Origin of the sequence: Microbacterium oxydans (assembly GCF_000956525.1) — a bacterium.
Classification (GTDB): Bacteria; Actinomycetota; Actinomycetes; order Actinomycetales; family Microbacteriaceae; genus Microbacterium; species Microbacterium oxydans_A.
Map to the genome: position 1 here is coordinate 1 of NZ_JYIW01000026.1, position 55947 is coordinate 55947.

General features: G+C 67.5%; 58 protein-coding genes, 1 tRNA gene and 1 rRNA gene (1 of these 60 only partly in view). 42 read left to right on the forward strand and 18 right to left on the reverse strand.

From position 1 onward, the window contains the following. The 22 genes from rrf to RS83_RS12640 all read left to right on the forward strand — a co-directional run. A 5S ribosomal RNA gene (gene rrf, locus RS83_RS18360) occupies nt 1-86 on the forward strand; the annotation flags it as partial. Nucleotides 87-157: 71 nt separating this feature from the next. Continuing rightward, nucleotides 158-1960, forward strand: a complete 1803-nt coding sequence (locus RS83_RS19145; protein WP_231587781.1) for a primosomal protein — start codon at nt 158-160, stop codon at nt 1958-1960. Continuing rightward, on the forward strand, nt 1960-2997 hold the full coding sequence (locus tag RS83_RS12550) for an HAD-IIA family hydrolase (protein WP_045279892.1): 1038 nt from the start codon (nt 1960-1962) through the stop codon (nt 2995-2997). The genes RS83_RS19145 and RS83_RS12550 overlap by 1 nt, the downstream gene beginning before the upstream one ends. Nucleotides 2998-3057: 60 nt before the next feature. Next, complete coding sequence (locus RS83_RS19000) at nt 3058-3234, forward strand: hypothetical protein (RefSeq protein ID WP_197072131.1); 177 nt, start codon at nt 3058-3060, stop codon at nt 3232-3234. Next, a complete protein-coding gene (locus RS83_RS12555) occupies nt 3231-4028 on the forward strand; it encodes a TlyA family RNA methyltransferase (protein ID WP_045279893.1) in 798 nt (265 codons plus the stop codon). Before RS83_RS19000 ends, RS83_RS12555 begins: the two co-directional genes overlap by 4 nt. Next, nucleotides 4025-4945 (forward strand): NAD kinase, encoded by a 921-nt coding sequence (locus tag RS83_RS12560; protein WP_045279894.1) that lies wholly within the window; start codon nt 4025-4027, stop codon nt 4943-4945. The genes RS83_RS12555 and RS83_RS12560 overlap by 4 nt, the downstream gene beginning before the upstream one ends. Further along, on the forward strand, nt 4942-6624 hold the full coding sequence (gene recN / locus RS83_RS12565; RefSeq protein WP_045279895.1) for a DNA repair protein RecN: 1683 nt from the start codon (nt 4942-4944) through the stop codon (nt 6622-6624). Before RS83_RS12560 ends, recN begins: the two co-directional genes overlap by 4 nt. A 26-nt stretch (nt 6625-6650) precedes the next feature. Continuing rightward, on the forward strand, nt 6651-8366 hold the full coding sequence (locus RS83_RS12570) for a CTP synthase (RefSeq protein ID WP_045279896.1): 1716 nt from the start codon (nt 6651-6653) through the stop codon (nt 8364-8366). Then, a complete protein-coding gene (locus tag RS83_RS12575; protein WP_045279897.1) occupies nt 8359-8946 on the forward strand; it encodes an NUDIX domain-containing protein in 588 nt (195 codons plus the stop codon). Before RS83_RS12570 ends, RS83_RS12575 begins: the two co-directional genes overlap by 8 nt. Nucleotides 8947-8949: 3 nt before the next feature. Next, entirely contained in the window at nt 8950-9852 is a 903-nt protein-coding gene (gene xerD / locus RS83_RS12580) for a site-specific tyrosine recombinase XerD (RefSeq protein ID WP_045279898.1), read from the forward strand. Between the two features lie 139 nt (nt 9853-9991). Continuing rightward, nucleotides 9992-11008 (forward strand): hypothetical protein, encoded by a 1017-nt coding sequence (locus tag RS83_RS12585; RefSeq protein ID WP_045279899.1) that lies wholly within the window; start codon nt 9992-9994, stop codon nt 11006-11008. Further along, entirely contained in the window at nt 11008-12582 is a 1575-nt protein-coding gene (locus RS83_RS12590) for a hypothetical protein (protein ID WP_197072152.1), read from the forward strand. Before RS83_RS12585 ends, RS83_RS12590 begins: the two co-directional genes overlap by 1 nt. Next, entirely contained in the window at nt 12579-13259 is a 681-nt protein-coding gene (locus RS83_RS12595; protein WP_045279900.1) for an ABC transporter ATP-binding protein, read from the forward strand. Before RS83_RS12590 ends, RS83_RS12595 begins: the two co-directional genes overlap by 4 nt. Then, nucleotides 13256-14638 carry an ABC transporter permease gene (locus tag RS83_RS12600; protein ID WP_231587782.1) on the forward strand — a complete coding sequence of 461 codons (1383 nt, stop codon included), beginning with the start codon at nt 13256-13258 and terminating at the stop codon, nt 14636-14638. Before RS83_RS12595 ends, RS83_RS12600 begins: the two co-directional genes overlap by 4 nt. 195 nt (nt 14639-14833) lie before the next feature. Then, the gene (locus tag RS83_RS12605) at nt 14834-15667 is read left to right on the forward strand and encodes a ParA family protein (protein ID WP_045279901.1); all 834 of its coding nucleotides are present in this window, start codon (nt 14834-14836) and stop codon (nt 15665-15667) included. Between the two features lie 28 nt (nt 15668-15695). Then, nucleotides 15696-16532, forward strand: a complete 837-nt coding sequence (locus RS83_RS12610; RefSeq protein ID WP_419760985.1) for a segregation and condensation protein A — start codon at nt 15696-15698, stop codon at nt 16530-16532. Beyond that, nucleotides 16522-17121 (forward strand): SMC-Scp complex subunit ScpB, encoded by a 600-nt coding sequence (gene scpB / locus RS83_RS12615; protein WP_045279903.1) that lies wholly within the window; start codon nt 16522-16524, stop codon nt 17119-17121. Before RS83_RS12610 ends, scpB begins: the two co-directional genes overlap by 11 nt. Before the next feature lie 70 nt (nt 17122-17191). Further along, entirely contained in the window at nt 17192-17998 is an 807-nt protein-coding gene (locus tag RS83_RS12620) for a pseudouridine synthase (protein WP_045279904.1), read from the forward strand. Further along, nucleotides 17995-19128 (forward strand): prephenate dehydrogenase, encoded by a 1134-nt coding sequence (locus RS83_RS12625; RefSeq protein WP_045279905.1) that lies wholly within the window; start codon nt 17995-17997, stop codon nt 19126-19128. Before RS83_RS12620 ends, RS83_RS12625 begins: the two co-directional genes overlap by 4 nt. After that, entirely contained in the window at nt 19121-19804 is a 684-nt protein-coding gene (gene cmk, locus RS83_RS12630; RefSeq protein WP_045279906.1) for a (d)CMP kinase, read from the forward strand. The genes RS83_RS12625 and cmk overlap by 8 nt, the downstream gene beginning before the upstream one ends. After that, nucleotides 19797-21317: a ribosome biogenesis GTPase Der gene (gene der, locus RS83_RS12635; RefSeq protein ID WP_045279907.1), complete on the forward strand. Its 1521-nt coding sequence runs from the start codon at nt 19797-19799 to the stop codon at nt 21315-21317. The genes cmk and der overlap by 8 nt, the downstream gene beginning before the upstream one ends. Nucleotides 21318-21468: 151 nt before the next feature. Then, nucleotides 21469-22410 (forward strand): NUDIX domain-containing protein, encoded by a 942-nt coding sequence (locus RS83_RS12640; protein ID WP_045279908.1) that lies wholly within the window; start codon nt 21469-21471, stop codon nt 22408-22410. Nucleotides 22411-22451: 41 nt separating this feature from the next. On the opposite strand, the gene RS83_RS12645 is transcribed toward RS83_RS12640, so the two are convergent. From RS83_RS12645 to RS83_RS12665, 5 genes are read right to left on the reverse strand one after another with little or no spacing between them, the layout of a single operon-like run. Then, the gene (locus tag RS83_RS12645) at nt 22452-23927 is read right to left on the reverse strand and encodes an HNH endonuclease signature motif containing protein (protein ID WP_045279909.1); all 1476 of its coding nucleotides are present in this window, start codon (nt 23925-23927) and stop codon (nt 22452-22454) included. 36 nt (nt 23928-23963) lie between these two features. Next, entirely contained in the window at nt 23964-24350 is a 387-nt protein-coding gene (locus RS83_RS12650) for an RNA-binding S4 domain-containing protein (protein ID WP_045279910.1), read from the reverse strand. Then, the gene (locus tag RS83_RS12655; protein ID WP_045279911.1) at nt 24343-25017 is read right to left on the reverse strand and encodes a lysoplasmalogenase; all 675 of its coding nucleotides are present in this window, start codon (nt 25015-25017) and stop codon (nt 24343-24345) included. Before RS83_RS12655 ends, RS83_RS12650 begins: the two co-directional genes overlap by 8 nt. Before the next feature lie 41 nt (nt 25018-25058). Continuing rightward, the gene (locus tag RS83_RS12660) at nt 25059-25514 is read right to left on the reverse strand and encodes a hypothetical protein (protein ID WP_045279912.1); all 456 of its coding nucleotides are present in this window, start codon (nt 25512-25514) and stop codon (nt 25059-25061) included. Nucleotides 25515-25523: 9 nt separating this feature from the next. Then, nucleotides 25524-26108, reverse strand: coding sequence for a GNAT family N-acetyltransferase (locus RS83_RS12665; RefSeq protein ID WP_045279913.1), 585 nt, complete (start codon nt 26106-26108; stop codon nt 25524-25526). Between the two features lie 106 nt (nt 26109-26214). Between RS83_RS12665 and RS83_RS12670 the strand changes: the two genes are divergently transcribed. Both RS83_RS12670 and RS83_RS12675 read left to right on the forward strand, forming a co-directional pair. Beyond that, nucleotides 26215-26288, forward strand: a tRNA-Pro gene (locus RS83_RS12670). Nucleotides 26289-26399: 111 nt separating this feature from the next. Beyond that, a complete protein-coding gene (locus RS83_RS12675; protein WP_045279914.1) occupies nt 26400-27128 on the forward strand; it encodes a hypothetical protein in 729 nt (242 codons plus the stop codon). Nucleotides 27129-27136: 8 nt separating this feature from the next. On the opposite strand, the gene RS83_RS12680 is transcribed toward RS83_RS12675, so the two are convergent. Next, nucleotides 27137-27628, reverse strand: a complete 492-nt coding sequence (locus RS83_RS12680; RefSeq protein WP_052679109.1) for a tyrosine-type recombinase/integrase — start codon at nt 27626-27628, stop codon at nt 27137-27139. A 276-nt stretch (nt 27629-27904) separates the two neighbouring features. On the opposite strand from RS83_RS12680, the gene RS83_RS12685 reads away from it, so the two are divergent. Genes RS83_RS12685 through RS83_RS12695 form a run of 3 tightly spaced genes read left to right on the forward strand, consistent with a single transcriptional unit; the run spans nt 27905 to nt 29360 of the window. Continuing rightward, nucleotides 27905-28285 (forward strand): DUF2255 family protein, encoded by a 381-nt coding sequence (locus RS83_RS12685; protein WP_045279915.1) that lies wholly within the window; start codon nt 27905-27907, stop codon nt 28283-28285. Nucleotides 28286-28305: 20 nt separating this feature from the next. Then, nucleotides 28306-28995, forward strand: a complete 690-nt coding sequence (locus RS83_RS12690) for an NADPH-dependent F420 reductase (RefSeq protein ID WP_045279916.1) — start codon at nt 28306-28308, stop codon at nt 28993-28995. A 26-nt stretch (nt 28996-29021) separates the two neighbouring features. Beyond that, nucleotides 29022-29360, forward strand: coding sequence for a MoaF-related domain-containing protein (locus tag RS83_RS12695; protein WP_156153206.1), 339 nt, complete (start codon nt 29022-29024; stop codon nt 29358-29360). Nucleotides 29361-29561: 201 nt separating this feature from the next. On the opposite strand, the gene RS83_RS12700 is transcribed toward RS83_RS12695, so the two are convergent. The 4 genes from RS83_RS12700 to RS83_RS12715 all read right to left on the reverse strand — a co-directional run bounded on the left by RS83_RS12700 (nt 29562) and on the right by RS83_RS12715 (nt 32335). Then, nucleotides 29562-30053, reverse strand: coding sequence for a lipocalin-like domain-containing protein (locus RS83_RS12700; protein WP_045279918.1), 492 nt, complete (start codon nt 30051-30053; stop codon nt 29562-29564). A gap of 247 nt (nt 30054-30300) precedes the next feature. Next, on the reverse strand, nt 30301-31182 hold the full coding sequence (locus RS83_RS12705) for a helix-turn-helix transcriptional regulator (RefSeq protein WP_045279919.1): 882 nt from the start codon (nt 31180-31182) through the stop codon (nt 30301-30303). Nucleotides 31183-31268: 86 nt separating this feature from the next. After that, nucleotides 31269-31970 (reverse strand): SDR family NAD(P)-dependent oxidoreductase, encoded by a 702-nt coding sequence (locus tag RS83_RS12710; protein ID WP_045279920.1) that lies wholly within the window; start codon nt 31968-31970, stop codon nt 31269-31271. Then, nucleotides 31970-32335, reverse strand: coding sequence for a cyclophilin-like fold protein (locus RS83_RS12715; protein ID WP_045279921.1), 366 nt, complete (start codon nt 32333-32335; stop codon nt 31970-31972). Before RS83_RS12715 ends, RS83_RS12710 begins: the two co-directional genes overlap by 1 nt. Nucleotides 32336-32479: 144 nt before the next feature. Between RS83_RS12715 and RS83_RS12720 the strand changes: the two genes are divergently transcribed. The 4 genes from RS83_RS12720 (at nt 32480) to RS83_RS12735 (ending at nt 36703) form a co-directional block, all read left to right on the forward strand. After that, the gene (locus RS83_RS12720) at nt 32480-33730 is read left to right on the forward strand and encodes a multidrug effflux MFS transporter (protein WP_156153207.1); all 1251 of its coding nucleotides are present in this window, start codon (nt 32480-32482) and stop codon (nt 33728-33730) included. A gap of 86 nt (nt 33731-33816) precedes the next feature. After that, nucleotides 33817-34482 carry an SDR family NAD(P)-dependent oxidoreductase gene (locus RS83_RS12725; protein WP_045280807.1) on the forward strand — a complete coding sequence of 222 codons (666 nt, stop codon included), beginning with the start codon at nt 33817-33819 and terminating at the stop codon, nt 34480-34482. 239 nt (nt 34483-34721) lie between these two features. Next, complete coding sequence (locus tag RS83_RS12730) at nt 34722-35645, forward strand: PQQ-dependent sugar dehydrogenase (protein WP_331454300.1); 924 nt, start codon at nt 34722-34724, stop codon at nt 35643-35645. A 23-nt stretch (nt 35646-35668) separates the two neighbouring features. Then, nucleotides 35669-36703: a zinc-binding dehydrogenase gene (locus RS83_RS12735; protein ID WP_082071667.1), complete on the forward strand. Its 1035-nt coding sequence runs from the start codon at nt 35669-35671 to the stop codon at nt 36701-36703. Between the two features lie 426 nt (nt 36704-37129). Here the strand turns inward: RS83_RS12735 and RS83_RS12740 are convergent, their stop codons facing one another. Continuing rightward, the gene (locus RS83_RS12740) at nt 37130-38092 is read right to left on the reverse strand and encodes a zinc-binding dehydrogenase (protein WP_045279924.1); all 963 of its coding nucleotides are present in this window, start codon (nt 38090-38092) and stop codon (nt 37130-37132) included. An 86-nt stretch (nt 38093-38178) separates the two neighbouring features. Here RS83_RS12740 and RS83_RS12745 point away from each other — a divergent pair, with 86 nt between their 5' ends. After that, entirely contained in the window at nt 38179-38808 is a 630-nt protein-coding gene (locus RS83_RS12745; protein WP_156153208.1) for a TetR/AcrR family transcriptional regulator, read from the forward strand. Nucleotides 38809-39112: 304 nt separating this feature from the next. Here RS83_RS12745 and RS83_RS12750 read toward each other — a convergent pair whose 3' ends face one another. Both RS83_RS12750 and RS83_RS12755 read right to left on the reverse strand, forming a co-directional pair. Then, a complete protein-coding gene (locus RS83_RS12750) occupies nt 39113-39787 on the reverse strand; it encodes a hypothetical protein (protein ID WP_156153209.1) in 675 nt (224 codons plus the stop codon). Nucleotides 39788-39905: 118 nt separating this feature from the next. Beyond that, a complete protein-coding gene (locus tag RS83_RS12755; protein WP_045279926.1) occupies nt 39906-40502 on the reverse strand; it encodes a TetR/AcrR family transcriptional regulator in 597 nt (198 codons plus the stop codon). Nucleotides 40503-40535: 33 nt separating this feature from the next. Here RS83_RS12755 and RS83_RS12760 point away from each other — a divergent pair, with 33 nt between their 5' ends. Both RS83_RS12760 and RS83_RS12765 read left to right on the forward strand, forming a co-directional pair. Further along, entirely contained in the window at nt 40536-41483 is a 948-nt protein-coding gene (locus tag RS83_RS12760; RefSeq protein WP_231587783.1) for a DMT family transporter, read from the forward strand. Nucleotides 41484-41779: 296 nt separating this feature from the next. Beyond that, a complete protein-coding gene (locus tag RS83_RS12765; RefSeq protein ID WP_045279927.1) occupies nt 41780-42160 on the forward strand; it encodes a hypothetical protein in 381 nt (126 codons plus the stop codon). A gap of 66 nt (nt 42161-42226) precedes the next feature. Here RS83_RS12765 and RS83_RS12770 read toward each other — a convergent pair whose 3' ends face one another. From RS83_RS12770 to RS83_RS12780, 3 genes are read right to left on the reverse strand one after another with little or no spacing between them, the layout of a single operon-like run. After that, nucleotides 42227-45688: an error-prone DNA polymerase gene (locus tag RS83_RS12770; RefSeq protein ID WP_045279928.1), complete on the reverse strand. Its 3462-nt coding sequence runs from the start codon at nt 45686-45688 to the stop codon at nt 42227-42229. Beyond that, nucleotides 45688-47226: a DNA polymerase Y family protein gene (locus RS83_RS12775; protein ID WP_045279929.1), complete on the reverse strand. Its 1539-nt coding sequence runs from the start codon at nt 47224-47226 to the stop codon at nt 45688-45690. Before RS83_RS12775 ends, RS83_RS12770 begins: the two co-directional genes overlap by 1 nt. Then, a complete protein-coding gene (locus tag RS83_RS12780) occupies nt 47223-48032 on the reverse strand; it encodes a hypothetical protein (protein ID WP_045279930.1) in 810 nt (269 codons plus the stop codon). The genes RS83_RS12775 and RS83_RS12780 overlap by 4 nt, the downstream gene beginning before the upstream one ends. 134 nt (nt 48033-48166) lie before the next feature. Here RS83_RS12780 and RS83_RS12785 point away from each other — a divergent pair, with 134 nt between their 5' ends. The 6 genes from RS83_RS12785 (at nt 48167) to RS83_RS12810 (ending at nt 52591) form a co-directional block, all read left to right on the forward strand. After that, nucleotides 48167-48637 carry a prepilin peptidase gene (locus RS83_RS12785; protein WP_045279931.1) on the forward strand — a complete coding sequence of 157 codons (471 nt, stop codon included), beginning with the start codon at nt 48167-48169 and terminating at the stop codon, nt 48635-48637. Nucleotides 48638-48683: 46 nt separating this feature from the next. Next, complete coding sequence (locus tag RS83_RS12790; protein ID WP_045279932.1) at nt 48684-48896, forward strand: hypothetical protein; 213 nt, start codon at nt 48684-48686, stop codon at nt 48894-48896. Beyond that, on the forward strand, nt 48889-49503 hold the full coding sequence (locus tag RS83_RS12795) for a CYTH domain-containing protein (protein WP_045279933.1): 615 nt from the start codon (nt 48889-48891) through the stop codon (nt 49501-49503). The genes RS83_RS12790 and RS83_RS12795 overlap by 8 nt, the downstream gene beginning before the upstream one ends. Nucleotides 49504-49587: 84 nt before the next feature. Beyond that, complete coding sequence (locus RS83_RS12800) at nt 49588-50733, forward strand: type III polyketide synthase (RefSeq protein WP_045279934.1); 1146 nt, start codon at nt 49588-49590, stop codon at nt 50731-50733. Nucleotides 50734-50739: 6 nt separating this feature from the next. Further along, nucleotides 50740-51462, forward strand: coding sequence for a methyltransferase domain-containing protein (locus tag RS83_RS12805; protein WP_045279935.1), 723 nt, complete (start codon nt 50740-50742; stop codon nt 51460-51462). Further along, nucleotides 51449-52591, forward strand: a complete 1143-nt coding sequence (locus tag RS83_RS12810; RefSeq protein ID WP_156153210.1) for an FAD-dependent oxidoreductase — start codon at nt 51449-51451, stop codon at nt 52589-52591. Before RS83_RS12805 ends, RS83_RS12810 begins: the two co-directional genes overlap by 14 nt. Before the next feature lie 70 nt (nt 52592-52661). Here RS83_RS12810 and lpdA read toward each other — a convergent pair whose 3' ends face one another. Together lpdA and RS83_RS12820 are read right to left on the reverse strand one after the other, a co-directional pair. Then, entirely contained in the window at nt 52662-54059 is a 1398-nt protein-coding gene (gene lpdA / locus RS83_RS12815; RefSeq protein ID WP_045279936.1) for a dihydrolipoyl dehydrogenase, read from the reverse strand. Between the two features lie 9 nt (nt 54060-54068). Next, nucleotides 54069-54710: a copper resistance CopC family protein gene (locus RS83_RS12820; protein ID WP_052679112.1), complete on the reverse strand. Its 642-nt coding sequence runs from the start codon at nt 54708-54710 to the stop codon at nt 54069-54071. 101 nt (nt 54711-54811) lie between these two features. Here RS83_RS12820 and RS83_RS12825 point away from each other — a divergent pair, with 101 nt between their 5' ends. Together RS83_RS12825 and RS83_RS12830 are read left to right on the forward strand one after the other, a co-directional pair. Continuing rightward, nucleotides 54812-55297 carry an FHA domain-containing protein gene (locus RS83_RS12825; RefSeq protein WP_156153211.1) on the forward strand — a complete coding sequence of 162 codons (486 nt, stop codon included), beginning with the start codon at nt 54812-54814 and terminating at the stop codon, nt 55295-55297. Beyond that, nucleotides 55297-55947, forward strand: the 5' portion of a protein-coding gene (locus RS83_RS12830; RefSeq protein WP_045279937.1) for a MerR family transcriptional regulator. The gene runs 36 nt beyond the window's last position; only the first 651 of its 687 coding nucleotides appear in the window; it begins with the start codon at nt 55297-55299; its stop codon lies off the right edge, out of view. Before RS83_RS12825 ends, RS83_RS12830 begins: the two co-directional genes overlap by 1 nt.

Genomic DNA, 55947 nt, shown 5'->3' on the forward strand with positions numbered 1-55947 from the left:
GTTACATTCCGAACCCGGAAGCTAAGCCTCACAGCGCCGATGGTACTGCAGGGGGGACCCTGTGGGAGAGTAGGACACCGCCGGACTCCTTTTAAGCAAATGGCCACCCATCGATGGGTGGCCATTTTGCGTTTACACGAAGAGAACAGGGAGCATCATGCCAGAAGAGGAAGAGCGCCGTCCGCGTCGCAACGACGACAACGGACCGCGCGGCAACCGCGCTTCTGGTGGGCGCCCCACCAACGGTCGCGACAACAACCGCGATTCCGCGCCCCGTCGTGAGGGTGGCGGCTATAGCCGCGACTCGGCTCCGCGTCGCGAAGGCGGTTACAACCGCGATAACAACCGTGATTCCGCTCCGCGTCGTGAGGGTGGCGGCTATAGCCGCGACTCTGCTCCGCGACGTGAGGGTGGCGGGTACAACCGCGATAACAACCGTGATTCCGCTCCGCGTCGTGAGGGTGGCGGCTATAGCCGCGACTCTGCTCCGCGTCGTGAGGGTGGCGGGTACAACCGCGATAACAACCGTGATTCCGCTCCGCGTCGTGAGGGCGGATACGACCGTGACTCGGCCCCTCGCCGTGAGGGTGGGTACAACCGTGACTCGGCTCCGCGCCGTGAGGGCGGCGGCTATAACCGCGACTCGGCCCCGCGCCGTGAGGGTGGCTACAACCGCGATAACAACCGCGATAACAACCGCGACTCGGCCCCTCGCCGTGAGGGCGGGTACAACCGTGACTCTGCCCCTCGCCGTGAGGGTGGCTACAACCGCGATAACAACCGCGACTCGGCCCCTCGCCGTGAGGGCGGGTACAACCGTGACTCTGCCCCTCGCCGTGAGGGTGGCTACAACCGCGATAACAACCGCGACTCGGCCCCTCGCCGTGAGGGCGGCGGGTACAACCGCGACTCCGCTCCTCGTCGCGAAGGCGGCTACAACCGCGATAACAACCGGAGCTCCGGTCCCGGCCGCGACGGCGGCTCGAGCCGCGATGGTGCACGCTCGTACCCGCAGCGCGGTGGATCGGGCCGAGAGCGTCCCGTCCAGGCGGCGGATGAGCGTCCCCGTCACAATGACCCCTTCGTTCCGGAGGACGTCACCCCGCAGGATCTCCACTCGTCGGCTCGCAATGAGCTGAAGACGCTGAGCAAGGAGAACGCGGAACAGGTCGCACGGCATCTGGCGATGGCATCTCGTCTCATCGATGAGGATCCCGCCCTCGCTCACGAGCACGCCCTCGCGGCATCTCGTCGTGCAGGCCGCATCGCGATCGTCCGGGAGACGCTGGGCATCACCGCCTACGCAACCGAGGACTTCGCGCTGGCACTGCGCGAGCTGCGCACGTTCCGTCGGATCTCCGGCAAGGACGACCAGATCGCGTTGATGGTCGACAGCGAGCGCGGTATCGGACGTCCCGACCGCGCGTTGGAGACCGGCCGCGCCGTCGATCGTTCGGCGCTTCCGACGCCGGTTCGCGTCGCCCTCGCGATTGCGATGTCGGGCGCCCGTCTCGACCAGGGTGACCTGGAGCTGGCGCTCGGCGAGCTCGAGATCCCCGAACTCGACCCCGATCGTGCATTCGAGTGGAGCCCGTCGCTCTTCGCCGCACGCGCGGCAGTTCTCGAGGACCTCGGACGCAACGAAGAAGCCGAGTTCTGGGCACATCGTGCCGAGGTCGCCGCCCAGGCGCTGGGTGTCGACGAAGCCGGCGATGAGGAGATCTTCATCGAGGACAGCATGATCGAGGGCGAGTTCCTCGACGCTGATGACGCTGATGACGCTGATGACGAGTCAGACGTCGATGCGTCCTCTGATCCCGAGTCCTCCGCCGACTCGCCCGCCGCCTCGGATTCCGACGCAGCAGCTCCCGTCGAGGACCAGACCGTCGAAGAGCAGTCCGTCGAGGACGAGGTTCGCGAGCTGCTCGGCGAGGACGACGAGGCAGGACAGGACGAGTAGTGGCGCTGTTCTCGCGGAAGCGCTCGTCAGCGACGCCGCTCGACGGCGTCGATACGGTGCTCGCTGACCTGGACGGCGTCGTGTACGCCGGCCCTGGTGCGCTGCCGTTCGCGGTGGCGAGCCTGAACCAGGCGGGGGAGTCCGCTCGGCTGGGGTACATCACCAACAATGCCTCGCGTACCGATGCATCCGTCGCCGAGCACCTGAGCGGCCTCGGCCTCTCGGTCGCGCCTGCTGACGTCGTCACGAGTCCCCAAGCCGCGATGCGTCTGCTCGCAGGCATCGTGCCCGCGCCGGCGACGATCCTCGTCGTCGGCGGGGATGGCCTGGTCGACGAGCTGCAGAAGGCCGGCTATACGGTCACGCGGAGTGCGGAGGATTCCCCCAGCGCTGTCGTGCAGGGCTTCGCGCCCGAGGTGGCCTGGACGGATCTCGCTGAGGCCGCGTTCGCGTTGAAGCTCCCCGAGGACGAGGGCGGCATCCCCTGGATCGCCACCAACACCGACTGGACGATCCCGCGGGAGCGCGGCGTCGCTCCGGGGAACGGCACGCTCGTGTCCGCAGTGCATACTGCGATCGGCCGATTGGCGACCGTGGCGGGCAAGCCGGAGGCTCCGATCTTCGAGGTCGCGCTCGCCCGCTTCGACGCGCACAAGGCACTGTTCATCGGTGATCGTCTCGACACCGACATCATGGGTGCGAGTCGGGTCGGTATCGACTCAGCGCTCGTGCTGACCGGGATCGATCGTCCCAAGCATGTGCTGGCAGCTCCAGAAGGCTCGCGTCCGACGTACATCCTGGCGGATCTGCGCGACCTGCACCGGCCGTACCCGGAGATCACCGAGAAGGACGGCGTCTTCTCCGTGAACGGCGCTGCGGTGCGTGTCACCGGCGCAGATGTGGAGATCGTCTCGGAATCCGGTGAGCAGATCGACCTGCTCCGCGCAGGGGCTGCTGCCATCTGGGCATCCGGGACTCCGGTCTTCGTGCTCCGTGTGCCCGAGCGTCTCTACGACGACCCGTTCCACCGACCCTGATCGCCCCGATCGCTCGCCGTGCCTCCGCCGCCTGTCGTGGGCGCCGCGTACAGTGGAACCGTGAGCGATGAGACGACGAGTGCGCCGACCGACGGCCTGTGGAGTCGCCTGCGCCTGATCGAAGGTCAGCCGCTGCCCGACCGTGCCGACGCCTATTCGGCATTGCATGACGAGCTGTCCCGCCGCCTCGACAGCGGCGCGAAGCTCGACCAGCGGGAGACCCCCGGTACCCGATGACGCGACTGGACGCCGCTCTCGCATCCCGTGGTCTCGCCCGCTCCCGCACGCACGCCGCGACACTCATCGCCGACGGGCTCGTCAGCGTCAACGGTCGCCCGATCGTCAAGGCATCCACCTCGGTGCCGGATGACGCCGAGGTCACCGTCGCCGCCACCGACCACTACGTCGGACGAGCTGCGCACAAGCTGATCGCCGCGCTCGATGGCTTCGCGCTCCCTGTCGAAGGACGGCTGGCACTCGACATGGGTGCGTCGACCGGCGGCTTCACGCAGGTGCTCCGGGAGCGCGGTGTGCGGCGCGTGCTGGCGGTCGATGTCGGGCACGGGCAGCTCGCCGCTTCGATCGCCGCCGACCCCGGCGTGGTCGCTGTCGAGGGCTACAACGTCCGCTACATGACTGCGGAGAACCTGGCCGCATCGACGGGGGAGCAGGCCGCGCCCGACCTCATCGTCGGCGACCTCGCGTTCATCTCGCTCGAACTCGTCCTCCCGGCAGTCGCGGCCGTCGCCGCACCGGAGTCCGACATCGTGCTGCTGGTGAAACCACAGTTCGAGGTGGGCCGCACCGCGGTGCGGGGCGGACTCGTGACCGACCCGGCGACGCGCGCGGACGCGGTTGCCCGCACGGTGTGGAGCGCATGGGACACCGGCCTCGGCATGCTCGGCATCCTTCCGTCCCCGATTCTCGGCACGCACGGGAATGCGGAGTATCTGGTGCATCTCGCGCCGGGCCGCGGCAGCAATCCGACAGAATGGTTGGACCGCATCAACGCATTGGCAGGAGGACGATGAACGAACGCTGCATCCTGGTCGTCGCTCATGCGCGCCGTGCCGAAACGGTCGAGGCTGCGCGTCGCGTCGTCGACGCGCTTCGCGACGCCGGGGCTCGTCCGGTGCTCGCGGCCGATGACCGCACGGAACTCTCCGCGGTCGACGGCGTCTTCGCTGACGTGGACGTGCTGGGTGAATCGGTCGGCATCGATGACCTGGAGCTCGCGATCGTCCTCGGCGGCGACGGCACGATCCTGCGCGCGGCTGAACTGGTCCGCGGCAGCGGTGCACCCGTCCTCGGGATCAACATGGGCCATGTCGGATTCCTCGCCGAGACCGAGAGCGATGACATGGACGACGCCGTGCGTCGGGTCATCGCGCGCGACTACGGCGTCGAAGAACGCATGGCCCTGTCCGTTCGGGTGAAGGATGTCGACGGTGCCGTCATCTACGAGACCTGGGCGCTGAACGAGGCGACGGTCGAGAAGGCCAGCCGCGAACGCATGATCGAGATCGTGCTCGAGGTCGACGGGCGCCCCCTGTCGAGCTTCGGCTGCGATGGCATGGTCATCTCGACGCCCACCGGATCGACCGCGTACAACTTCTCGGCAGGCGGGCCGGTGATCTGGCCATCGGTCGAGGCGATCGCTGTCGTGCCGCTCTCCGCCCATGCGCTGTTCGCGAAGCCGCTCGTGGTGAGTCCGGACGCCGCCGTCGCGATCGAGATGCTGGAGCGCACCGACGGTTCCGGCATCCTCTGGTGCGATGGCCGCCGCTCACACGAGCTCCCCCCTGGTGCGCGAGTGGTCGTCCGGCGATCCTCTCGGCCGGTGCGCCTCGCACGGCTGCACCCCAGCGCCTTCACCGACCGCCTGGTGCGCAAGTTCCAGTTGCCCGTCGAGGGCTGGCGTGGGCAGGAACCGGGGAAGCAGTCATGATCGAGGAGATGCGGATGCAGGGGCTCGGCGTGATCGCCGATGCCGTCCTGCCCCTCGGCCCAGGGTTCACCGCGATCACCGGTGAGACCGGTGCAGGAAAGACCATGGTCGTCACCGGTCTGGGACTGTTGCTCGGCCAGCGCGCCGACTCCGGCGCTGTGCGCGCCGGTTCGTCGCAGGCATCCGTCGCCGGAGTGTGGATCGTTCCGGAGGCCGGCGATGTGGCCGACATCGTCTCGGACGCCGGGGGAGAGCTCGAGCCTGCCGGTTCGGGCAACGCCGAACTCTACGTCTCGCGGACGTTGAGCGCTGAAGGGCGCAGCAGAGCGAGCGTCGGCGGGCGGGCGGCTCCGGCCGGAGTGCTCTCGGCTCTCGCCGAGGAGCTCGTGGTCGTCCACGGCCAGTCCGAGCAGCTGCGGCTGCGGTCGGCGGCTGCGCAGCGCGACGCGCTCGACCGCTTCGGCGGTGCGCCGATCGCTACGGCCTCGAGCGCCTATGCCGCATCGTTCGCGCAGTGGCGTGAGCTCGATGCCGAGATCGCCGAGATCACCGAGAACCGCGACCGTCGGGCCGAGGAGGCATCGCGACTGCGTGAGGCCCTCGCCTTGATCGAGGCGACCGCGCCCGAAGCCGGCGAGGACGAGGAGCTGAGCGACCGAGCAGAGCGACTCGCGAACTCCGAGGAACTGCGCCTCGCCGCATCGCTCGCGCACGGTGCCCTCTCGAACGAGGAGGGCGAGCCGGACGCGACGGTGCTCGTCGCCGAGGCGCGACGCGCACTCGAGCGCGCCGTAGACCCGAAGCTCGCCGAGATCGCGACGGTGGTCGCCGACATCGGCTACCGGATCGCGGATGCTGCAGGGCAGATCTCCGCCTACCTCGCCGACCTCGATGAGACCGGACCGCACGAACTCGCAGCGGTCGAGGAGCGCAGGGCGGCACTCGGTGTGCTGATCCGCGCCCATGGGTCGCTCGATGCGGCGCTCGAGGTCTGGCAGACCGGGTCAGTGCGACTCGCCGAACTCGATGACGACGGAGACCGGGTCGATCGGCTGATCGAGGAGCGCGACCGGGTACGCGCCGAGCTCGACGCGCATGCCGAGGCGCTGACCGCGGCGCGCACGGATGCGGCTGAGCGACTCGGTGCGGCCGTCAGCGAAGAGCTGCGTGCCCTGGCGATGCCCGATGCCCGACTGGTCGTGGCCGTCACGCAGGGTGCCGAGAGCACCCACGGACGCGACGACGTGTCGATCCTGCTCGCGCCGCATCCGGGGGCCGAGCCTCGGTCGGTCGCCAAGGGAGCATCCGGTGGGGAACTCTCTCGGGTGATGCTCGCGATCGAGGTCGTCATCGCCGGCACCGATCCGGTTCCGACCTTCGTGTTCGACGAGGTCGATGCCGGCATCGGCGGCGCAGCCGCGATCGAGGTCGGACGACGACTCGCCCGACTCGCAGAGAAGTCGCAAGTCATCGCCGTCACACATCTCGCGCAGGTGGCCGCGTTCGCCACCAACCACCTCTCCGTCGTGAAAGCCAATGATGGAGCGGTCACCGCCTCGAGCGTGCGTCGTCTCGAGGGTGCAGATCGGGAAGCCGAGATGGCCCGACTGCTGTCCGGATTGACTGATTCGGATGCCGCACTCACCCATGCCCGAGAACTTCTCAGCCTCGGGGTCTGACCGAACTGTTAGGATTGAAGCCCGTGATGAACTCTTCTTCTGCGGGACCTGAAAACGACACGAACCAGCGCTCTTTCACCACGAAGCACATCTTCGTGACTGGTGGTGTCGTTTCGTCTTTGGGTAAGGGGCTCACCGCCGCCAGCCTGGGAAATCTGCTCACCGCCCGCGGTCTTCGCGTCGTGATGCAGAAGCTCGATCCGTATCTGAACGTCGATCCGGGCACCATGAACCCGTTCCAGCACGGCGAGGTCTTCGTCACGGACGACGGCGCCGAGACCGACCTCGACATCGGCCACTACGAGCGCTTCCTCGACATCAACCTGTCCGAGGCCGCCAACGTCACGACCGGTCAGATCTACTCGCAGGTCATCGCGCGCGAGCGCCGTGGCGAGTACCTCGGCGACACCGTGCAGGTCATCCCGCACATCACCGACGAGATCAAGCGCCGGATGCGCCTGCAGGCCTCGGAGGAGCCTCGCCCCGACGTGATCATCACCGAGGTCGGCGGCACGGTCGGCGACATCGAGTCCCAGCCGTTCCTCGAATCCGCTCGCCAGCTCCGCCATGAGCTCGGCCGCGACAGCGTGTTCTTCGTGCACGTCTCGCTCGTCCCGTTCATGGGTGCGTCCGGTGAGCAGAAGACCAAGCCGACGCAGCACTCCGTCGCAGCTCTCCGCCAGGTCGGCATCCAGCCGGACGCACTCGTGCTGCGCAGCGACCGTCCGGTGAGCGAGAGCAACCGGAACAAGATCGCGCTCATGTGCGACGTCGATGTCGAGGGCGTCATCAACACCGTCGACCTGCCGAGCATCTACGACATCCCGTCGACGCTCAACGATCAGGGGCTGGACTCGTACATCGTGCGCCGCCTCGGACTGGACCAGAAGGCTGCGCCCGAGGTCGACTGGACCCGCTGGAGCAAGGTACTGCACGCCGTGCACAACCCCAAGCATGAGGTCACGATCGGCCTGGTCGGCAAGTACATCGACCTGCCGGACGCCTACCTCTCGGTCACCGAGGCGCTCAAGGCCGGCGGCTTCGCCCAGGAGACCAAGGTCAACATCCGCTGGATCCCGTCGGATCGGTGCGAGACGCCTGAGGGCGCTCAGGAGCAGCTCGCGGAGCTCGACGGCATCTGCGTGCCCGGCGGCTTCGGCATCCGTGGCATCGAGGGCAAGCTCGGCGCGCTGAAGTTCGCCCGTGAGCAGGGCATCCCGACGCTCGGTCTGTGCCTCGGCCTGCAGTGCATGGTCATCGAGTATGCCCGCGACGTGGCCGGCATCGTCGGCGCGTCGTCGAGCGAGTTCGACCCGGACACCGCTGAGCCGGTCATCGCCACGATGGCCGAGCAGATCGAGATCCTCGATGGTGGAGACCTCGGCGGCACGATGCGTCTCGGCCTGTACCAGGCGGCGCTCGCAGAGGGCTCGATCGCGCGTGAGCTGTATGGCGCGCCCGAGGCATCCGAGCGTCACCGCCACCGCTATGAGGTCAACAACGCCTACCGTGACCGCCTCGCAGCCGCTGGTCTGGTGTTCTCGGGACTGAACCCCGAGCTCGACCTGGTCGAGTACGTCGAGCTGCCGCGCGACGTACACCCGTACTACATCGCCACGCAGGCGCACCCGGAGCTGCGTTCGCGCCCGACCGATCCGCACCCGCTGTTCCGCGGACTCATCGGCGCCGCCATCGCTCGTCACCGCTCGAGCGAGCTGTTCGACGTCAGCGCAGATGCCTGAGTCCGGTTCCGGCGAGCAGCCTCGCGACGAGCCGTTCCGGCCGGATGTCCTCCGCAGCGACCTCGTCTACGAGGGAGCAGTGTGGGACGTCCGTGACGACCTGGTGCGATACGGCGACGGACAGATCCGTCGCCAGTACGTCGCGCACACCGGCGCCGTCGCGATCGTCGCGCTCGATGACGACGGCCGTGTGCTGCTGATCCAGCAGTACCGGCATCCGATCCGTCATCGCGATTGGGAGCTGCCCGCCGGGCTCCTCGATATTCCGGGGGAGCCACCGCTCGAAGCTGCTCGTCGCGAGCTCGCGGAAGAGGCAGACCTCATCGCCGAGCACTGGGAGCCGCTGGTCTCCTCCTGGACGACTCCGGGCGGCAACGACGAGATCATCCACCTGTTCCTCGCGACCGGTATCACTCCTGCTCCTGCGGCACACGCTCGCGAGGATGAAGAGGCTGACATCCGCGTCGAGTGGGTTCCGCTCGAGGAGGCGGTCGAGGCGGTGCTCGCCGGACGCATGCGCAACGGCATCCTGAGCATCGGAGTGCTCGCGACCTCGCTGAGGCAGCGCGACCGGAGCTAGAGGATGCAGCTCGAACGCGCGCTCGATGCCTATCTGCGTCACGTCACGATCGAGCGCGGATTGAGCGTCCACACGGTCTCGGCGTATCGCCGCGATCTTGCGGGCTACCTCGAGTGGCTGCAGGCGGAGGGGCTCACCGATTCCTCGGAGGTGACGCCGGTCGTGATCGGGCGGTTCATCGCCGAGCGTGCTGGATCGGTCCCGCCACCCGCTGCGACGAGCCTCGCGAGGCTGCAGTCGTCGGTGCGCGGCTGGCACCGGTTCCTCGTGCGCGAGGGCATCGAGGCCGACGATCCGAGCGGCCGACTGCGACCGCCCAAGGCTCCGCAGCGTCTGCCGAAGGCACTCACCATCGATCAGGTCGAGCGACTGCTCGCCGCCCCGTCTGCGGAGGAACCGGCCGGCATCCGTGATCGGGCACTGCTCGAACTCCTGTACGCGACGGGTGCACGCGTGTCCGAAGCCGTCGGGCTCGACGTCGACGACCTGGCGCACGGCGACGTGCTGCGCCTGCGCGGCAAAGGGTCGAAGGAGCGCATCGTGCCGATCGGCTCGTATGCACGCGCCGCCGTCGATGCGTACCTGACCAGGGTGCGGCCGCAGCTTGCGGCGAACGGGCGAGCGTCCGCCCGTCTGTTCTTGGGGTTGCGCGGAGCGCCGCTTTCCCGTCAGAGCGCCTGGCTGGTGATCCGTTCGGCGGCCGAACGGGCGCAGATCACGACGGAGGTCTCGCCGCACACGCTGCGTCATTCGTTCGCCACGCACCTGCTGCAGGGAGGTGCGGATGTGCGCGTCGTGCAGGAGCTTCTCGGGCATGCATCGGTCGCGACGACCCAGATCTACACCCATGTCTCGGTCGATACGCTGCGTGATATCTACGCGACCTCGCACCCTCGCGCGCGCTGATTCGGAGTGCTGACTACAGGTTCTCGGACCGATTCCGCCGAATTCAGTGAGGTCATCCTTTCGGGGGACGCGCGCTCGCGCTGTGAGTCCCTACTGTGAGAACTTCCGACTGCAATCGGTCGTACGAAGGAGTCCTCACATGCGTTCCACCGGTCCTCTTGCCGCGCTCGCGGCGACCGCAATGGTGTTCGTCCTCGCCGGATGCACCGGCACCCCCGGCGATGATGGCCTCACATACGAGGACTCGCCGCTGAACAAGTACGTGGCTGCCGCGTGGGGCGGCGATCTGTCTCCCGAGGAGCAGCAGAAGCAGTCGGAGGAGAACCAGCGCAAGGTCGAAGAGCTCGTCGCCGAGTGCATGGCGGACGAGGGGTTCGAGTACACCCCGAACACGGACAACGGCGGGATGTTCGCCAGCGCCGACGGCGACTGGGAGCCGGAGAAGCGCGAGTGGGTCGAGAAGTACGGCTACGGCATGGTGAACAGTCCCTTCAACGAGCGCCAGGAGGAGGAGCCGGCTGAGGAGTACGTCGACCCGAACCAGGACTACGTGCAGACGCTGTCCGAGACCGAGCAGACCGCCTTCTACGAGACGCTCTACGGCGCCAGCCCGGATGAGGACGAGCTCAATGAGGACGGCAGCTACGAGTACCGCTGGGAGGACGGCGGTTGCCAGGGATGGGCACAGCACGAGATCGACGGCGACGACGTCTGGCAGAGCGACGAGTTCTCCGAGATCCGCACGAAGATGGAGGAGTTCTGGACCACGACGCAGGAGGCGCCTGAACTCGCGGATCTGAACGCAGAGTGGGCCAAGTGCATGGCGGACGGCGGCGAGCCGGGCTTCACGAAGCAGGCGGACGCGTCCCAGTCGATCGTCGACGAGCAGAACGCCCTGTACGACGCCGCGTACGGTGACGGGTCGGAGCCGGTCGACACCGAGTCCCCGGAGTTCGTCGAGCCGAGCGACAGCCCGGAGATGAAGAAGCTGGGCGAGCGGGAGATCGAGCTCGCGCTCGTCGACCTGGACTGCCGGAAGAAGACCTCGTACATGGAGGAGTCGCTGAAGATCCAGTTCGCGCTCGAGGAGAAGTTCATCGCCGAGAACAAGGCGGAGCTCGACGCGTTCAAGGCCGCTGCCGAGCAGAGCAAGTGATGCGGGAGGACGAGACCCCCACCACACAGCTGCCGGCTGATCTGCTCGAGGGGCAGGACGACGTCGACGCGCCCGAGGCTGACGCTGAGGTCGATACATCTCACGTGAGCGGATGGCGGCGCGTGCTGCGCGGCAATCGCACACTGTGGATCGTGGCGCTCGGCGCCGTGATCTGCCTGATCGCGGGACTGCTCATCGGCCGGTTCCTGATCTCGCCCGACGCCTCGAGCGCCGACGCCCCGGACCCCGGACTGGTCACGGTGCCGGTGGAGTTCGGGCCGCTGAGCAACGATGTGACGCTCAGGGCCGACGTCGGCTACGCGGATGCCGTCGAGGTCAAGCTCGACACGTCGGCGATCGCCGGTGCGGCGGTCGTGACGGGGCAGGTGCCCGAGGTCGGTGCGACGTTGAACCCGCTCTCCGTGGCGCTCGAGGTCGTCGGACGCCCGGTGATCGTGCTCCCCGGTGAACTGCCGGCGTATCGGACGCTTCGCTTCGGTGTGTCCGGTCCGGACGTCATCCAGCTCAAGCAGGCGCTCGCCGGTCTCGGCATCGATGTCGGCGACGTGAACTCGAACGTCTTCGACCAGGCCACGGCGAACGGCGTCGGCCAGCTCTACGCGCAGGTCGGCTATCCGGCGCCGTCTCCCGAGGAGGGAGCCTCCGAAGCCGTTCGGGGTGCCGAGGAGAGCGTGCGATCCGCGCAGAGCGGTGTGGCACAGGCCCAGCAGGCGCTGAACACCGCTGGTGCGGGCCCGAGCAAGGTGGACAGCTGGCAGGCTGACGTGAAGGTCGCCCAGGCAGAGCAGGCACTCGCCGCGGCGAAGGCATCCGGGGAAGGCGTGCAGCAAGCCGAGTGGGAGCTCCAGACCGCCCGACTCGAGCGCGACCAGCTCTGGGCCGCGAAGGACACCGGAGCCGAGCGCGCGGCATTGGATGCGGCGCGCGCACAGGTCACGTCGGCCAATCAGGCGCTCGAGGAAGCGCGTCGGAACGTGCTCCCGTACCTCCCGTCGAGCGAGGTGCTGTATCTCACCGAGCTCCCACGGCGAGTGGATGCGGTCAGTGTGGAGCGAGGCACCGTCCTGTCCGGGTCTGCGATGACAGTCTCGGGTGCGACGGTCCGGCTCACCGGTGCGGCTGCCGAAGCGGATGCCCGTCTGCTCCAGGTCGGCGCCGAGGCGACCTTCGACCTCGCGGACGGCACCGAGCATCGCGCCGTGATCTCCGAGCTCAAGCCCGGCAAGGACAACAAGGCGCGCTGGGAGGTGCTCCTGGAGCCGGATCCGCTCACGCCGGAGCAGATCACGCAGCTGCAGGGCAACAACGTGCGCGTGCGCATCGCGGTCGGCGCGACGGAGGGCGATGTGCTCTCGGTGCCGCTCGCTGCCCTCACTGCCGGGCCCGGAGGCGAATCCCGGATCGAGGTCGTCGAATCCGATCCGCGTGACGGCAAGGATGCGAAGACGCGCATCGTCGTCGTCGAGACGGGACTCGCGGCGAAGGGCGCCGTCGAGGTGACACCGGTGGAAGAGGAGCTCGATGAGGGCGATCTCGTGGTGGTGGGCCGGTGACGCCGGTCGCACCGCTCGTCGAGCTCCGTGACGTCACGAGGTCGTTCCCCGGTCCGCCCGAGGTGCAGGCGCTGAAGGCCGCGACGTTGAGCGTCGCGCCGGGAGACTACATCTCGATCGTCGGACCGAGCGGTTCGGGCAAGTCGACGATGCTCAACCTGCTCGGTCTGCTCGATCGTCCGAGCGTGGGGGAGTACCGGCTCGCAGGCGCCCTCACCGGCGATCTCTCCGATGATGAACGCGCCGCAGTGCGGGCGCGGTTCATCGGCTTCGTGTTCCAGTCCTTCCACCTGCTGCCGCGGCGCACGGTGCTCGACAACGTGCTGCTGCCCATGCTGTACAGCGGCGTGCCGCGACGCGAACGCGAATCCCGGGCGAGGGAGGCGCTCGCGCGCGTCGGCCTCGCGCACCGCATCGACTTCTTCCCGAACTCGCTCTCCGGTGGCGAGCGTCAGCGGGTCGCCGTCGCGCGCGCCGTCGTGAGCGGCCCGCAACTGCTGCTCGCCGACGAGCCGACCGGCAACCTCGATCAGCGCACCTCCGGCGAGGTCATGGAGCTGTTCGAGGAGCTGAACGACGACGGGCTGACCCTCATCGTGATCACGCACGACGACGCCGTGGCGCAGCGCGCGCGGCGCAGCATCCGCATCACCGACGGCAGATTGAGCGAACTGTGAACCTCATTCCCTGGCGTCGGAAGACGTCGAAGACCGCGGTCGAGGCTGCGATGCCTGACGACGATGACGCCGCTACGGGTGACGCGACCACGACACCTGATGAGGAAGCGGAGTCGGCGCTCAATCCGGCGACGGCGCTGCTGCCTGCCGTGAAGCACGCCGATCGGTTCACGTTCCAGGACCTCGTCGCCGAGGCCACCGCCGACATCGGCTCCCGCCCCGCGCGCCTGGTCATGACCATCCTCGGCACCGTGCTCGGGATCGCTTCGCTGGTCGCCACCCTCGGGTTCGCGCAGACCGCTGCGGCGCAGATCGCTCGGCAGTTCGACGGCGTGGCTGCCACACAGGTGGTCGTCACGGCGGCGAAGGCACAGTCGGGGAAGCAGAACACGACAGTCGCGGCAGGGCGCCTCCCGTGGGATTCGCCGGAGCGGGTGAAGATGCTCGCCGGCGTCGACAGCGCTGCGCTCATCGGCGAGGTCGAGCTCGCGGAGGGCGAGACGATCACAGCGGTGCCGGTGAACGATCCCTCTGCCCCGATCGCGGCATCCCCTCGCCTGTTCGCGACGACCCAGGATCTCCTCGACGCTGTCGACGGAGCACTCGTCACCGGTCGTTTCTTCGACGACGGACACGATGCGCGCGCAGACCGCGTGGCAGTGCTGGGCGAGCGCGCCGCCGAGCGGATGGGCATCAATCGCATCGACTCGCAGCCGTCCGTGTTCATCGCCGGCGTGGCATATGCCGTGATCGGCATCGTCGACGGCATGGACCGACGCTCGGAACTGGTGGACTCGGTGATCATCCCGCAGGGTGCTGCGCGTGCGGACTTCGGCCTCGACGCGCCATCGGAGCTGGCGATCCACATCGCCGTCGGCGCGGGCCCCCAGGTGGCCGAGCAGTCGGTGATCGCGCTGCAACCGGATGATCCGGAATCGCTCGAGGCTCGCGCGCCGGCATCCTCCTCCGACCTCAGCCAGAACGTGCAGGCCGATGTGAACGTCGTGTTCCTGATCCTCGGTGTGATCGCGCTGCTCGCCGGTGGGCTGGGCATCGCGAACGTGACGCTGCTGTCGGTGATGGAGCGCATCGGCGAGATCGGCCTTCGTCGAGCGCTCGGTGCCACTCGGCGTCAGATCGGCTCGCAGTTCATGATCGAGTCCATCGTGATCGGGTTCATCGGCGGCATCATCGGCGCCGCGGTCGGTGTGGTCGCTGTGATCGTGGTGGCGGCAGTGCAAGGGTGGGCACCGGTGACGGATCCGCTCGTCGCGATCGCAGGAGCGGTGCTCGGTGCGGTGGTCGGCTGGGCCTCCGGGTGGTATCCGGCACGTCGTGCGGCGCGCATCGAACCCGTGGCGGCGCTGCGCGGGGCCTGATCGCTGACGTCGAGATCGAGGGGGCGGGCGGTCCGCTCGGCCGGTGCTGACGGATGCTCCGCGGCAGCACGCCGCGCGCCGGGGCACCGAGCAAGGGGCTGGCCGCTACAATCGATCAAGCACGAGGGAGCAGGAGAATCGGTGGCTGAAAGAGCGAAGTCCAGGGCGAAGGCACAGAAAGCCGACGACATTCCCATGGGACCCACCGGCCGCCCGTATCACGGGTTCGCGACTCCAGAGCCGCTGAAATCCCACGGTCCCGCACGGATCATCGCCCTCTGCAACCAGAAGGGCGGCGTCGGCAAGACGACGACCACGATCAACCTCGCCGCCGCGCTCGCGGAGTACGGCCGGAAGGTGCTGGCAGTCGACTTCGACCCGCAGGGTGCGCTGTCGGCAGGACTCGGGATCCAGACGCACGACGTGCCGACGATCTACGACCTGCTGCTCGACACCAAGCGAGACGCGCACGACGCGATCGTGCAGTCGGGTGTCGAGGGCCTCGACGTGATGCCCGCGAACATCGACCTCTCCGCCGCTGAGGTGCACCTCGTCAACGAGGTCGCTCGCGAGACGATCCTCGCCCGTGTCCTGCGCCAGGTCACCGGGGAGTACGACGTCATCCTGATCGACTGCCAGCCGTCGCTCGGTCTGCTCACGGTGAACGCGCTGACTGCGGCGCACGGTGTGATCATTCCGCTCGAGTGCGAGTTCTTCGCCCTGCGCGGCGTGGCTCTGCTGATCGAGACGATCGACAAGGTTCGCGACCGACTCAACCCGTCGATCACGATGGACGGCCTGCTCGCCACGATGTACGACCCGCGCACCCTGCACTCGCGCGAGGTCCTCGAGCGTGTCGTCGAGGCATTCGGCGACGATGTGCTGGAGACCGTGATCGGTCGTACCGTGAAGTTCCCCGACGCGTCGGTCTCGGGCGTGCCCATCACCGAGTTCGCGCCGGAGCACGCCGCCGCGCAGGCGTACCTGCGGCTGGCGCGGGAGCTGGTCGCCCGTGGCGCCGTCGCCTGACGAGATACCCGCTGACGCGTCCTCCGACGTGACCTCTGTCGTCGCGCCATCGAGCGATGCCGCGCCGACCCTCGAGACGGAGGAGCACCGCTTCCGCGTCTCCCTGTCGAACTTCGACGGCCCGTTCGACCTGCTGCTGAATCTCATCTCCAAGCACGAGATGGACATCACCGAGGTCTCGCTGAGTGCTGTCACCAACGAGTTCATCGCGTATCTGAAGGAACTCGACGACGACGAGGAGCTCGACCAGGCGTCGGAGTTCCTGGTGGTCGCTGCCACGCTGCTCGACATGAAGGTGGCCGGCCTGCTGCCCCAGGGCGAGCTCGTGGATGCTGAGGCGGTTGCGCTGCTGGAAGCCCGTGACCTGCTGTTCGCGCGGCTGCTGCAATACCGCGCGTTCAAGGAGGTGTCGGCCTGGTTCGCCCGGTGCCTGCAGCGAGAGGACCGCCGGCACGTACGCGCGGTGCGGCTGGACGAGAAGCACCGTCGCAAGACACCGGAACTGGTGTGGTCGCTCACGCCCGATGATTTCGCCGCCCTCGCACTGCTGGCGTTCGCGCCGAAGGAGATCCCGCACGTCGGCCTCGACCATCTGCACGCGCCGCTCGTCAGCATCCGTGAACAGGCGGCGATCGTCGTGACCCTGCTGCGCGGCACCGAGTCGCTGAGCTTCCGCGAGCTCGTCGCCGGCGTCAGGGAGCCGGGTATCGTCGTCGCGCGCTTCATCTCAGTGCTCGAGCTGTACCGCCACGCGGCGCTCTCCTTCGAGCAACTGGAACCGCTCGGCGAGCTGACGCTCCGCTGGGCAGCCGACTCCTGGTCGGACGAGACACTGGCGACGCTGGGAGCCGATTATGACCGATGACACCGCCGCTGCCCCTGATGAGGTCGTGCGCGACACCCCGCTCGCGGAGCGCGTCGAAGCGATCCTGCTGATCATCGACGAGCCGATCGGGCTCATCGCCCTCGCTGCGGCGGTCGGCGCGCCCGTGCCTGCTGTCAGGCAGACCGTCGAGACGCTCGTCGACGACTATGACGGGAACGGGCACGGTCCGCGGCGCGGCTTCGAGCTCCGCGAGGTCGGCGGTGGCTGGCGTCTGTACGTGCGCGACGACCATGACGACCTGGTCGCGGAGTTCGTCGGCGGGCAGGCACCGGCGCGCCTCTCGCAGGCCGCCCTCGAGACACTCGCCGTCATCGCATACAAGCAGCCGGTGACGCGAAGCCAGGTCGCATCGATCCGCGCCGTGAATGTCGACTCGGTCGTGCGGACGCTGCTCGCCCGCGGCCTGATCACCGAGCTCTTCGCCGACTCGGAGACCGGTGCGATCAACTACGGCACGACCGATGCGCTCCTGCAGCACCTCGGCATCAACTCGCTCGACGATCTGCCGCCGATCTCGCCGCTGCTCGACGACGGCGCAGACGGCTTCGACGAGCCCACCATCCGATGAACCACGATCTTCGCGCTGGACATATCGTCCGCGCGCCACAGCACTGCAGTTTCCACGAAGGGACCACCCGATGAGCGGCTTCGACGCTTCCACCGACTCCACCCAGCCCGAGGGCATCCGACTGCAGAAGGTGCTGGCTGCCGCGGGCGTCGCCTCGCGCCGCGTGGTCGAGGACTACATCGTCGAGGGGCGCATCAAGGTGAACGGGGTCACCGTCACCGAGCTCGGTCGCCGCATCGACCCGGAGACCGACCTCGTGGATGTCGACGGCACCGCGGTGCAGCTCGACGTGTCCAAGCGCTACGTGATGCTCAACAAGCCCACCGGTGTCGTCAGCAGCATGAAGGACGAGAACGGTCGGCCCGACCTGCGCCTCTTCACCGAGAAGTACGAGGAGCGGCTCTACAACGTCGGTCGACTGGATGCCGAGACCAGCGGTCTGCTGATCCTCACGAACGACGGCGAGCTCGCGCACGTGCTCGCACACCCGTCGTTCGGCGTGAGGAAGGTGTACATCGCCAAGGTCGAGGGCACGGTCACCGCGCAGACGATCAACACGCTCACGAAGGGCGTCGAGCTCGAAGACGGTCTGATCGCCGCCGACAAGGCGCGCCTGCTCGACACCTCCCGCGGGTCGAGCCTGGTCGAGCTCACACTGCACTCCGGGCGCAACCGCATCGTCCGCCGTATGCTCGCAGCGGTCGGCCACCCGGTGACCGAGCTCGTGCGCCGGCAGTTCGGTCCGCTGCACCTGGGAACGCTCCCGGCGGGGAAGACCCGTGAACTGGGTAAAATCGAACTCGGCGCGCTTCTCACCTTGTCGCGCCGTGATTCCGGTGCCGCCGAGGCGCCAGGCGAGCAGCAGGAGAACGAGTGACCGATACGAGTGTGCCCACGGGGCGGCAGTCGGCATCCGTCGCGCCCCGCTTGTCCGGCACCGTCCGCATCGTCGGCGCCGGCCTGCTGGGCTCCAGCATCGGTCACGCGCTGCGCGCGAAGGGCACCGACGTCGTGCTCACCGATGCCTCGCCAGCGCAACTGCGCCTTGCCGTCGATTACGGCGCTGGCCGCGCCGCCGCTGATGACGACCGCCCGTCGCTGATCGTCGTCGCCGTTCCGCCGGATGTCACGGCGGATGTCATCCAGGCCGAGCTCGAACGCTTCCCGGGTGCCGTCGTCACGGATGTCGCGAGCGTGAAGCTCGAGCCCTTCCGCGTGCTGCAGTCGCGAGGCGTCGACCTCGCCCGCTACATCGGTTCGCACCCGCTCGCGGGTCGTGAGCGCGGGGGAGCGATCTCGGCGCGCGCCGACCTGTTCATCGGCCGCCCCTGGGTGGTCTGCCGTGATGGCGAGACGAAGGCTGCGGATCTCGCGCTCGTCGAAGCGCTCGCACTCGACGTGGGCGCGATGCCCCTGGAGATGACGCCGGAGGAGCACGACCGCTCCGTCGCGCTCACCTCGCACGTGCCGCAGGTCGTCGCAAGCCTGCTCGCCGGCCGTCTGGCCGACGCCGACGAGGGCTCGCTGCGCCTGTCGGGCCAGGGCGTCCGTGACACCACCCGCATCGCGGCATCCGCCCCGGAGCTCTGGGTGCAGATCCTCGGCGCGAACGCCGGTCCTGTCGTCGAGATCCTGGACTCGCTCGCCGCCGACCTCCGCGAGGTCTCGGATGCGCTGCGTGAGCCGGCGGCCCCCGGCGCCCGCCGAGTCGTCGCCGAGGCGATCCGCCAGGGCAACGACGGCGTCGACCGCCTGCCGGGCAAGCACGGTCAGAACCGGCGCTTCGAGTCGCTCATCGTGATGATCGACGACACGCCTGGCCAGCTCGGGCGGCTGTTCGGCGAGCTCGGGGAGATCGGCGTCAACGTCGAAGACCTCCGTCTGGAGCACTCACCTGGCGCTCAGTTCGGACTGGCGGAGATCAGTGTCGAGCCCGCTGCGCTGCACGGTGCCATCACCGGCCTGCAGGAGCGCGGATGGCGGATCGCGGGGAATACGAATGACTGATGCGACGAAGTTCATCGCGATCGACGGTCCGGCAGGGTCCGGCAAGTCGAGCGTCTCCAAGGCGATCGCTCGCCGACTCGGCTTCGGTTACCTGGACACCGGTTCGGCGTACCGTGCACTCGCGTGGCACGTGCTCGATCGTGGCGCAGACACCGTGGATTCGGATGCGGTGCTGGCCGCGGCATCCGACTTCCCGGTGCGTCTGGGGCTCGACCCCGACGATCGCACCGTGCGTGTCGGGGATGTGGAGATCACGGAAGCGATCCGTGAGTCCCGCGTATCAGGTGCCGTCAGCGGCGTCGCCCGTGTTCCTGAGGTGCGCGCCCAGGTGAACGAGCTCTTCCGAGCGCTCGTCGCCGAGTCGCCGTATCCCGCAGTCGTCGTCGAGGGCCGTGACATCACGACCGTCGTCGCTCCTGATGCGCCAGTGCGCATCCTGCTCACCGCGGCGCCCGAGGTGCGCGCCGCTCGACGCGCCGGCGAACTCGCCGGCGAGAACGCGGATGCCGTCGCAGCTGCGCTGCACAAGCGCGATGCATCCGACAGCGCCGTCGTCGACTTCCTGAACGCCGCAGAGGGCGTCGAGGTCGTCGATTCGACGGAGCTCGATTTCACACAGACCATCGACGCCGTCCTCGCGGTGATCGAACGAATCCGAGGAGTACACCATGGCTGACGACGAATACGAAGGCGGCCCCGACCAGCTCGCCGAGAAGATGGAGCAGCTCGACGAGCAGCTCGCCGAAGCGCGCGCGGAGACCCTGCGCGCCGGCCTCGCCGACTACGACCTGGACGATGAGGACGCTGCGCTCCTCGCCGGCATCACGCTCGGTGAGGACGGCATCCAGTTCTTCCCCGCGCTGCCCGTCGTGGCGATCGTCGGTCGCCCGAACGTCGGCAAGTCGGCGCTCGTGAACCGCATCCTCGGCCGCCGCGAGGCCGTCGTCGAGGACACCCCCGGCGTGACCCGCGACCGTGTGACGTACAAGGCCGAGTGGGCCGACCGTCGCTTCTCGCTCGTCGACACCGGCGGCTGGGAGCCTGATGCCCGCGGCATCGACCGCTCCGTCGCCATGCAGGCCGAGGTCGCGATCGACCTCGCCGATGTCGTGCTCTTCGTCGTCGACGCGATGGTCGGCGCCACGTCGACCGACGAGCACGTCGTGAAGCTGCTCCGCAAGAGCGGCAAGCCCGTGTTCCTCGTCGCGAACAAGATCGACGACGCCCGTCAGGAGCCTGAGGCAGCTGCCCTCTGGAACCTCGGCCTCGGCGAGCCGCATCCGGTCTCGGCCATCCACGGTCGCGGTGTGGCTGACCTGCTCGACCAGCTGCTGAAGAAGCTGCCGGACGTCTCCGCGGTTGCGAAGGCCGAGATCGGCGGACCGCGCCGCGTCGCGATCCTCGGTCGTCCGAACGTCGGCAAGTCGTCGCTGTTGAACAAGGCGGCCGGCGAAGAGCGCGTGGTCGTCAACGAGCTCGCGGGTACGACCCGTGACCCGGTCGACGAGATCGTCGAGCTCGGTGGCAAGCTGTGGCGCCTGGTCGACACCGCCGGCATCCGTCGCCGCGTGCACATGGCGCAGGGCGCCGACTTCTACGCCTCGCTGCGCACCTCCGCCGCGCTCGAGAAGGCCGAGGTCGCCGTGGTCGTGCTCGACGTGTCGGAGACGATCAGCGAGCAGGACGTCCGCATCATCGACCTCGTGCTCGAGTCGGGTCGCGCGCTCGTGCTCGCGTTCAACAAGTGGGACCGCCTGAACGACACCGACCTCGAGAACGCCGACCGTCGTCGCTACCTCGAGCGTGAGATCGAGCAGGACCTGGCGCACGTCGCCTGGGCCCCGCGCGTGAACATCTCGGCGAAGACGGGACGCCACCTCGACAAGCTCGTGCCCGCGCTCGAGACCTCGCTCGAGAACTGGGACCGTCGCATCCCGACCGGCAAGTTCAACGCGTTCCTCGCCGAGCTCGTGGCCGAGCACCCGCACCCGCTGCGTGGTGGCAAGCAGCCGCGCATCCTGTTCGGCACCCAGGCATCGACGCGTCCGCCGACGTTCGTGCTGTTCACGACGGGGTTCCTCGACCCGGGATACCGTCGATTCATCCAGCGTCGCCTGCGCGAGCTGTACGAGTTCGACGGCACCCCGATCGTCATCAACATGCGAGTCCGCGAGAAGCGCCAGCGCTGATCCGGTTCGCCGCCGCAGGGCGCCCGCGTCGCTTCGCGATGCGGGCGCCCTGTCTGGCTTTTGCGGCGGCATCGGTTCCTTCGGACCGCGCCCTGTTCCGATGTGTGACCGATCGAGTGCCGATCAGCCCCGGCTGTGAAAGGCTGAAGGGGTGACGATCGTTCCTCCAGCCCCCGGTGAGCCGCGTCGCCCCGCGGGGCCGCGCAACCCAGGTGACGCCTGGGTGGTCGCCCCGACGGGCGAGAAGTACTGGGGTCGCTTCGGCGCGGCCGGTCTTCTCGCGTTCGACCCGAATCGTGGCGTGCTGCTGCAGCACCGAGTCGCATGGAGCCACTTCGGCGGTACCTGGGGCCTTCCCGGTGGAGCACTGCATGAAGGTGAGAGCGCGATCGTGGGCGCGCTGCGCGAGGCGCAGGAAGAAGCCGGCGTCCCGGATGGCGCTGCCCGAGCCAGGTTCACGAGTGTGCTCGATCTCGGGATCTGGTCGTACACGACGGTCATCGCCGATGTGCACGAGCCGTTCGAGCCGGTGATCAGCGATCCCGAGAGTGTCGCGCTGGAATGGGTGCCGATCGACGAAGTCGCCGACAGGCCGCTGCATCCCGGGTTCGAGGCGTCATGGCCGGAGCTGCGTGAGTTGCTCACGGTGCGGCCCTCGGTGGTCGTCGATGCCGCGAACGTCGTCGGCTCGGTGCCGGACGGGTGGTGGAAGGACCGCGCCGGCGCTGCTGCACGGCTGCGTTCGGACCTCGCCGATCTCTCGGTGCCTGCCGAGGACCTCGGTCTCGGCGGGACGCGCTGGTTCCCGGAGGTCTCGCTCATCGTCGAGGGCAAGGCTCGTGCGCTGGGTGACTCGGAAGACGGTGTCGCCGTCGCGGCGACCGGAGCCCTCACGATCCCGACCGCCGCCGTGGCGGTGATCCGAGCCCCCGCGTCCGGCGATGACGCCATCGTCGAAGACGCTGCTCGCCGCGTCGCCGACGGGCAGACGGTCTTCGTCGTCACCAGCGACCGTGAGCTCCGCGTCCGCGCCGAGGGCGTCGGTGCGAAGGTCGCCTCCGTGCGTTGGCTCCGCGGTCTCATCAACGGCTGAACTCGCTTCGGCCCCGACCTCTCGGATGAACCGTCGACTCTTCAGACGAACATCAAGCGGCGTGATGGGTGATCCCGGTACGAGCGACCGATCGGACTGATCCATTCGATCTCCCCGCCGGGCAGTGCGTGCGCAGTCCACCGATGTCGGCCGTCGATGTCGGGGTGCTTCAGCGTGTGATGGCCTCGACAGAAATGACTGAGGTTGTCGAGGCGAGTGCGGCCGCCCTTCGCATGATCATGGTTGTGATCGATGTCGCACCGGTGCACCGGCATGCGGCATCCGGGGAAGCGGCAGTGCTGATCCCGGGCGCGAAGATGTCGACGCATGCCCTCAGTCGGGGTGTAGGTATCGGTTTCGGTGACCAGGCCCGTCGAGTCGAGTAGGAGGCTCCATCCGCTGTTTCGCCCGGCCAAGTCGCGTGCGATGTCGGGGTGCATCGGGCCGTGCCCGTCGAACTCCGCGGGGCGGTCGTCGACTCCTGCGAGTGTCGTTGCTGAAACCGTGACCTGGATCCGCGCCGTGATGCCGTCGAGTCCCGATCCGTGTGCCTCGCTCGGGTCGGATGCCAACAGCAGGTCGACCAGGAGGTCTGCACGGATCTGGTCGGCCGTGCGCCGGTCGGCCGGGACGTGCACGACATCGGGGGAGTGCAGCGGGTCGGTGAGCGGATCGATGAGTCCGTGCAGCGGGTCGGTCGTGAACGTATCGGAGTCGCCGAAGATGACTGAACTCCCGAACATCGCGGAGACCTCGTCGAGTTCGTCACGGCTCTCGGGCGCGATGTCGAACGGGAAGATCGGATCAGCGCCATCGTCGAGCGAGTCGGACGGGAGCACCGGCTCACGATCGTCGCGGGTGCGCAGGATATGGCGCGACATCTGAGTGAGCCGATCCCGGATCGCCACGGCGAGATGCTCCGGGAGCACCGCCGTCAGCAGGGCCAGCCCGTCATCGAGGGATCGGACGGTGACGCAGCGCTCCTCCGCAGCCCGTTGATGCCGCTCCCGGATCGTCTCGCCGACCAGCGCGGCGGCGATCTGGCGGGCTTGGACTCGTGTGCGCGCCGCGGTGTCGCGTTCGGCGACCACGAGCGCCGCGGTCTCGTAGAGTCGGAGCGTCTCGGCATCCGCCTTCTCATTCCGCGCTGCCTCGGACACGACTGCCCCTGCACGGCAGATCTCGCGGACGTGTGCCGCGGTGATCGTGCCCGACTCGAATGCCGAGCGTACGGCGGTGAACGAGGAGCTGAGCGCGAGCGCGTGAGCGAAGGCGAAGCCCACCGACCCCATCGGAAGGCGTCCTGCGGCGGAGTACTCGGCGATCATCGAGCGGTAGATCGAATCCCGGTGGAACGGGCTCGCGGCCACGTCGGCATCGTGCACGACGATGCGCTGCGAGATGAGTGACGATGCTCGGGCTTCGAGTCGCGCGATCTCGGTTCGCGTCTGCACCCATTCGTCGAGGAGACGGCGGCGCTCCTCGAGATCGAGGGTGAGATCTGCGGTGTCGGACATAGTCAGAGTGTAGAACATATGTACGACATTGGGAGTTCAGTCTGTGGAGAACTCGCCGCCACGCTCGTCGCGTCCGCGGAGACGGTCGATGTCTCGCCGTTCGCGCTTCGTCGGACGCCCTGCGCCCCGATCGCGCATCCCGAGCGCAGCCTGCGGTTCGCGCTCAGGCGTTCGGTCTTCGTATGCTGCCGCGGCGATGGGTGCTCCGACGCGCTTCACGAGCAGCTGGCGGACGAACAGGATCCGGTCGAAGCCGGCGATCCTGATGCGCAGCTCGTCGCCGATTCGAACGGCCTGCGCGGCCTTCACCTTGTCGCCGTTCAGGCGCACATGCCCTGCACGGCATGCCGTCGTCGCGGCGGATCGTGTCTTGTAGACCCGGATCGCCCAGAGCCAGCTGTCGACCCGCACGGATTCAGGCATCGATGCTCCTGTTCTGCAGCGCGAGCACAGCTCCGGCGACGATCAGACCTTGCCCGATCGTGTAGGTGAACATGATCGCCGGGTCGCTCCAGGCGGGTAGGCCGTCGGGGAGGAAGAGGCGCAGCGCGAGGATCGTGTCGCTTGCGAGGAAGAACGCCGCGCCCACAGCGATCACCGGGCTGCAGCGAGCCGCGAACGCCGCTGTGCCCGCGAGGACCAGCCCGTAGGCGGCGACCGCGATGAACAGCCCGCCGGTGTGCGGTCCGAGGATGATCAGCATCGCGATCCACCACGCCACGGAGACCAGTGCCCACCACGGCATCCGCTTGCGGGCTAGATGGCGGGCGAACAGCAGGATGTACGCGACGTGGGCGAGTCCGAAGAAGCCGAGCATGAGTGGAAGCTCCGGCGCGGTCGGGAAGAACGCGCCCACGCTGTCGCCGAGCCAGGAGAAGAGCAACGCGGCGAACAACAGGGCGACCGCGGCTCGCGGCCGGACACGTCGAGCGAACGCGGCGACCGCCAGCGCGAGCAGCGGCATCAGCGCGATCTTCGTCAACCCGGCGAGCTCGCTTCCGATGCCGAGCAGGATGACATGCAACGCGGAGGCGACGATGAAGGGCGCGAACCACCAGACCAGGAGAGTCATCGAGGCACGGCGCTGCATCCTCTCATCGTAGGGTCGCGCCGGCGGGGTCGTCTCCGTGGTCAGGACTCGACGGTCACGTCGATGATGGTGTCGTCTGGTGCGAGGTGCACGGCCGGCCAGTACCCCTCGGGGAAGTGATCGCCGCAGGTGTCGGTGAAGTGCAGCACGATGGTGCCGTCCGCGGCTGCCTCGATCGTGTCGAGGGTGAGGTCGGCTGCCCCCTCGTCGAGTTCGTGCGGCTCGGGGTCGCTGTGGCTGAACCGGGTGACGACGGCATCCGATGCCCGGCGACGAAGTCCGCCGAGCTCGTTGACGATCGCGCGCAGGCGAGGAAGGAGCGGCGTGACCTCAGTGACCGTCGTGCCCTCGAGCATGAGCTCGAGCTCCCCGTCGTCGGTGGCGAGTGTCCCGACGAACCAGTCGTGTGTCAGGCTCTCGCCGTCCGTCAGCACGGTCGTCGCTCGGGTGAGGACGCCCAACTGGGCGTCGTCGATGGTCGGATGCTCGTCGGTCATGTCTCCACGCTAGTTGCCGAGTGTCAGCGCCACGAGCGTCCGCCCCGGCTTCATCTCGGTCTTTTTCTCGAAGCCGGCCGCGAGGAACGTGCTCAGCGTGCCGTGGAAGAGGTCGTTTTTGCGCTGCTTCTCGCCGCGGGTGTCGACGGGGTAGCCCTCGATCAGTCGTGCGCCCGAGGATCGGGCATAGTCGACGGCAGCATCGAGCAGCAGACGATTGAGCCCTGCGCCGCGGTGCTCCCTGCGCACCACGAAGCAGGTCACAGCCCACACGGACTCGTCATCGAAGGGTTCGGTGGTCGCCGCCGCGATGATTCGTGTGCGGGGGATGCGCGCCTGCATCGTGCGTGGGCCGATGCGGATCCATCCCGCAGCATCGCCGTCGACGTACGCGATGATGCCCGGCGGCGGCCCCGCAGCGATCTCCTTGCGGAACATCTCAGTGCGCTGCGGAGCGGTCGTCTCGTTCCAGTCCTTGTTGCTGAGCACCGGCCAGATGCACTGACAGCTCGCTCCATCCCCGCCGCCGGTGAGCGCGTGCTGCACGTCATCCCATCGGGCGGTCGCCGCCGCCGCTGTCGTGATCGTCGCCATGCCGGAACGCTACGCCGGGCATCCGACACTCGGCAACGGTCCGGTTTCGCGGACGCCGTCCGGTGCAGCTAAGATAGTGGAGTTGCCTTCGCGAAAGCGGAGGGAACGGGCTGTGGCGCAGCTTGGTAGCGCACTTGACTGGGGGTCAAGGGGTCGCAGGTTCAAATCCTGTCAGCCCGACCGAGAAAGGCCCGGAAACTCGCAAGAGTCTCCGGGCCTTCTGCATGTCTGGCAAACGCCAAGGGCTCCAAAAGGGCTCCGGTTGTCCACAGCCTCTGCCAGGATGATCCCGTGCCGAACCCCTATGACGACGACCTATCGACTCTCCAAGGCCTGAACTTCATCCAGGATTCTGATTCTGCGAAGCACTTGCTCGCGTACGGCGTTCGGGCGCTTCGAACCGCAGCGTTCATCGAAACGACGCGCGACCCAATCATGACGATGCTCTCCATTGGCGTCGAGAAGATGCTGAAGCTCGGCCTCGGCCTCAACCACATCGCGGAGAGTCGCACTTGGTTGCCTCTGAACGTGCTCAAGAACGAGTACCGCCACAACATCGTCAAGATGGAGACGCTGTTACGAGAGGCGATCCGAGACAATGTCGGACGGGCAACCAACCGCTACTGGGTGGATGAGGCGCTTGCCGCCGTGGAGAACGATCCTGTTTGGCTTCCGCTCGTGGCGGCGTTGAATCGGTACGGGCAAGAGGGCCGCTTCTATTACTTGGACGCGCTAGCCGAGAATCCGCAACGAGAGGAAAGTCCGCAGGTGTTCTGGGACGCGGCCGAGCGCATCGCCCTCGAGAACGAGCCTGAACTCGAAGCGCTTTTCCATCGGATGATCGCCGACTACTCACTCTCGGACGAGTTCTACAGACGGCTAAACGAGCGGATGGCAGACAGTCTGCAACGCTACTGGGACTTGGTCGCGATGGCTGGTGTGCAGGGTGTGCTTGGTGACCGAGGCTCGGGCTGGGGCCACGATTTCAAGAATGTCGGCCGCCAGATCATCGGAGACTAGCGACTGGATCAGCCGCCGATAGCGACCACAGGAGCGACCGGCGCGCTCGCAGCCGAGATGTGCGCAGAGAATGCCGCGCGGTGCGCGCTGAAGTCGCGCGGCCGGACGTGGGCGTAGACCTTGTCCGTGATGGCGTAGCTCGCGTGGCCCATCGCCCGGGATAGCTCATGCATGTCGAGCGCCCGGGACTCCAGCGCCAGCGTGGCGAAGGTGTGGCGCAGCTCGTGGAAGTGCAGCCCGTCAAGTCCAGCCCGCGTGGCGGCAGGCTTGAACGTGTACCGGTAGAAGCCCTTGGGGTCGAAGGCGCGCTCGAAGCTGAGCTTGTTGTGCCCCGGTACCTTGCCCGGCCACAACCCCGCCTCCAGGTTGTCGCGGTGTGGGTGCTGGCGCAGGTAGACGCCGAGGTCGCGGAACAGGCCATCGTCCAGGATCGGCACGTCTCGCACGGCCCGCGCCGTCTTCGGAGTGCCGAGGACGTAGCCCTTGCTGGTGTGGGTCATGTTCCGGCGCACCTGCACTTCGCCCCGGCGTAGGTCGATATCGCGGATGCAATCCCGCCATCTCAGGGGTGATCCGCGCCCGACGGGTCATCAGGAAGTCTCTGATCTCGTGCTCGATCTGCATAGGTAGAGGCTACGTCTCGTATTCCGGTGGTGGGGCACCCTGTCAGGGACTGCCACTGGTCAATCCTCCGGCGGAGTATGGAATCACACCCGCCCGCGATGGAGGTGCTGAATCGGCACATGACCCGCGAGCGGTGACGAAAGGAGTTCACTATGACGACTTGGTCACCTCACGACATCGACCGCATCGCCGCCACCGACGACCTGCACATCGCCCCGTTCCGCGCCGACGGATCCACGTACGGCACCCCCACTTGGATCTGGTCCGTCGTTGTCGACGGTCGCCTCTTCGTGCGGGCGTGGAATGGCACGCGCTCGCGGTGGTACCAGTCCGCCGTCGCACAGCGTGCCGGACGGATAACCGCAGCCGGTGACACCTTCGAGGTGGGGTTCGCGCCGGCCGACGCCGCCCTGGAGGACCAGATCGATGCTGCATACCGCGCCAAGTACAGCGGCAGCAGCTACCTCCCCCCGATGGTCGCGGCCGGCCCCCGGTCCGCGACCGTCGAGATCACACCCCGCGCAACCGCTTGAACACAGAAACGAGCAACACCATGAAGATCGCAATCATCGGCACGGGAATGGTCGGACGCGGCCTCGCCGCACGCCTCGCCGGCCTCGGACACGATGTCGTCATCGGTACACGCGATGTCGACGTGACCCTTGCCCGCACCACGCCTGACGGAATGGGCACTCCGCCCTACGTGCAGTGGCAGCAGGAGAACTCCAACGTGCGTCTCGTCACCCTCCCCGAAGCGGGCGCGCACGGCGAGGTCGTGATCAACGCTGCCAACGGGCAGAACGCACTTGCGGCACTGGAGGGCGTCGGCGCGGAACCGCTGGCCGGAAAGGTGCTCCTCGACCTTGCGCTCCCGCTGGATCTGTCAAAGGGTCTCCCGCCGACCCTCACCATCTCGAACACCGACAGCTTGGGTGAGCAGATCCAGCGCGCCTTCCCGGACGCTCGGGTCGTGAAGTCGCTCAACTCCGTCTACTACCAGGTGATGATCGACCCCACCCGGGTACCCGGACCGCACAGCATCTTCGTCGCCGGAGATGACTCTGACGCCAAGAGCATCGTCGAAGGACTTCTTGGCGAGTTCGGATGGCCGACCGAGTCCATCATCGATCTCGGTGACATCACCGGAGCTCGCGGCGTGGAGATGTACGCCCGACTCTTCTTCACTCTCTACAACGCGTTCGGCACGTTCGATTTCAACATCAACGTCACTCGCGCGAACTAAACCATCACAACACCAAAGGACACATCATGGATAACACTGCAACATTGCCCAGCGTCGGAGAAACCTGGCTCGCAGACCTCGGCCCCAATACTCCGCTCCGACACTTCACCGTCGAGATCACCTTCGAGACCGCCACCCGCGTGTCGTTCCTCGTCACCGGCGGTGCCATCAAGGGCCGCACCGAGACGATGGAGTACACCACCACTCAGGTCCGCGACGGGCTGTATGTGGTCCGATGGACCGAGCCCGACTCTCTCGACCACGTCACCCATATCGAGGACTACACCAACGGAGCCTGCATGGCGTCCTCCGTCATCGGCGGAGAGTTCGTGCAGCTGCACGGTACCTGGACCAAGGTGCGCTGAGCACTCCAGACCCACGTCTACGACGTGTCAGTCAGGCCGGGAACGAGATTCCTCTCGTTCCCGGCCCGTTCTGCGTCATTGATGCTCTTCGGAACGGTGCCGGGTCCACAGACCAACAGTGCGCCGGCAACTGAACGACAATGCTCCTCTGCTCTGACGTCATGTCAGAGCAGAGGAGCATTTGTGCGGGGCGGCGCCGTTTTAGCGGGAAGCGTGCTCGTAGGTGACGCGCCAGCCCTCGGAAGCATCCACAGGGGTCAAGACGAGCGTGTCGTCAGTGACCTCGAAGTTGCGGACCAGCGTCTGTCCGATGAGGTCACGCGCCGCAGCAGATTCCACCTCGACGGAGAATGTTCCGGCGTCCTCGTCGATGGTCGCGTCGCCGTAGAACGCCTCGTATCCCTGCACGGTGTAAGCCGTGTCGGGTGCGGTTGCATCAGGGTTCTGCGCCTGCACCGCGACGGTGCCGGCTTCGGTGAAGATGATCTGTCCGCCGAACGGAACGTCGGCAAACTCTCCATCGGTCGAGAACTCGAGCGACGTCATCGTCCACTCCCCGATGATGGGGTCCGAGGTGGCGGTCTCGACCACAGGGGCAGGGGCGTCTTGTGCAGCCGGTGCGCTGCAGGCGGTGAGCGTCAGCAGCGCGCCGATGGCAAGCGTGGGTGCGGCGAGTAGGAGCTTCTTCTTCATGGTCGACCTCTCAGATTGGTGGGGAGTCGTGATTCAACGGTACGAATCCCCGGTACGTCGGAGGGAGTCCCTGAGAGGGCATGTACTGAGAGGGGACCCTCCCCGGTTGCGTGCGCCGGGTACCCCTTGTATGGGGCGAGCCTCTGCCCAAAGCGAGTTTGAGCTGTCTTGGGCACGTCACGCACGACCATGCCGATGACTGGTCGTGCTGCTACTTGACAGTGCGGGCCTTGTCCGCGGTCCGAGGTCAGGAGGTCGCGGATTCGGTCGCCGTCTGTGCGTCCGCGTTCCACGACGCCAACAGTTTCAGGCGCTCCGCCGATGGAGATCCTGGCTCGGCGGAGTAGATGAGTAGTACCTTCCCGGGCTCAGCAGTGATGGCGAGTTCCTCGTAGACGAGGGTCAGGTCTCCGACCACGGGGTGGTGGAATCGCTTCTTGCCGGAGCCGTGGGCTCGGACGTTGTGCGCGGCCCACAGGGTGCGAAACAGATCGCTACGGGTGGAGAGCTCTCCGACGAGGTCTTGAATACCCTTGTCGTGCGGGTCACGGCCCGCCTCAGCGCGGATCACCGCGACACACATGTCGGCGAACGTCTCCCAGTCGGGGTAGAAGTCGTGGGCCGCGGGGTCGAGGAACTGGAACCTGGCGAAGTTCGGAACGCGGCCGCCATCACCGATGAGCGGGGAGTAGAACGCGCGCCCGAGTTCATTGAACGCGACTAGGTTCTGCCGCTGATCCCTGACGACCGCGACGGCGTCAGTGATGGATGCTAACGCCCATTCGAGGCTCGGGCGCGGGGGACCCGGTTTGCTGCTGCGCCGACGATGACGCCCGGAGGAAGGGATGCCATCGGCGTTGCGTGCGAGATCGAGGAGATGCGCGTGCTCTGCATCTGAGAGTTGCAGAGCCCGGGAGATCGCGTCGATAACCGCTGCGGAGGCGCCGGCGATTGCTCCTCGCTCCAGCTTCGAGTAGTACTCCACGCTCACCCCGGCCAAGGCAGCGACCTCGCTGCGCCGGAGTCCTTCGACGCGGCGGTTCGATCCCGCGGGGATGTCGGCGGCTTCCGGCGACACCCGGGCCCGGCGGGTCATCAAAAACTCCCGCACCTCTACACGATTGTCCATACCGCTCAGGTTAGGTTGACTCCGAGGTTCTGTGGGATGCCCTGACAGTGCACCCCTCCCTCGCCCCATGCCGATGATGGTTTCGCTCACGGCAGTGTGATACCGGTGAGCTCTGCCAGTGTTGCAAGAAGTTCGGCGTGGAACACAGGGTCGTGCACTGGTGGGGCCGGTTCGCGCGTGCGCTGGTGGTGCCAGTAGCCGCCGGTCCGGGGCGTCACGTCGGGGGTGGTCGCCAGCCATGCCTGTGTGCGATGTCCTTCGACGAGGTCATCGGGGGCACTCTTGCCGCCCATGCGGGTGGGGACCCAGCCGGGGTCGACTGCGTGACTGTCCGTGCCCGCCCAGCGAGCGGCAACTGCTGCGCTGAACGCGGTCACCCAAAGCTTGCTGTCGCTGTAGGACCCAGATCCGGAACTCAACTTGGTCAGGTCGGTGGATCCGTCTCGGTGCATGGAGCTGCTCAGATAGATCAGCCGGCCGGGCTTGAGCATCACTCCGGTCAGCACGTAACCTGCGAGAGCGTTGACCGCAACCGCCTCAGGCGGATGGAGGGCACCTGCGTTGTGGATGACCGCGTCGAACCGACCGTAGGCGTTCGCAGCCTGCGCAGCGTCGACAGTTTGTGCCGGATCGGCGAGGTTACCGGTGATTGTCCCTGCCCACGCGCCCGTCGGGATGGATGCAGCTGTTCGCGCGTGAACGACGACGTCGTGCCCGTCTGCGGTGAGAGTCGTGGCGGTGCTCAGGCCTAAGCCGGTCGAAGCTCCGGTGACGAAGATGAGGGCCATCAGCGGTCGCTATCTGTGCGGGTGAGGCGTGCGCTGAATCCGTCGGGAAGATCTCGGAGCGTCGGCAGTGCAAGGTCGAATCGGCCGATACGAACCAGGCCTGGCCAGGTGCCCACGGACCCGTAGTAGAACACGAGAGAGCGGGTCGGCGCGTAGTAGCCGATCTCGCCCGGTTCTGGCGAGTCTTCTGCGGGCACTCCTCTGAGGCGCAACGCTCGTTCGAGTGTCGCAACTTTCTCGACCCCCTTGAAATCGGTGAAGACCGCGTCCATCGGAAGGCGGGTGGCCAGGTCAGCGGCTACAGGGTTTGCATAGAGGTCAGCATCGAACTCGATCCCGACTGATAACGCCACGTGTACGCGCAAGCTCGTCCTCCTAATGTGGTCGCTCGTGGGCGGGGGCCACCAGGTGCTGATTCTTCTAGAAGTCCCCTCCCGGAAGGGTCCTCTATCAGTACACCCCTCGGCAGGGACTCCCACTCGGACCGGCAAGCGCGGAGCATGGAATCCATGCCCTCCACGTCCTCCTCGACTATGACCCGTCGTTTGTTGCCGTCCGTTCTTCTGCTGTTGACGGTGTTCGGTCCGATCTCGATGGATCTCTACCTTCCCGCACTGCCGGCGCTGACCGCGCAGCTCGGAGCCGTCACTTCGGTCGCGCAGTTGACGGTGACGGCGTGCCTCATCGGGCTCGCTGCGGGACAGTTGCTCGCGGGTCCTCTGTCTGACCGGTTCGGACGTCGAGGGATCCTGCTCATTGGAATCGTGGCATACATTCTCACTTCGGTGCTGTGTGCGCTGAGTCCCTCCATCGAGCTGCTCATCCTCGCCCGCCTCGTACAGGGGCTCGCCGGGGGCGTCGGCATCGTCATCGCCACCGCGGCCGGCCGCGATGTCTTTGAGGGCAAGGCGCTCATCCGCTTCTACGGCCGGCTCACCGTCATCGGTGGGTTCGCCGCCATCGTCGGACCACTGCTCGGTGGCCTACTGAACACCTTCACCGACTGGCGCGGACTCTTCATGTTCCTCGCGGTGATCGGTGTGGCAATCCTCGTCATCACTCTGCTCGTGTTCGAGGAGACGCTCTCGGTGGAGCAGCGCACCAGCGGCGGGTTCGGCCAGACGCTCCAGTCTTACCGCACGCTTTTCAGTGACCGGGTGTTCCTCGGCGCGGTGTTGAATCAGGGGTTCCTGTATGCCGCGCTGTTCGCTTATCTCGCTGGTTCGACGTTCGTGCTGCAGGACATCTACGGTCTTACTCCCCAGTGGTACGCAGCGGCTTTCGGGCTCAACTCCGCCGGCCACATGATCTTCGGATACTTCGCTGGCCGTGCGGCAGAGCGTTGGAGCGTTTCGGGGACCCTCGGCGTCGGAGTCGTCGTCACCGGGCTGGGTGCCATCGGACTTCTCATCGCCGGCTTGACGCCGATGCCGCTGTGGATCGTCATCGTCTCTCTGTTCGCGCTGTCGAGCGGCGTCGCGATCACCGCGCCTCCGGCGACCACCCTCGCGCTCTCCGACTACCCGCAGATGGCCGGCACCGCATCATCCCTGCTCGGCATGGTCCGGTTCGGTTTCGGCGGGATCGCCGCCCCGTTCGTCGGCGTCGCCGGAGCGCTCAGCATTCTGCCTCTCGGTGTCACCACCGTCGTCACCGTGCTTCTCGCCGCCGCTGCCTGCCTCCTCCTGGCGCGGCGGCGCGCTCACACGCCTAGCTCGCTGCGCACGGATACCGCATCGCACCCCACCCCCGTCGCCTGAGAGCAGCTGTCGCTGCTCGAAGGCGGGTCTGTGACCACCACCATCGTCGACTGACACCTCACCGCGAATCGAATGGAGTCAACCTCATGACCACTACCGCAATCATCGGCGCCGGGCCCGGACTGGGCGCAGCCATCGCCCGCCGCTTCGGAGGCGAAGGCCACAGCGTTGCCCTCATTGCACGTAACCAGGATCGCCTCGACGCCCTGGCCGCGGAACTCGCCGAGATAGGGATCACCGCGCGTGGCTACGTAGCGAATGTCCGCGACACCGCGAGCGTCCGCGAGGCACTGGATCGGGCGACGCAGGAACTCGGCGCCATCGAGGTGCTGACCTATAACCCTCTGCCCCAGAAGGAGTTCCTCCGCCCTGTCCTCGAGACCACGCCCGAGGATCTGGTCGGCGCGGCTGAGTTCTCCATCTACGCTCCCGTTGCTGCGGTGCATCAGGTTGTGCAGGGTATGCGATTCCTCGGAGCGGGAACCATCCTGTTCATCAACGGAGACAGCGCCGTGCGCTACAACGCGTCCTACGCCGGGACGTCAATCGCTTTTGCTGGGCAGACCGCCTACGGGCAGATGCTGCACGAGACGCTGCAGCCGGAGGGCATCCACGTCGGACAACTCATCATCCCGCGCGGAATCATACCGGGAGATGCGACCCACGACCCGGACGTTCTGGCCGGAGTGCTCTGGAACATGCACACCACGCGTGGCGAGTTCCGTCGGTACGCCGACACGCTCGACAACTGACCATCCCGCATCGGCCCTGAAACCGTGAACTCGGAGACACAGAAACCATGAAGACACTCAGCTCACGGGGTAAGGCCACCGCGCTGGCCGCCTTCGCCACTGCTGTCCTGCTCTCTGGCTGCACTCCCGCCCCGGAGATGGAGCAGGCCACGACCCCCGCTCCGGTATCCTCGACCCCCGAGACTCCCTCAGCTCAGGGCGTCCCACAGGGTGATCCCACCGTCCTTGCCTCCGGACTCGTGACACCGTGGTCGGTTGCGTTCGCAGGCGAAACTGCCCTGATCAGTGAACGCGATACCGGGAACATCCTCGAGCTCACCGGAGACACCACTCGGGTGGTCGGCACCATCGACGACATCGTCCAGCAAGGCGAATCGGGGCTCCTCGGTATAGCTGTCGACGAACAGCAGCGACTGTATGCGTACTCCACCGGCCCCGATGGAAACCGCATCCAACGCTTCGCCCTCGATGGGGAACCCGGGTCGCTGACTCTTGGCGTGCCTGAGACCGTTGTGGACGGCATCCCGGCCGCCAGCTATCACGACGGCGGCAGAATCGCATTCGGGCCGGACGGGATGCTCTACGCCACCACCGGTGACGCCGGAGGTCGCGAGAACGCGCAGGATCTGGACAACCTCGCCGGAAAGATCCTCCGCATGACCCCCGACGGAGCCGCTCCCGACGACAACCCCTTCCCGGATTCGCTCGTCTACAGCTACGGACATCGCAACCCGCAGGGGATTGCCTGGGCAGACGACGGCACCCTGTTCGCCACCGAGTTCGGGCAGAACACCTGGGATGAGCTGAACATCATTACCCCCGGTTCCAACTACGGATGGCCCGTCGTGGAGGGTATCGGCGAGAACCTGGACTACGTCGACCCGGTGCAGCAGTGGACGCCCGAGGAGGCAAGTCCCAGCGGCATCGCGGTGGTCGGGGGGACGGTCTTCATCGCCAACCTTCGAGGTCAGACCCTGCGTGCAGTGCCGGTCGCTGATCCCAGCACCTCCACCGATTACTTCTCTGACACGTACGGACGTCTTCGCCACGTTGCCGAAGCCCCGGATGGAACCCTCTGGTTCCTGACCAGCAACACGGACGGTTACGGATCTGGGCCTCGCGACGGCGACGACCGTATCCTCAGCATTCCCTTCACCAACTGACACCGACAGAAAGAAACACCATCATGCGCGCAACACTCATGTACGCCGCCGGCGACGTTCGCGTCGTCGACGTTCCCGAACCCATCATCGAAGAGGCGACCGACGCGATCATCCGCGTGACGTACGCCTGCGTCTGCGGGTCGGACCTGCATCCGTACCACGACCTCGGGGACACCCCTGAGGGCCGCCACATGGGACACGAAGCCATCGGCGTGGTCGAGCAGATTGGCGACGCCGTCGCCACTCTCGCCATCGGCGACACTGTCATCGTGCCTTTCGCATGGTCGGACGGCACCTGCACATACTGCCGGGACGGGATCACCACCTCCTGCGTGCACGGCGGATTCTTCGATGCGGCACCGTCGGCCACGCAGGCCGAGAAGCTCCGCATCCCGTATGCAGACGGCACCGCCGTCGCGATCCCCGCAGGCACCGACGAAGCTCTTATGCCCTCGCTGCTCACCCTGTCTGATGTCTACCTCACTGGGTATCACGCAGCCATCCGTGGTGGTGTCGAAGCCGGAAAGACCGTTGCCGTCATCGGTGACGGGGCCGTCGGCCTCTCCGCGGTCCTAGCGGCTAAGCAGCTCGGTGCCGAAAAGATCATCCTGATGGGACGCCACACCGCGCGCACCGATCTTGGTCGCGAGTTCGGAGCGACCGACGTCGTCGCCGAACGTGGCGAAGAAGGCGTTGCGAAGGTTCTGGCGCTGACTGGCGGAGAGGGGGCGCACGTTGTCCTTGAAGCCGTCGGACACATGCCCGCCTACGAGCAGGCGTACGGCATCGTCCGCCCAGGCGGAGTGATCTCCCGCGTCGGCGTCCCCCAGTACGAGAACGCCGCGGTCGGGTTCATGTCGCTCTTCGGAAAGAACGCCACACTCACCGGCGGGCCAGCCACAGTCCGCGCCTACCTCGAGGCGGCCATTCCGCAGGTCATCGACGGCACCATCAACCCAGGCAAGGTCTTCGACCGCGAACTGCCCCTTGAGGAGATCGCTGAGGCATACCGCCTCATGGACTCCCGTGAAGCGCTGAAGGTTCTGATCCGTCCGTGAGTACCCGGGCCGGCTCGGCGTATGACGCGAGTCGGCCCACCGGATGACCTCTGTCGGGCATAGAAGACTGTGAGTCGGCTCGCCTCCTCGAGCGCACTAGCGGAATGCCTTGGGTCATCGGCGGTTTCGACTTCCACGACACGCCTCAGGATCGCGCCGGTGCCGAAGGCGAACCCTGCCCCATCTGATCCGCTCATGCTCGAAGCAGGAAAATACAGACGCAGAAACAGGAAAGACAGGAAGACAGCGGGGCGCTGAGGGGCGCAATGAGTAGTTGTGCCAACAGCCCACCGACAAGCCCCGGAGAACCGCGGAAACACGCGGATCTCCGGGGCTTTTTCTATGCCTCCTGCGCCCGAAGCGCCTTTTGTCTCATATGAGTCTCACATGACGATGCGAGCTGCGCCCTCAGCAGCGAGAACCCGCTCAGGGTATGAGGACGATGCGCCCGAACACCTCACCGGCATCCATGAGTCGGTGCGCCTCGGCGGCAGCGCTCAGCGGGAGTGTGGCGTGAACCACGGGGGAGAGGATGCCGCTGACGGCGTCATCGAACATCTCGCCTCGTACCCGGGTGAGCTCGTCGCGTGGCACGGTATCGAGGCTGAGCGTTCCGAAGGTGATCGATCGGCGGAAGCCGGACAGAAGCGCCGTGCCGAAGTCAGCGGGCGGGAAACCGCCGACCACGCCCACGGCGATCAGGCGACCATTGGGCGAGAGTCGTTCGATGAACCTGGGAAGATCGGCGCCGCCGACGATGTCGAGGATGACGTCGAACTCGGCCGGGGCCTTCGGGTCGCCCGCGCCGGCGCGGTCGAGCACGTGGGTGGCGCCGAACGCCCGCAGCCGCTCCCCGCGTTCGGGAGATGACGTGGTGACGGCGATGGTCGCGGCGCCGGCGCGAGCGGCCAGCTCAACGCCGGCCAGACCGATGCTTCCGGCGGCACCCCGCACGAGCACGGATTCGCCCTCGACGAGGTGAGCGCGTTCGAGCGCGAAATGCGCGACCGGTGCCGCGCCGCCCAGGGTCACGGCCTGGATGGACGAGAGTTCGGATGGCAGCGCGACGATCTCGTCGGCGCGAGCGATCACGTGCTCGGCGTACCCGCCCGAGATCCCCGTGAACGCCCAGACGCGGCGACCGAGCCAACCGGGGTCGACATCGGCCCCGGTTGCTGTCACGACACCGGCGGTCTCGCTTCCCGGGATCATCCCCGAGTCGCGGGTTGCTTCGGCGATCCCGCCTCGGCGGATCACGACATCAACCCCGCCGACGCCGATCGCTTCTGTTCGAACGAGGACCTCGCCGACTCCGGGCGTCGGGACGGGAAGGTCCGTCACCTCCATCCCACTCGGGTCGCCGAAGGTCCGGATGATTACTGCGCGCATGGGGGTACTCCGTTTCGCGGCGGGGGATCGAACCCGCCTTCCGAAAGGTAACGGACGCCTGCGTCCACTTGACTAAAGTGAGACATATGCCCGCGACACTGCCTCAGGATCTGCGTTCCGACGCGAAGGAGAACCGCGACCGCGTCCTCGCCGCGGCTCGGGAACTGTTCGGGACTGACGGCCTCGACGTGACCATGCGACAGATCGCCCGACGCGCTGGCGTGGGGCCGGCCACCCTCTACCGGCGGTTCCCCACGAAAGCCGATCTCGTCCGGGCCGCCTTCGTGAATGAGCTCGACGCCTGTCGCTCGATCGTGGTCGACGCCCTTGCCGACACCGACCCGTGGCGCGGTTTCCGCGGCATCATCGAGCAGGTCTTGGTGCTCAACGCCCGGAACCAGGGCTTCACGGACGCGTTCCTCTCCGCCTACCCTGATGCCGTCGACTTCCGAGCACAGCGGGAGGATGCCGTGCGGGCGATCGTCGCCGTCGCTCGTCGTGCCATCGATGTCGGCGCCCTGCGCGCCGACTTCGTCCTGGACGACTTCCTGATCGTCCTGCTCGCGGCGCGTGGACTCTCAAGCACGACGGAGGCGGAGCGTACCCGTACCGCGCGTCGCTACGCGGCGCTCGTGATCGACGGACTACGCGCATCCGACCGGCACGGACCGCTACCTCCTGCGCCGGGGCTCATCCCGAGTGTCATCCCGGCGTAGACCGCGTGCCTCCCCGGCGAAGGTGAGGGGCGACTACCAAGAGCCGGGACCTGGCCGGGACCTGATGCCTGCAAGCCATGCAATCCCTGACATGAAATGACGCCGTTCGAGGGGCAGAAATACCCGGAAAATCAAGGATTCGGGCTGAACCGTCTACCTGGGGGTCAAAGGGTCGCAGGTTCAAATCCTGTCAGCCCACCAGATAAGGCCCGGAAACTCGCAAGAGTCTCCGGGCCTTCTGCATGTCCGGCGAACGCGATCTGCGATACCGCCCGCACGGCGTGCCTGTGGTCAAACGCCGCCGCTATGCGTTCGGCCCACCGCCGAAACCGATCCTCGTGTTCAGGGCATAGCCGATGTCGTTCCGCGCCGTCACGCCGAAGTCGTTGAACCAGAGGTCGTATCGCACTTCCTGGTACTCGTTGGGGGCCAGGATGGGTCCGTCGCCGGAGTCGGGCGTCCCGTCTCTGTCCCAGTCGAGATCGATGTACGTCTGCATCTGCGAGGACGTCTCGTTCTGGAGATGCACGATCATTACGGGACTGGTGCCGTTCTCGATCTGTCCTGTGGTCCACGCTCGCAGTCCGACAGGTTCGCAGTCGAGAACGACTCGCTTCTGGAAGATGACGCTGTTCGCGGTGCTCACCCTGAACGTGTAGGCGCCGTTCTCCATCAGTCCGTACCCGAGTGGCTGTGTCTCGCCCGGGTTCAGAATCGGGCCGTCCCCGGCGTCCCACGTGCCGTTGTCGTCCAGGTCGACGTCGACGAACGTCTGCAGCGCGGACGACGTGTTGTTCGTAATGTACAGCGTCAGACGATCCCGGCCGCCGCATGTGGTGGCGATGAACGCGGTCGCTTCGGGTGCAACGCTCGCTGCGGCCAACGGTATCCCGACGGTTGCAACGACAACCGGCACGCTCCATGCCGCCGCTTTCATCGTCGTGCGCCGGCTGATCCCGGCAGGCTCGTTCGTCCCCATTGTTCCCCCAGATGCTCATGTCGCCGATCCCATATCGGCCGAGCGACAGCTTAACGTTTCACTGAACAGCGCTTCAGTGGTGGAGAGAGGAGAGTCGCGGATGGAGCGGCCGGCCGCGTCAGCGCAGCTCCGACTCCAGCATCCTTTCCGCCAGCCGTCGAGCGACCTCGAACGGCTCGGCGAAGGTCTCCATGCCGACCGTGACGATGGCACCTTCGTAGAGGAGCATCATCGCCTGGCCCAGGTCGGACGCGTCAGCTGCCCCTGCCTCCCGGCAGAGCTCGGTGAAGACGTCGAGCAACCAGGCCTTCTGCCGCGCGACCTCGGGGAACACCGGGTGTCCGTCGTGACCGTCGCCGATCTCGGCGCGGGCGTTGATCGCGCTGCACCCTTTCGGGCTGTACTCGTCTGACCACGTGATCGCCGCATCGAAGACCGCGAGCACGCGATCCGGGCCTCCGGCAGGGACGCGTGAGAGGTGGCCTGCGAGGTGCGCGCGCCACTTGGCGTCACGGTGCTGCAGGTACGCCACGACCAGTGTCTCCTTCGAGCCAAACCGGTCGTACAGGGTCTTCTTCGTGACGCCGGCTGCCTCTGCGATCGTGTCGACGCCGACCGCGTGGATGCCGCGCTCGTAGAAGAGCTGCGACGCGGCATCGAGCACACGCGTGGCGCCAGGGGTGAGCGGAGCGAGTTCGGGAACGGGAACGGCCATGACTCGAATATACCAACCTGTATAGTCGAGGGCATGGGTAAACAGATCGGTGTACTTCGGGTCGGAGTGACGGCTCTCGCTTCAGCGGCCTTCGTCGCGAGTTGGAGTTCCGGATTCCTCGTGCCGGCGATCGCCACCGTCGATGTCGCGCCGCTGACCCTGCTGGTGTGGCGGTTCGTGCCGCTCGCGGTTGTGCTGCTCGCGATCGTCCTGCTCAGCCGAGCCGCGAACGGCGTCACTGCGCCGGACCTCCGGCGGCAGGCGCTGATCGGCCTGTTCGCCCAGTTCGGGTACTGCACCGCGGTCTACGCTGCAGTGGCATCCGGCGTCGCCACCGGTACGACTGCGTTGATCGACGCGGTGCAACCGCTCGTGGTCGCCATGCTGGTCGGGCCGCTGCTCGGGCTGAAGGTTCGTGGAGCACAATGGGCCGGACTCGTCGTCGGCGCGGCAGGCGTCTTCCTGGTCGTGCGGTCGCAGCTCGACGACTCCACCGCGCACCCCGCCGCGTATCTCTGGCCGGCTGCGGCGATGGTCTGCCTGATCGTCGGCACGTTTCTGCAGCGCCGCTCGGAACCGCGCACCAGCACCCTGGTGACGCTGACGATCCACGTCACGGTGACCGCTCTGGCGCTCATCCTGATCACCGCGATCGCCGGCCAGCTCATGCCGCCGGCATCCGTCTCGTTCTGGCTCGCCGTCGTGTTCTCCGCGGTCTTCCCGACCCTCGCGGCCTACGGTCTCTACTGGTGGTTGTTGCGCCGCGTCGGCATCACGGCGCTCAATGCACTGCTCTTCCCGGTCGCGCCGACGACCGCAGCCGCAGGGGCGTTCATCCTGGGCGAACCGCTCACGATCGTCACGCTCATCGGGTTCGCGCTGTGCGGCGCGGGGGTTGTGGCCGTGCTCGTGAGTGAAGCGCGCACTCGCCCGGCTGCGCAGTCCCGTGTGCAGTCGGCATCGGCGGTCGATGTGCGCTGAGTCGGATGCTCGACGGCCGGAAAAACCATCGGCCGGAGACAGCGGGGTATGCCCTCTCGAGTGGTCCGCCCCAACGGTTCTCGAGAGGGCCACCGTCCATCCCGGACGGCAGGGGAGGCGGCGATAGTCGCTGCGCTCGCTGGCTGATTACCCCAGTATTCAGCCGGTAGCCCCCGCTACGCTTAGCAGAGTACCCGCATTTTGTCTTGTCCACCATTTGGGGGACAAGATTTCTTGAAATATTTCGGGAGGCAGAAGTCCTGGGCTTCGTGGACGCTGTTTCCTAAGGTGGAGACATGGACAGGATCCTCGTTGTCGCAGGCCAGATCGCCATCGCACCAGGGCACCGTATCGAGGTGACCGAGCAGGCCGATCCGCTCACCAATGAGCCTGTCCTCCTGTCTCTGACCGACCTCGATACGGGGATCCGCTATCGAACAGACGATGTCTCCGGCGAACTCTCGCGCTGGTTGGGGCGAGTGCTCGACTGCACGGTGACGATCGGCGCTCACAGTGCTCGCACGACGCTCACTGTCGACCCGATCGGCCCTGGATCGACGGGGGCGAAGGTCGCGCTGCGGGAGGCGGATGCCGCCGCGGACGCCGCCAAGGCTGAAGCCGACCGTTGGGGCGGCAGCGACCGTCAGCCGGCCGAGGAGACCGAACGGTTCTGGTGACACCGATCAGGTCTGTATCGGGCCCTTCGGCAGGCTCAGGGACCCAGGTGCTCGTGGTGACACCGGTCACCGGAAGTCCCGCGAACGGTGCGCGAGCCCGGTGCGCAGATCCTCGAAGGCATCGGCGAGCACATTCACGACACCCTCGGTCGAGCGCTCCAGGATGCCGCGGACGATGAGCGCCGGTGAATCCCTGGCGATACGGCGGTAGCGATTCCACACTCCGGCTGAGCAGACGATGTTGACGAGTCCGTTCTCGTCCTCGAGGTTCACGAAGGTGATCCCGGACGCGGTCGCCGGTCGCTGACGGTGCGTGACGAGACCGGCGACCTCGATGCGCCGGCCGGACTCGTGCGCCTGCAGATCGACGGAGGTCAGCACCCCGCGTTCCTGCAGCGCGCTGCGGAAGTGCGTCATCGGGTGATCATCGGTCGACACCCCGGTCGACCAGAGATCGGCGGAGAGCCGCTCGTAGCTGGTCTGATCCGCGAACAGCGGAGGCTGCACGGCGACGGTGGTGCCGGGGAGGAAGCGCGCACGGTCCTCGGCCGCAGCGCCGGCGAGCCAGATCGCCTCGCGTCGCTCCAGCCCGAGGGACTCGAATGCCCCTGCGGTGGCCAGGGATTCGAGCTGTGCCGCGGTGGCATCCGTGCGCCTGACCAGATCGTGCAAGTCGCGATAGGGGCCGTTCGCCTCCCGCTCGGCGACGATCCGCTCCGCCATGGGTGCGCCGATACCGCGGATGCCACCGAGTCCGAGCCGCACGGCATGCGTCCCGTCACGCCGGTGCGCTGCGGATTCATCCGGTGCTTCCCGGTCGAAGCGCCGCACCGCAGGCTGGGGATCGGCGAGGCAGGCATCGATGCCGGTCGGCGCAGTGGGCGGTGATTCCGGGTCGAGCGGCTCGAGGGTCTCGGTCGCCCCGGAGGTGAGCAGATCAGGGCGTCGCACCTCCACCCCATGGCGCCTCGCATCAGCGGTGAGCGTCGCACCGGAGTAGAAGCCCATCGGCTGCGAGCGCAGGAGCCCGGCGAGGAAGGCAGCAGGGTAATGGAGCTTCACCCAGGAGCTGGCGTAGACGAGCAGGGCGAACGACAGGGAGTGCGACTCCGCGAAGCCGAAGTTCGCGAACGCCTGGATCTGCGCGTAGATGCGGTCGGCGGCGTCGCCCACGAGTCCACGCCTCGCCATGCCCGCGTACAGCTTCGCCTTGACCTTCTCGATCTTCTCGAGTCCACGCTTCGACCCCATGGCGCGGCGCAGCAGGTCGCCCTCGTCAGCTGTGCAGTCGCCGACGGCCATCGCCATCTGGATCAGCTGCTCCTGGAAGATCGGAACCCCCAGGGTGCGCTCCAGGATGTCCTGCAGATCGCTGTGAGGGTAGGGGATGGGGAACTCCACCGGCGCCTCACCGCGGGCCACGCGCTCGAGGTTCTCCTCATCGACCTTGTCCTTCGCGATCTTCCGCCGCACGAAGGGATGCACTGCTCCACCCTGGATGGGTCCTGGACGGATCAGCGCGATCTGGATCGTGAGGTCGTAGAAGCTGCGCGGCTGCAGGCGGGGGAGCAGACCGATCTGGGCGCGGGACTCCACCTGGAACACCCCGATCGAATCGGCGCGGCAGAGCATGTCGAAGACGGCCGGCTCTTCCTTGGGGATGCTCTCCAGCGTCCATTCCTCACCGGTGGCGTCGCGGATGATGTCGAAGCAGTGCTGCAGCGCGGCCAGCATCCCGAGTCCGAGCAGGTCGAACTTCACCAGGCCCATGAAGGCGGCGTCATCCTTGTCCCACTGGATGACGGTGCGGTCCTCCATGCGGGCGTGCTCCACAGGAACGACCTCGCCGACCGGGCGTGCGGTCAACACCATGCCCCCGGAGTGGATGCCGAGATGCCGGGGCGCCTTCAGCAGCTCGCCGGCATACTCGAGCACGTTCTCGGGGATGTCGTGCTCATCGGCGACCTCGAGGCCGGCGCTCCACCCGTCGACCTGGCGCGACCAGGCATCCTGCTGTCCCGGAGAGTAGCCGAGCGCCCGTGCCATGTCTCGGACGGCGTTCTTCGGGCGGTACTGGATGACGTTCGCGACCTGTGCCGCACGCTGCCGCCCGTACTTCGCGTACACCCACTGGATGATCTCCTCGCGTCGCCGGGAGTCGAAGTCCACGTCGATGTCCGGCTCCTCCTGCCTGGTGGTCGCGAGGAAGCGCTCGAAGGGGAGCCGGTAGAGGATCGGGTCGACCGCGGTGATCCCCAGCAGGTAGCAGACAGCGCTCGCCGCAGCAGACCCACGACCCTGGCAGAGGATGCCACGCCGTCGTGCCTCCGCGACGATGCCGTGCACGATGAGGAAGTACCCGGGGAAGTCCTTCTCCTCGATCACGTCCAGCTCCCGCCCGATGCGATGCCTGCCTTCATCGTCGAGGCGGGGGTACTTCGTCGGCACAGCGTCCCAGACGAGGGTGCGCAACCAGCTCATCGGTGTGTGGCCTTCCGGCACCTCCTGTCGTGGCAGGTCGGGGCGGGCTCGCCGAAGCGGGAATGCGGATGCCGCAGCCAGCTCGAGTCCGTGGGAGATCGCCCCGGGGTATCGCCGGAAACGGGCCGCCATCTCCGCGCCGCTGCGCAGATGCGCGCCGCCATGGGCGGGGAGCCAGCCGTCGAGATCGTCCATGCTGCGGACAGCGCGCACCGCGGCCACTGCTTCAGCGAGGGGTGCGCGAGCGGGGGTCGCGTAGTGCACGTTGTTCGTCGCCACCACCGGGAGATGCAGCCGTGCGGCGAGCTCGGCCAGGGTGTCGTTGCGACGGGTGTCCTGCGGGTCGCCGTGGTCGATCAGCTCGACCGCGACGTGATCCGCGCCGAACAGGTCGACCAGGTGGCGCAACGGCGTCTCGGGGTCGCCGAGCTCCAGCCCGCGCCGAACGCTGCCCTTGCGGCAGCCGGTGAGGATCGTCCAGTGACCATCGGCGCTCGCCGCGAGCTCGTCGAGGTCGTAGACAGGGCGCCCCTTCTCGGCACCCCGCAGCTGCGCGGTCGTGATCGCGCCGGAGAGGCGGTGATACCCCTCCATCCCACCGGCGAGCACGAGCAGATGATCGCCCAGGGGGTCGGGGTTGCCGCGCTGCGGTGCTGGAAGCTCGAGTGACAGCTCGGCACCGTAGACGGTCTGCACTCGTGCCTCCATGAGCTCGGCGAGCTCGGCGAAGCGCGCTGCGCCGTAGAAGCCGTCGTGATCCGTGAGCGCGAGCGCGGTGAGCCCGAGACGTTCCGCCTCGGAGAGCAGATCTTCCGGAGAGGAGGCGCCGTCGAGGAAGGAGTACGAGGAGTGCGCGTGCAGCTCGGCGTAGGGGACCGCGTCGTCCGGGCGGACGGTCGGGGGCGGTGTGCGTTTGCGGCGACGGCTGATCGGTCCCTCATCGACACGGGTGCCTCGAGGTTCGGCGACGGCCGGCCTCGGAGGCTCTTCTCCGGTGAGGGTTCGCTCGAGCTCACGCCAGGTCTGCGGTGGGTTGTGCCAGCCCATCAGCGATACCGCCCCTCTGCCCACCAGCGCTCGCCGGTGCAGAAGACCAACCAGGCGCGATCCCGGTCGTCGACGATTTGCAGCCGATGTCCTCGCTTGCCGCCGCCGGACGCCCAGCGATGCTCGTGGATGGGCCAGGGCCCGGCCCATCCCTGCACCGTGCTGCCGTCGATGCGTGCAGGGACGGAGGAGAGCGCGCCGCGGGCATCGATGCGGATGGTGGCACCGTCCGCAGCATCCACCGCGATCCGCCGCGGCGGGCGGAAGACCTCGGACGGCAGAGGATCGGGCAGACTCCCCGGCCATGGACGCCCGGGATCCCGCGGGGGGACGGTGCGCTCTCCCCAGGGGGTGAGCACCTGCCGGTCGGCGAGCCAGCGGCCACCGGAGAGCGCAGCGGTGACCACGCCCTGATGCCCCAGCATGGTCTGCACGCGAGAGACGGCATGGTGCAGGCGTTCATCGGTGCCGGAGCCGAACAGCCCTGGTTGATGGTGGGCAGCGTCATCCACGGCTGCAGGGACGATGCGCACCGCGGCGATGCCGCCGAAGGCCCTGGCCTCATCGACCGGCTCCTTCGCGTTCCGTGCTGCCAGTGCTTCCAGCTGCCAGCGCACGCGGTCGACCAGATCGCTCGCGTCGAAGCAGGTCGGATGCAGCCACGTGCGTGAGTACACCTCGCCGTTGTCGTCGGTCAGGTCGATCCGGACCTCGGTGCAGACCACGGATGCCTCGCCGAGTGCGAGCAGCACGGCATCCGCTGTCTGCCGGATGGCGAAGGCCACCTGGTCGGCCCCGGCCAGCGGCGTCTCGAACTCGACGTTCCGCACCAGCTCCGGATCGGGAGGACGAGGGACGACAGGCTGCGAATCCGCCCCCGCTGCGAGGGCGTGCAGCCGCGCCCCGCGCTCGCCGAAGCGGTCGCGCACCTCCAGCGCCGGTAACGCGGTGAACTCGCCGAGCGTCCGCACTCCGAGCCGCACGAGGAGATCGGGGAGCTGCTCGTCGCGCAGTACCTGCACCGGATACGGCGCCAGGAACTCCTTCGAGCCGCCGGCGGGCACCACGGTGCGGGGGCGGGGAGCGCGCGCTGCGATCTCCGCCGTGAACGGCCCGTCTGCGACACCGATGCGCACCTCGGGGAACCCGCCTTCGGCCAGGATCGCGGCCAGGGCGTCTGCGGCTTCCGCCTCACCGCCGTGATAGCGGGAGATGCCCCTGGCGCGCAGCACGGCCAGCCCGGGGCGGAGCAGCGCGGCCCCTGGCGCATGCCTCTCGATGAGCTGCAGCACCGGCAGGAACGAGCGCTCGTCGCGGGACGGATCGTGGGGGAGCACCTGCAGCGAGGAGAGATGACCCTGCGCGACACGGCGACGCTGTCCAGCACGAACGCCGTGCGTCCGTGCAGAGGCGGTGCACGCCATGACCGTGTTCGCCTGCACCAGCGCGGTCGGTGGATACGGGGGAGTGCCACCGAGGGCGGCGCGCAGCGGCCAGTCGGGGAACCACAGGACGAGGACTCGCAGCGGATCGTTCATCCTGCCTCCGCCCAGAAGGAGAGTTCGGCGCTCGCCGCATCGTCGCGAGGTGGAGGGGGTGCTGAGAAGGCGGGCAGGGCGGTGATCCCGGCGCTGCGTTCCCTGGCGCCCCGATCGATCGAGGCGACTTCGACGATGCCGCTGCGTCCTGGCAGCTGCACCCGGACGCTCGAGGGCATCGGGGCGTGCCGCGTTCGGGCGGTCACCGTGACGGTGCAGTCGGAGAGCAGCCCCCACCCGGTGCCGAGACCGTGCCACTGCGGATCATGGAGGCGGATCGATCCCTCGCTCTGCGGCCAGGCGTCGGTGGAACCCTCGGCGACCAGCAATGTGCAGCCGCGGTCGCGCAGGCGGGCGCTGAGCCGGGAGATGTCGGCGTCTCGAGCGCGAGAGCCCGGATGCGCGACGATGAGCGGCACGACCTCGGCGAGCGCGGAGGTCGCCGCGAGCCAGCGTTCGGCAGGGTCGGGGACGAGGATCAGTCGGGAGAGGTCGATGCCGAAGGCCGCCGCTGCCTCGACACCCAGAGTCGGCATGCCGACCACGGCGCACCAGTGACCCTTCCGGGAAGCAGCGCTGAGCAGCGCCAGCACCAGGGCGGGCGAAGGGGAGACGGTGTATGCGGTGCCGGTCTGCAGTCCCTCCTCCGGCAGCAGGGAGGAGAAGGCGGGGTCGAGCGGAAGGAGCGCATGCTCGCTGCGTCGGCGCTGCATGCGGCTGATCTCACGGCGCAGTCGAAGCACCTCTCCGGCGCGGAAGTCGCCTGTCGGAGAGAGCGCGGTCACCGCATCGAGCCCGATCCCCATTCGTCCATCCTCGAAGATATGTTCTACTAAAGCAAGTGGAGATGCTCACGCTAATTCGTACATCCGACATCGCGATCGAAGTCGTTGTCCACAGGGCTTTCAGGCGGTGCCGCCGAATCACCTAGCCTGCGGTGATGGATCTGAGGGGCTGGCTCGTCGTCATCGTGCATCTCGTGCTGGCGGCGATCGGTGGATGGCTGCTCGTCATCGACGCCCGAACGCATCGACTGCCGAACCGGATCGTGCTGCCGACGCTCGCGGCATTGCTCGTGCTCGTGCTCGCTGATGCCATCGAGACAGGGCAGACGCAGGCGCTCGTCAGAGGGCTCCTGGGGATGCTGATCCTCGGCGGCTTCTACGCGGGACTGCGTCTGCTCAGCCGCGCGGGCATGGGCGGCGGGGACGTGAAGCTCGCCGCCGTGATCGGACTGGTCCTCGGCTGGCACGGATGGCAGGCGCTTGCGGTCGGTGCGGCCGCCGCTTTCGTGCTCGGAGCGCTCTATGCGGCGACCCTGATGCTTCTGCGGCGAGCAGACGGCTCCACCCGCATCGCCTTCGGACCATGGATGATCGTCGGCGCAGCGCTCGGCATCCTCCTCGCCTGAACGCCGCCGTCAGGTCATGTCGGAGGGACAGGACTAGGGTGGGCACATGGCACTCGCACGACTTCACGGCGGCCCGCTCGACGGGCAGATCATCCCTCTGGACGACGCTGACGACAAGCTGATCGTTCCTTACAGCGAGACGCAGGTGGTGTATCACCGCCGCGGCGAAGAGCAGAACACCGGTGAGTCCGACGGGCCCACCGAGATCGACTACTGGTTCGACGAGTCCCTCGAGGACATCTCCCCGTCGGATGACTGAACCCTCTCGAACGGTCGAGGTCGAGCGCAAGTACGACGTCGACGACGCGACGCCACTCCCGGTGTGGGATGGCGTTCCCGGAGTCGAGTCGGTCTCCACGGGTGAGGCACGCGCGCTCGACGCGCAGTACTTCGACACCGCGGGGGGAACGCTCGCCCGTTCGGGTGTGGCACTTCGACGACGCACTGGCGGCCCCGACGAGGGCTGGCACGTGAAGGGGCCCCGCGAGGGCGACGGCCGGCTCGAGCTCGGCTGGCCGCTCGGCGAAGGCGCAGGTCTTCCGGATGCCGTCGCGGCCACGATCGCGCGGTGGACGACCGATCCGCTGACCCCGCTCGCCCGCATCGAGAACGATCGCACCGCCTACCTGCTCACCGGCCCTGCCGGGGTCGTGGCCGAGTTCGTCGACGATCGGGTCCGCGCGACGGATCTGCGTGCGGACGTGCAGCGCGAATGGCGCGAGTGGGAGATGGAGCTCGGTCCCGCTGCTCCCGCGGATCCTGCCGGCCGTCAGGCCTTCTTCGATGCGGTGGAGCGTGCGGTGCTCGCAGCAGGCGGCCGCGAATCGGCATCCGGCTCCAAGCTCGCCCGCGCCCTGGGCTTCTGAGCCGAGCGCTCTCGCGCTTCGCAGAGCGGCCGACACGGCGCAAGCCCCTTCCCTCGACGGGTTCAGGGGTGCTTGAGTGACATCATGAGTCGCCCTGCCGTGCTGAGATCACTCCAGACGATCGTTCCTCCCACGGTGCTGCGGCAGGATGAGGTCCGTGATGTCTTCGGTTCGCAGCCCGATCTCGGTCGGCTGGCGAAGCGCATCGTGTCCGCGTCGTTCAACGGTTCGGGCATCGACACGCGCCACACCGTGATCGAGGAGCTGTCGCTCGACTCCGAGACGTCGGACCCCGTCTTCTTCGATCGGCGGTCGGGCGCGCTGCTGTCGCCCAGCACGAAGACGCGCAACGAGGTGTTCATCCGCGATGCCTCGCGGCTCTTCGTCGATGCCGCCCGCACGGTGATCGATGCCGATCCGGAGATCACGGCATCCGACATCACACACGTGATCACTGTCTCGTGCACCGGGTCGTTCGCGCCGGGCCCCGACTATGCGATCGTCCGCGCACTCGGCATCCCGGACAGCGCGCAGCGCTATCACTTCGGATTCATGGGCTGCTACGCCTCGATGCCCGCGCTGCGCGCTGCAAGCCAGTTCTGCGCCGCAGATCAGGAAGCCGTGGTCCTCGTCGTCAGCGTCGAGCTGTGCACCCTGCATCTGCGCTCCTCGGAAGATCCGGACACGATCGTCGCCTCCTCCCTCTTCGCCGACGGTGCAGCCGCGGCCATCGTGACCGCACGCGACCTGCCGCGATCAGGACCGGGACTGCGGCTCGACGGCTTCCACACCGCGATCGCGCCGGAGGGCGAGAAGGACATGGCGTGGACGATCGGCGACCACGGGTTCGAGATGATCCTGTCGACCGCAGTGCCGCAGATCATCGGCGAGACGATCATCGGCGCCCTGCGCCCCCTGTATGCGCGGGAGGACGACCTCTCTGCAGCGTTCGACGCCGGCATCGTGGGGGAGCAGGTGGCGCACTGGGCGATCCACCCCGGCGGACGCAGCATCCTCGACCGGGTGCAGGACCGACTGCACCTCAGCGATGCGCAACTGCATCCCGCCCGCGAGGTGCTGCGCGAGAACGGCAACATGTCGAGCGCCACGGTCTTCTTCGTGTTGCAGCACATCCTCCAGCACGGCGCTGAGCCCGGTGATCGCGTCGCAGCCATGGCGTTCGGGCCCGGGCTCACGGCCGAGAGCGCCCTCCTCACGGTCGAGGCGTAGGGACGCATGCGGCCTGATCTCGCTGCCAGAGCGGTCGATCTGCGCGAGCTCATGGATGAGCCCGATGCGGACCTGCGGATGCTGGAGCACACCTACCGCCGATTCCGCGTCGTGAATGCGGTCGTCTCCCGACCCGGTGCGCTGTACCGTCGCGACATCCGCCCTCGTGCGCGTGCAGGTCGGGTGCGGATCCTCGACGTGGGCGCGGGCGGCGGCGATCTGTGCCGCGCGTTGGCCGCGTTCCTGCGGCGCGACGGGCTCACCGCCGACATCACCGCGCTCGATCCGGATGAGCGGGCGATGGGCTGGGCCGCCGCGAATGACGGCGGCGCCGGCGTGCACTACCGCTGTGCTGCGACCGACGAGCTGGTGACGGCGGGGGAGACCTTCGACGTCGTGCTCTCCAATCACCTGCTCCACCACCTCACGGCGGACCAGCTGTCGGCGGTGCTCGACGACACCCGGCAGCTCGCCTCGTCGACCGGGTTCGTGGCGCATCATGACATCGCGCGCAGCAGGGGTGCCTACGCGTTGTTCGCTGCAGGGACGCTGCCGTTCGCCCGGAACCTCCTGGCCGGCTCCTTCATCCGCGTGGACGGACTGCTGAGCATCCGTCGGTCCTACACGGCGGCGGAACTGCGAGCGCAGGTTCCCCAGGGTTGGACCGTGCGATCGGGGTTCCCCGCTCGTCTCCAGCTGCGATGGGAAGGTGCGCGTGCGCGACCATGAGGTGGTGATCATCGGAGCCGGTCCGGTCGGCCTGATGCTCGCGTGTCTGCTGGCGCAGGAGGGCATCGATGCGGTCGTGCTGGAACGCCACGACGGAGCGGACGACCGGGTACGCGCGATCGGCATCCATCCGCCGGGCCTGCGCGCACTCGACGCGGTCGGTCTCGGTGCCGACGCCCGTGCCGCTGCATTGCGGCTCGAGGGCGGCGATGTGTTCAGCCGCGGTCGGGTGCTGGCCTCGGTGGACTTCTCCGAGGAGCGTCCTGTGCACGTGCTGCCTCAGCCCGTGACCACTGCGCTGCTGCGCGACCGACTGCTCGGAATGGGTGGGTGGCGGTTGCAGCAGGGCCGCTCGGTCGAGCACGTGCGGGAGGATGCCGATCGCGTCACCCTCACGCTCGCCGGCGATGGTGTGCGCAGCGAGGTCACCGCGTCGCTGGTGGTGGCCGCCGACGGTGTGCGGAGCTCCGTGCGTGCGAACCTCGGCGCCCGCTGGCGTGGTCGACCTGGCGCCGCGATCTACACGATGGTCGATGTGACCGACGGATCCGCGGGCCGCCGAGCCGCCCTGTACTGCGAGCCGGACGGCCTGGTCGAATCCTTCCCGCTGCCGGGTGGCGGACGCCGATGGGTACTCCGTCATGCACGCACCGGTGACCTGGGGCAGGGGGAGGGGCCCGAGCAGGCGGCATCTTCCTTACGACAGGGGATCGAGGACCGAACCGGCATCCGTCCTGACATCCCGGAGGACGCGACGATCTCGGTGTTCCGGGCCTCCCAGCATCTCGCCGGGCCGCTCGAGACGCAGCGGGTCGCGCTGCTCGGAGATGCGGCGCACGAGGTGAGCCCCATCGGCGGTCAGGGCATGAACCTCGGGTGGCTCGACGCGCGTCGGCTCGCCGAGACCATCGTCCGCGGTCGCGCGAACGGACGGTTCGACCTCGCAGGGTACGAGCGACAGGTGCGTCGGACCGCGCGGGCAGCGCAACGTCGCTCCGCGTTCTACATGGCCATGGGGTGTCCGGCCGGCGCTGCGACGGTGCGGGCGCGAGAGGCCCTGATCCGGACGCTCGGCTCCACGCCACTGCGTCGCTGGAGTGCTGGTCTCATCACGATGCGAAGTTCGTGAAGGCACCCCCGGACGCACGAAGGCCCGGTCCGCGTTGCGCGAGACCGGGCCTTCGTCGATCAGCTGGTGATCAGAAGTTGATCATGTGGCCGGCGAGGCCGTGGAAGCCCTCCTGGAGCGCCTCCGACAGCGTCGGGTGCGTGTGCACGTTGCGGGCCAGCTCGAGGGCCGTGAGGTCCCACTTCTGGGCCAGGGTCAGCTCGGGCAGCAGCTCCGACACATCAGGGCCGATCATGTGTGCGCCGATGAGCTCGAGGTGCTCTGCATCTGCGATGAGCTTGACGAAGCCGACGGGCTCGCCGAGACCGTGCGCCTTGCCGTTGGCCATGAACGGGAAGGAGACGACCTTGATCTCGCGACCCTCGTCCTTCGCCTGCTGCTCGGTGAGACCGAACGATGCGACCTGCGGCGAGCAGAACGTCGCGCGGGGCATCATGCGGTAGTCGCCCAGCGTCTGGGTCTCGGCGCCGCCGATGGTCTCGGCTGCGACGACGGCCTGCGCCTCTGCGACGTGGGCGAGCTGCAGCTTGGCTGTGACATCGCCGATCGCGTAGATGCCCTCGACGTTGGTGCGCATGTGGTCGTCGATGTCGATCGCGCCGCGCTCGGTGAGCTTCACGCCGGTCTTGTCGAGACCGAAGCCCTCGATGTTCGGGGCGAAGCCGACCGACATGAGCACCTTGTCGGCGTCGATCGACGACTGCTGGCCGTCCTTGCCGGTGTAGGTGACGGTGACGGAGGAGCCGTTGTCGACGACCGTCTCCACCTTGGTGGAGGTGAGGATGTCGACGCCGTAGTTCTTGTACTGCTTCGTGATCTCCTTCGATACGTCGGCGTCCTCATTGGGGAGTGCACGGTCGAGGAACTCGATGATGGTGACCTTGACGCCGTAGTTCGTCATCACATACGCGAACTCCATGCCGATGGCTCCGGCGCCGACGATGACGATCGACTTCGGCAGCTCACGGCTCATGATCTGCTCTTCGTACGTCACGACGTTGTCGCTGAGCTCGACGCCCGGGAGCAGGCGCACCCGCGAGCCGGTGGCGATGATGGCGTTGTCGAACGTGACCTCTTCGGTCGAGCCGTCGGACTTGGCGACCGAGATGGCCTTCGGGCCCGTGAAGGTGCCGCGGCCGTCGTACTCGGTGACCTTGTTCTTCTTCATCAGGAAGTGGATGCCCTTGACGCGGCCGTCGGCCACGACGCGGCTGCGATCGAAAGCCTTGCCGTAGTCGATCGTGAACTCACCGGAGATGCCGAAGAAGTCGGCCTTGTGGTTCAGCGTGTGCGCGAGCTCCGCGTTCTTCAGGAGGGCCTTGGAGGGGATGCAGCCCACGTTCAGGCAGACACCACCCCAGTACTTCTCCTCGATGATTGCGGTGGACAGGCCGAGCTGCGCGCTGCGAACCGCAGCGACGTATCCACCAGGACCTGCACCGAGGATGACGACGTCGTAATGAGGCATGGGTCAAGCCTATCGCTCAGAGGAGGGGGTGGAATCGGTCGGGGCGCCGTTCCGGCGGGCGCGGAGGGTGAACCAGGCGATCAGCGCCGCGATGACCGCGATGCCACCGATCGACAGCGCCCAGATCCATCCGGATGCTCCGGACGACGCGTCCGATTCCGCCGCAGGCGTTGTGGTCGCCTCCGGCGTGCTGCTCGCCTCCGTCGTGGGTGCTGCCGTGGCAGTCGGAGTGGCACTGGGCGTCGTGACGGTGCTGGTGCTGACGGTGAAGAAGAACTCGTCGGAGGTCGGATGCCCGTCGCTCGACACGACCTTCCAGAGCACGTGGTACTCGCCGGCCGGGGCCTCGGCGAGCAGCGGCTGCGTCACCACTCCGCCATCGACGGTGGCAGCACCGTCGATGACCGAGTTGCCGGCCGCGTCGTTCACCACGACCTCGGTTGCACCTTCTCCGGTGATGAGATCAGCACTGAAGGTGAGGGTGAGTTCGGCCGGCAATGTCTCGACCGTGCTGTCGGCCGCGGGCGACGACGCGATCAGTCCGTCGTGGGCCGACGCGGCCAGTGGGGAGAAGAGCACCAGGAACGCCGCGAGCAGGCTCGTGGCGAGGGCGATCGGGACGACGGGGAGGCGACGGGCTTCGGTCTGCACGCTCCCAGCCTACGGATAACCGATATGCGATCTCTGAGTGTGGGGCCAGGCCTCCCGTCACCGCCTCCGCATCCGTTAGTCTGGAAAGTCAGGAGGACAAAGTGACAGACACCGAAGGCCGATCGGCCGGGGACGCCGCGATTCATCGTCCAGGCGAACAGAGACACGACGCGACACAGACGTTCGGACACGATTCGGACCTGTCCTTCGTGCCGTTCGGCGTGGAGCTGACCGACGTCGAGCAGTCCGCGATCGCGGCGCTGCCGTCGGGATCGGCGCTGCTGCTCGTCCGCTCCGGCGCACTCGCCGGCGCCCGTTACCTCCTCGACACCGACGTGACGACCGTCGGACGCCACCCCGAGGCGGACATCTTCTTCGACGATGTGACCGTGTCGCGTCGTCACGCTGAGATCACCCGCAACGGGACGACATTCGAGATCATCGACCAGCGTTCCCTGAACGGCACGTACGCGAACGGCGAGCGAGTCGATCGCAGCGTTCTGATCGACGGTTCGGAGCTGCGCGTCGGCAAGTTCCGCCTGAACTTCTTCGCATCTCCGCTCGACCGACCGGCGACGAACGCCTGATGGCGGCTTCCCCCGCCCGTGAACGCTCAGCGTCCACGGGGCTGCTGAGCATCGGTCAGGTGCTGGCGAGGCTCACGCCGGACTTCCCCGACCTGACATCCAGCAAGCTCCGGTTTCTCGAGGTCCAGGGGATCGTCACACCGTCGCGCACCGAGTCCGGCTACCGGAAGTTCTCGGCATCCGACATCGAGCGGCTCCGCATCGGACTCACGCTCCAGCGCGATCACTATCTGCCGCTGAGCGTCATCCGCGAGCAGCTCGACGAGGCAGCAGAGCGCGGGGAATCCGCGTCGCTGCTGCCGCCGCCGTCGATCACGCCCGCTCCTCGGCGCTACCGCCGTGACGAGCTCCTCGCCGCTGCGGGCGCTGGCCCCCAGCTGCTCAACGACGCGATCAGCACCGGCGTCATCGTGGCGCAGGAGAGCTACCCCGAGACCGTGCTCACGCTGCTGCGCGGACTCGTGGCACTCGACCGCCACGGCATCGAGCCGCGACACCTCCGATCCCTCCGTCAGGGGGCGGAGCGGGAGGTCGCCCTGATCGAGTCCGCGATGTCAGCACTGCTGCGCCGGACCGACACCGCATCCAGGGCCAAAGCCAGCGAGCTGGCACCGGAACTGGTCGGGAAGATCGATGAAGTGCGCTCGCTC

Coding starts and splice junctions, on each gene's coding strand:
- RS83_RS19145 (WP_231587781.1), top strand. CDS start 158: ATGCCAGAAGAGGAAGAGCGCCGTCCGCGTCGCAACGACGACAACGGA.
- RS83_RS12555 (WP_045279893.1), top strand. CDS start 3,231: ATGACGCGACTGGACGCCGCTCTCGCATCCCGTGGTCTCGCCCGCTCC.
- RS83_RS12560 (WP_045279894.1), top strand. CDS start 4,025: ATGAACGAACGCTGCATCCTGGTCGTCGCTCATGCGCGCCGTGCCGAA.
- recN (WP_045279895.1), top strand. CDS start 4,942: ATGATCGAGGAGATGCGGATGCAGGGGCTCGGCGTGATCGCCGATGCC.
- RS83_RS12570 (WP_045279896.1), top strand. CDS start 6,651: ATGAACTCTTCTTCTGCGGGACCTGAAAACGACACGAACCAGCGCTCT.
- RS83_RS12575 (WP_045279897.1), top strand. CDS start 8,359: ATGCCTGAGTCCGGTTCCGGCGAGCAGCCTCGCGACGAGCCGTTCCGG.
- xerD (WP_045279898.1), top strand. CDS start 8,950: ATGCAGCTCGAACGCGCGCTCGATGCCTATCTGCGTCACGTCACGATC.
- RS83_RS12585 (WP_045279899.1), top strand. CDS start 9,992: ATGCGTTCCACCGGTCCTCTTGCCGCGCTCGCGGCGACCGCAATGGTG.
- RS83_RS12590 (WP_197072152.1), top strand. CDS start 11,008: ATGCGGGAGGACGAGACCCCCACCACACAGCTGCCGGCTGATCTGCTC.
- RS83_RS12605 (WP_045279901.1), top strand. CDS start 14,834: ATGGGACCCACCGGCCGCCCGTATCACGGGTTCGCGACTCCAGAGCCG.
- scpB (WP_045279903.1), top strand. CDS start 16,522: ATGACCGATGACACCGCCGCTGCCCCTGATGAGGTCGTGCGCGACACC.
- RS83_RS12620 (WP_045279904.1), top strand. CDS start 17,192: ATGAGCGGCTTCGACGCTTCCACCGACTCCACCCAGCCCGAGGGCATC.
- cmk (WP_045279906.1), top strand. CDS start 19,121: ATGACTGATGCGACGAAGTTCATCGCGATCGACGGTCCGGCAGGGTCC.
- der (WP_045279907.1), top strand. CDS start 19,797: ATGGCTGACGACGAATACGAAGGCGGCCCCGACCAGCTCGCCGAGAAG.
- RS83_RS12645 (WP_045279909.1), bottom strand. CDS start 23,927: ATGTCCGACACCGCAGATCTCACCCTCGATCTCGAGGAGCGCCGCCGT.
- RS83_RS12650 (WP_045279910.1), bottom strand. CDS start 24,350: ATGCCTGAATCCGTGCGGGTCGACAGCTGGCTCTGGGCGATCCGGGTC.
- RS83_RS12655 (WP_045279911.1), bottom strand. CDS start 25,017: ATGCAGCGCCGTGCCTCGATGACTCTCCTGGTCTGGTGGTTCGCGCCC.
- RS83_RS12660 (WP_045279912.1), bottom strand. CDS start 25,514: ATGACCGACGAGCATCCGACCATCGACGACGCCCAGTTGGGCGTCCTC.
- RS83_RS12665 (WP_045279913.1), bottom strand. CDS start 26,108: ATGGCGACGATCACGACAGCGGCGGCGGCGACCGCCCGATGGGATGAC.
- RS83_RS12680 (WP_052679109.1), bottom strand. CDS start 27,628: ATGACCCACACCAGCAAGGGCTACGTCCTCGGCACTCCGAAGACGGCG.
- RS83_RS12685 (WP_045279915.1), top strand. CDS start 27,905: ATGACGACTTGGTCACCTCACGACATCGACCGCATCGCCGCCACCGAC.
- RS83_RS12690 (WP_045279916.1), top strand. CDS start 28,306: ATGAAGATCGCAATCATCGGCACGGGAATGGTCGGACGCGGCCTCGCC.
- RS83_RS12695 (WP_156153206.1), top strand. CDS start 29,022: ATGGATAACACTGCAACATTGCCCAGCGTCGGAGAAACCTGGCTCGCA.
- RS83_RS12700 (WP_045279918.1), bottom strand. CDS start 30,053: ATGAAGAAGAAGCTCCTACTCGCCGCACCCACGCTTGCCATCGGCGCG.
- RS83_RS12705 (WP_045279919.1), bottom strand. CDS start 31,182: ATGGACAATCGTGTAGAGGTGCGGGAGTTTTTGATGACCCGCCGGGCC.
- RS83_RS12710 (WP_045279920.1), bottom strand. CDS start 31,970: ATGGCCCTCATCTTCGTCACCGGAGCTTCGACCGGCTTAGGCCTGAGC.
- RS83_RS12720 (WP_156153207.1), top strand. CDS start 32,480: ATGCCCTCCACGTCCTCCTCGACTATGACCCGTCGTTTGTTGCCGTCC.
- RS83_RS12725 (WP_045280807.1), top strand. CDS start 33,817: ATGACCACTACCGCAATCATCGGCGCCGGGCCCGGACTGGGCGCAGCC.
- RS83_RS12735 (WP_082071667.1), top strand. CDS start 35,669: ATGCGCGCAACACTCATGTACGCCGCCGGCGACGTTCGCGTCGTCGAC.
- RS83_RS12740 (WP_045279924.1), bottom strand. CDS start 38,092: ATGCGCGCAGTAATCATCCGGACCTTCGGCGACCCGAGTGGGATGGAG.
- RS83_RS12745 (WP_156153208.1), top strand. CDS start 38,179: ATGCCCGCGACACTGCCTCAGGATCTGCGTTCCGACGCGAAGGAGAAC.
- RS83_RS12750 (WP_156153209.1), bottom strand. CDS start 39,787: ATGGGGACGAACGAGCCTGCCGGGATCAGCCGGCGCACGACGATGAAA.
- RS83_RS12755 (WP_045279926.1), bottom strand. CDS start 40,502: ATGGCCGTTCCCGTTCCCGAACTCGCTCCGCTCACCCCTGGCGCCACG.
- RS83_RS12760 (WP_231587783.1), top strand. CDS start 40,536: ATGGGTAAACAGATCGGTGTACTTCGGGTCGGAGTGACGGCTCTCGCT.
- RS83_RS12765 (WP_045279927.1), top strand. CDS start 41,780: ATGGACAGGATCCTCGTTGTCGCAGGCCAGATCGCCATCGCACCAGGG.
- RS83_RS12770 (WP_045279928.1), bottom strand. CDS start 45,688: ATGGGCTGGCACAACCCACCGCAGACCTGGCGTGAGCTCGAGCGAACC.
- RS83_RS12775 (WP_045279929.1), bottom strand. CDS start 47,226: ATGAACGATCCGCTGCGAGTCCTCGTCCTGTGGTTCCCCGACTGGCCG.
- RS83_RS12780 (WP_045279930.1), bottom strand. CDS start 48,032: ATGGGGATCGGGCTCGATGCGGTGACCGCGCTCTCTCCGACAGGCGAC.
- RS83_RS12785 (WP_045279931.1), top strand. CDS start 48,167: ATGGATCTGAGGGGCTGGCTCGTCGTCATCGTGCATCTCGTGCTGGCG.
- RS83_RS12790 (WP_045279932.1), top strand. CDS start 48,684: ATGGCACTCGCACGACTTCACGGCGGCCCGCTCGACGGGCAGATCATC.
- RS83_RS12795 (WP_045279933.1), top strand. CDS start 48,889: ATGACTGAACCCTCTCGAACGGTCGAGGTCGAGCGCAAGTACGACGTC.
- RS83_RS12800 (WP_045279934.1), top strand. CDS start 49,588: ATGAGTCGCCCTGCCGTGCTGAGATCACTCCAGACGATCGTTCCTCCC.
- RS83_RS12805 (WP_045279935.1), top strand. CDS start 50,740: ATGCGGCCTGATCTCGCTGCCAGAGCGGTCGATCTGCGCGAGCTCATG.
- lpdA (WP_045279936.1), bottom strand. CDS start 54,059: ATGCCTCATTACGACGTCGTCATCCTCGGTGCAGGTCCTGGTGGATAC.